This is a genomic window from Paraburkholderia sp. XV, from assembly GCF_020177535.1.
Lineage (GTDB): Bacteria > Pseudomonadota > Gammaproteobacteria > Burkholderiales > Burkholderiaceae > Paraburkholderia > Paraburkholderia caribensis.
The window spans coordinates 1-41,294 of sequence record NZ_JAGUUD010000080.1 but is presented as its reverse complement, the minus strand read 5'-3'; the positions used below and the strand labels follow the sequence as shown (position 1 = coordinate 41,294).

General features: G+C 64.0%; 40 protein-coding genes, 2 tRNA genes and 1 riboswitch. Of the genes, 13 read left to right on the top strand and 29 right to left on the bottom strand.

Going from position 1 to position 41,294, the window contains the following annotated elements; genetic code table 11:
• Positions 1-171: 171 nt before the first annotated feature.
• Complete coding sequence (locus KFO72_RS29375) at positions 172-1,413, bottom strand: NAD(P)/FAD-dependent oxidoreductase (protein ID WP_107203002.1); 1,242 nt, start codon at positions 1,411-1,413, stop codon at positions 172-174.
• Positions 1,414-1,534: 121 nt separating this feature from the next.
• On the opposite strand from KFO72_RS29375, the gene KFO72_RS29370 reads away from it, so the two are divergent.
• A complete protein-coding gene (locus KFO72_RS29370; protein WP_225033597.1) occupies positions 1,535-2,311 on the top strand; it encodes a class I SAM-dependent methyltransferase in 777 nt (258 codons plus the stop codon).
• 58 nt (positions 2,312-2,369) lie between these two features.
• Here the strand turns inward: KFO72_RS29370 and KFO72_RS29365 are convergent, their stop codons facing one another.
• From KFO72_RS29365 to KFO72_RS29280, 18 genes are all read right to left on the bottom strand, one after another.
• Positions 2,370-2,801, bottom strand: coding sequence for a hypothetical protein (locus KFO72_RS29365; RefSeq protein ID WP_054934040.1), 432 nt, complete (start codon positions 2,799-2,801; stop codon positions 2,370-2,372).
• A gap of 26 nt (positions 2,802-2,827) precedes the next feature.
• A complete protein-coding gene (locus KFO72_RS29360) occupies positions 2,828-3,256 on the bottom strand; it encodes a hypothetical protein (RefSeq protein WP_107203000.1) in 429 nt (142 codons plus the stop codon).
• 89 nt (positions 3,257-3,345) lie between these two features.
• Positions 3,346-4,581 carry a beta-ketoacyl-[acyl-carrier-protein] synthase family protein gene (locus KFO72_RS29355; protein WP_060601870.1) on the bottom strand — a complete coding sequence of 412 codons (1,236 nt, stop codon included), beginning with the start codon at positions 4,579-4,581 and terminating at the stop codon, positions 3,346-3,348.
• Positions 4,578-5,804: a beta-ketoacyl-ACP synthase gene (locus KFO72_RS29350; protein ID WP_054934037.1), complete on the bottom strand. Its 1,227-nt coding sequence runs from the start codon at positions 5,802-5,804 to the stop codon at positions 4,578-4,580. The genes KFO72_RS29355 and KFO72_RS29350 overlap by 4 nt, the downstream gene beginning before the upstream one ends.
• A complete protein-coding gene (locus KFO72_RS29345; RefSeq protein WP_054934036.1) occupies positions 5,804-6,529 on the bottom strand; it encodes a 3-ketoacyl-ACP reductase FabG2 in 726 nt (241 codons plus the stop codon). Before KFO72_RS29345 ends, KFO72_RS29350 begins: the two co-directional genes overlap by 1 nt.
• Positions 6,526-7,008, bottom strand: coding sequence for a hotdog family protein (locus KFO72_RS29340; RefSeq protein ID WP_054934035.1), 483 nt, complete (start codon positions 7,006-7,008; stop codon positions 6,526-6,528). The genes KFO72_RS29345 and KFO72_RS29340 overlap by 4 nt, the downstream gene beginning before the upstream one ends.
• A 35-nt stretch (positions 7,009-7,043) precedes the next feature.
• Positions 7,044-8,225, bottom strand: a complete 1,182-nt coding sequence (locus KFO72_RS29335; protein WP_054934034.1) for a beta-ketoacyl-[acyl-carrier-protein] synthase family protein — start codon at positions 8,223-8,225, stop codon at positions 7,044-7,046.
• Positions 8,222-10,627, bottom strand: coding sequence for an MMPL family transporter (locus KFO72_RS29330; RefSeq protein ID WP_225033599.1), 2,406 nt, complete (start codon positions 10,625-10,627; stop codon positions 8,222-8,224). The genes KFO72_RS29335 and KFO72_RS29330 overlap by 4 nt, the downstream gene beginning before the upstream one ends.
• Entirely contained in the window at positions 10,627-11,292 is a 666-nt protein-coding gene (locus KFO72_RS29325) for a LolA family protein (RefSeq protein ID WP_225033596.1), read from the bottom strand. Before KFO72_RS29325 ends, KFO72_RS29330 begins: the two co-directional genes overlap by 1 nt.
• Positions 11,280-11,717 (bottom strand): acyl-CoA thioesterase, encoded by a 438-nt coding sequence (locus KFO72_RS29320; protein WP_054934043.1) that lies wholly within the window; start codon positions 11,715-11,717, stop codon positions 11,280-11,282. Before KFO72_RS29320 ends, KFO72_RS29325 begins: the two co-directional genes overlap by 13 nt.
• The gene (locus tag KFO72_RS29315) at positions 11,710-13,305 is read right to left on the bottom strand and encodes an HAL/PAL/TAL family ammonia-lyase (RefSeq protein WP_224100906.1); all 1,596 of its coding nucleotides are present in this window, start codon (positions 13,303-13,305) and stop codon (positions 11,710-11,712) included. Before KFO72_RS29315 ends, KFO72_RS29320 begins: the two co-directional genes overlap by 8 nt.
• Complete coding sequence (locus tag KFO72_RS29310; protein WP_225033595.1) at positions 13,292-15,061, bottom strand: glycosyltransferase family 2 protein; 1,770 nt, start codon at positions 15,059-15,061, stop codon at positions 13,292-13,294. Before KFO72_RS29310 ends, KFO72_RS29315 begins: the two co-directional genes overlap by 14 nt.
• The gene (locus KFO72_RS29305; RefSeq protein WP_225033594.1) at positions 15,058-16,746 is read right to left on the bottom strand and encodes an AMP-binding protein; all 1,689 of its coding nucleotides are present in this window, start codon (positions 16,744-16,746) and stop codon (positions 15,058-15,060) included. Before KFO72_RS29305 ends, KFO72_RS29310 begins: the two co-directional genes overlap by 4 nt.
• Positions 16,743-17,438 carry a hypothetical protein gene (locus tag KFO72_RS29300; RefSeq protein WP_107202992.1) on the bottom strand — a complete coding sequence of 232 codons (696 nt, stop codon included), beginning with the start codon at positions 17,436-17,438 and terminating at the stop codon, positions 16,743-16,745. Before KFO72_RS29300 ends, KFO72_RS29305 begins: the two co-directional genes overlap by 4 nt.
• On the bottom strand, positions 17,438-17,689 hold the full coding sequence (locus KFO72_RS29295; protein ID WP_007578129.1) for an acyl carrier protein: 252 nt from the start codon (positions 17,687-17,689) through the stop codon (positions 17,438-17,440). Before KFO72_RS29295 ends, KFO72_RS29300 begins: the two co-directional genes overlap by 1 nt.
• A 2-nt stretch (positions 17,690-17,691) precedes the next feature.
• Complete coding sequence (locus tag KFO72_RS29290; RefSeq protein ID WP_035991241.1) at positions 17,692-17,991, bottom strand: phosphopantetheine-binding protein; 300 nt, start codon at positions 17,989-17,991, stop codon at positions 17,692-17,694.
• On the bottom strand, positions 17,972-18,766 hold the full coding sequence (locus KFO72_RS29285; protein WP_054934028.1) for a lysophospholipid acyltransferase family protein: 795 nt from the start codon (positions 18,764-18,766) through the stop codon (positions 17,972-17,974). The genes KFO72_RS29290 and KFO72_RS29285 overlap by 20 nt, the downstream gene beginning before the upstream one ends.
• On the bottom strand, positions 18,750-19,454 hold the full coding sequence (locus KFO72_RS29280) for a beta-ketoacyl synthase chain length factor (protein WP_107202991.1): 705 nt from the start codon (positions 19,452-19,454) through the stop codon (positions 18,750-18,752). The genes KFO72_RS29285 and KFO72_RS29280 overlap by 17 nt, the downstream gene beginning before the upstream one ends.
• A 520-nt stretch (positions 19,455-19,974) precedes the next feature.
• A riboswitch (yybP-ykoY riboswitch) is annotated at positions 19,975-20,156 on the top strand.
• A gap of 55 nt (positions 20,157-20,211) precedes the next feature.
• Between KFO72_RS29280 and KFO72_RS29275 the strand changes: the two genes are divergently transcribed.
• Positions 20,212-20,784: a TMEM165/GDT1 family protein gene (locus KFO72_RS29275; protein ID WP_054934026.1), complete on the top strand. Its 573-nt coding sequence runs from the start codon at positions 20,212-20,214 to the stop codon at positions 20,782-20,784.
• Between the two features lie 98 nt (positions 20,785-20,882).
• Here the strand turns inward: KFO72_RS29275 and KFO72_RS29270 are convergent, their stop codons facing one another.
• Complete coding sequence (locus tag KFO72_RS29270; protein WP_054934025.1) at positions 20,883-21,587, bottom strand: DUF4136 domain-containing protein; 705 nt, start codon at positions 21,585-21,587, stop codon at positions 20,883-20,885.
• A 190-nt stretch (positions 21,588-21,777) separates the two neighbouring features.
• Between KFO72_RS29270 and pepN the strand changes: the two genes are divergently transcribed.
• The 5 genes from pepN to KFO72_RS29245 all read left to right on the top strand — a co-directional run bounded on the left by pepN (position 21,778) and on the right by KFO72_RS29245 (position 26,698).
• Positions 21,778-24,480, top strand: a complete 2,703-nt coding sequence (gene pepN / locus KFO72_RS29265) for an aminopeptidase N (RefSeq protein WP_225033593.1) — start codon at positions 21,778-21,780, stop codon at positions 24,478-24,480.
• A gap of 159 nt (positions 24,481-24,639) precedes the next feature.
• Positions 24,640-24,942 carry a type II toxin-antitoxin system RelE/ParE family toxin gene (locus KFO72_RS29260; RefSeq protein ID WP_225033592.1) on the top strand — a complete coding sequence of 101 codons (303 nt, stop codon included), beginning with the start codon at positions 24,640-24,642 and terminating at the stop codon, positions 24,940-24,942.
• 16 nt (positions 24,943-24,958) lie between these two features.
• Positions 24,959-25,399 carry a HigA family addiction module antitoxin gene (locus KFO72_RS29255; protein ID WP_054934023.1) on the top strand — a complete coding sequence of 147 codons (441 nt, stop codon included), beginning with the start codon at positions 24,959-24,961 and terminating at the stop codon, positions 25,397-25,399.
• Positions 25,400-25,523: 124 nt separating this feature from the next.
• Entirely contained in the window at positions 25,524-26,540 is a 1,017-nt protein-coding gene (locus KFO72_RS29250) for a class 1 fructose-bisphosphatase (RefSeq protein ID WP_035989922.1), read from the top strand.
• Between the two features lie 82 nt (positions 26,541-26,622).
• Positions 26,623-26,698: transfer RNA gene (locus tag KFO72_RS29245), tRNA-Thr, on the top strand.
• An 86-nt stretch (positions 26,699-26,784) separates the two neighbouring features.
• On the opposite strand, the gene KFO72_RS29240 is transcribed toward KFO72_RS29245, so the two are convergent.
• Both KFO72_RS29240 and KFO72_RS29235 read right to left on the bottom strand, forming a co-directional pair.
• Positions 26,785-27,924, bottom strand: coding sequence for an acyl-CoA dehydrogenase family protein (locus KFO72_RS29240; protein WP_225033591.1), 1,140 nt, complete (start codon positions 27,922-27,924; stop codon positions 26,785-26,787).
• On the bottom strand, positions 27,917-29,164 hold the full coding sequence (locus tag KFO72_RS29235) for a CaiB/BaiF CoA transferase family protein (protein ID WP_225033590.1): 1,248 nt from the start codon (positions 29,162-29,164) through the stop codon (positions 27,917-27,919). The genes KFO72_RS29240 and KFO72_RS29235 overlap by 8 nt, the downstream gene beginning before the upstream one ends.
• A gap of 94 nt (positions 29,165-29,258) precedes the next feature.
• Here KFO72_RS29235 and KFO72_RS29230 point away from each other — a divergent pair, with 94 nt between their 5' ends.
• Positions 29,259-30,224: a LysR family transcriptional regulator gene (locus KFO72_RS29230; RefSeq protein ID WP_176055022.1), complete on the top strand. Its 966-nt coding sequence runs from the start codon at positions 29,259-29,261 to the stop codon at positions 30,222-30,224.
• A 4-nt stretch (positions 30,225-30,228) separates the two neighbouring features.
• On the opposite strand, the gene KFO72_RS29225 is transcribed toward KFO72_RS29230, so the two are convergent.
• The 4 genes from KFO72_RS29225 to KFO72_RS29210 all read right to left on the bottom strand — a co-directional run bounded on the left by KFO72_RS29225 (position 30,229) and on the right by KFO72_RS29210 (position 34,929).
• Complete coding sequence (locus tag KFO72_RS29225; RefSeq protein ID WP_176055021.1) at positions 30,229-30,696, bottom strand: TlpA disulfide reductase family protein; 468 nt, start codon at positions 30,694-30,696, stop codon at positions 30,229-30,231.
• Positions 30,697-31,941 (bottom strand): sialidase family protein, encoded by a 1,245-nt coding sequence (locus tag KFO72_RS29220; protein WP_412101807.1) that lies wholly within the window; start codon positions 31,939-31,941, stop codon positions 30,697-30,699.
• A 50-nt stretch (positions 31,942-31,991) separates the two neighbouring features.
• The gene (locus tag KFO72_RS29215) at positions 31,992-34,373 is read right to left on the bottom strand and encodes a TonB-dependent receptor (RefSeq protein ID WP_225033589.1); all 2,382 of its coding nucleotides are present in this window, start codon (positions 34,371-34,373) and stop codon (positions 31,992-31,994) included.
• Positions 34,374-34,548: 175 nt separating this feature from the next.
• On the bottom strand, positions 34,549-34,929 hold the full coding sequence (locus tag KFO72_RS29210; RefSeq protein ID WP_054934016.1) for a DUF2946 domain-containing protein: 381 nt from the start codon (positions 34,927-34,929) through the stop codon (positions 34,549-34,551).
• A 223-nt stretch (positions 34,930-35,152) separates the two neighbouring features.
• Here KFO72_RS29210 and KFO72_RS29205 point away from each other — a divergent pair, with 223 nt between their 5' ends.
• Both KFO72_RS29205 and KFO72_RS29200 read left to right on the top strand, forming a co-directional pair.
• Positions 35,153-35,302 (top strand): hypothetical protein, encoded by a 150-nt coding sequence (locus KFO72_RS29205; RefSeq protein ID WP_035989898.1) that lies wholly within the window; start codon positions 35,153-35,155, stop codon positions 35,300-35,302.
• Positions 35,303-35,616: 314 nt separating this feature from the next.
• Positions 35,617-36,213 carry a chorismate mutase gene (locus tag KFO72_RS29200; RefSeq protein WP_054934015.1) on the top strand — a complete coding sequence of 199 codons (597 nt, stop codon included), beginning with the start codon at positions 35,617-35,619 and terminating at the stop codon, positions 36,211-36,213.
• Here the strand turns inward: KFO72_RS29200 and KFO72_RS29195 are convergent.
• Together KFO72_RS29195 and KFO72_RS29190 are read right to left on the bottom strand one after the other, a co-directional pair.
• Positions 36,210-37,388, bottom strand: coding sequence for an exonuclease domain-containing protein (locus KFO72_RS29195; protein ID WP_176055017.1), 1,179 nt, complete (start codon positions 37,386-37,388; stop codon positions 36,210-36,212). The two genes, KFO72_RS29200 and KFO72_RS29195, sit on opposite strands and share 4 nt — an antisense overlap.
• Before the next feature lie 327 nt (positions 37,389-37,715).
• Positions 37,716-37,919, bottom strand: a complete 204-nt coding sequence (locus tag KFO72_RS29190; protein ID WP_007578158.1) for a cold-shock protein — start codon at positions 37,917-37,919, stop codon at positions 37,716-37,718.
• A gap of 407 nt (positions 37,920-38,326) precedes the next feature.
• Between KFO72_RS29190 and KFO72_RS29185 the strand changes: the two genes are divergently transcribed.
• Positions 38,327-38,569 carry a hypothetical protein gene (locus tag KFO72_RS29185; protein WP_225033588.1) on the top strand — a complete coding sequence of 81 codons (243 nt, stop codon included), beginning with the start codon at positions 38,327-38,329 and terminating at the stop codon, positions 38,567-38,569.
• 534 nt (positions 38,570-39,103) lie between these two features.
• Complete coding sequence (locus tag KFO72_RS29180) at positions 39,104-40,252, top strand: porin (protein ID WP_054934012.1); 1,149 nt, start codon at positions 39,104-39,106, stop codon at positions 40,250-40,252.
• Positions 40,253-40,378: 126 nt separating this feature from the next.
• Here KFO72_RS29180 and greB read toward each other — a convergent pair whose 3' ends face one another.
• Positions 40,379-40,951 (bottom strand): transcription elongation factor GreB, encoded by a 573-nt coding sequence (gene greB, locus KFO72_RS29175; RefSeq protein WP_054934011.1) that lies wholly within the window; start codon positions 40,949-40,951, stop codon positions 40,379-40,381.
• Between the two features lie 120 nt (positions 40,952-41,071).
• Between greB and KFO72_RS29170 the strand changes: the two genes are divergently transcribed.
• A tRNA-Arg gene (locus tag KFO72_RS29170) sits at positions 41,072-41,148 on the top strand.
• Positions 41,149-41,294 lie beyond the last annotated feature (146 nt).

Sequence of the window (41,294 nt, the reverse complement as noted above, 5' to 3'; positions counted from 1 at the left end):
GTGCCGCCCCGCACAGGGGCGACGCGTGAAGCGAGCTAACAATTCGCGGATGCCAGCGCAAAGGCTAAAAACACCAAACCGCGACGCGCGAAGCACACTAACAATTCGCGGATGCGAGCGAAAAGTCAAACGCCCAACGTCGCCAGACAAAAACAAAACCAAACCCAAACCCTAAACCTTGCACACCTCATACAACGCATTCAACCTACGCCCAGGATCAGCAACAAAAGGATTCGTCTCATCCCACGCATACCCGGCCAGCACGGCGCTGATCATGCGCCGAATCCCTGGCGTCTGTTCGGGATAGAAGATGATGTCCTGCAACTCGCCCGTATACCAGCGCTCGACGAAAGCCCGAAACGTATCGATCCCCTTACGCAGCGGAACATCATAAGCAGACTGCCAGTCAACACACTCGCCAGCAAACTGACGCACAAGCGTCCCAACCGCAAGATGCGCGGAGCGCAAAGCAATCGTCACGCCCGATGAAAACACCGGGTCCAAAAACTCACCCGCATTCCCCAGCAATGCAAACCCCGGCCCATGCAGCCGCTCGACATTCGCCGAATACCCGCCAATATGCCGCACAGGCATCAAAAACGGCGCATTGCCGATCAGGCGATTCAAAGTAGGCTCACTCTGGATCAACGCCCGCAGCTTCCCCTCACGCTCGGCCTCGGGCAAATCGAGAAACGCAGCCTCCGACACGCATCCCACCGACGAGCGCCCGTTCGCCAACGGAATCATCCAGTACCACACATCGCGATGCTCGGGATGCACGGCCACCGTGATCTTGTTACGGTCGTGCGCGTCGACAGGAATGCCATCGCGCACATGCGTGAAGATGGCCGCACGCGTCGGCATGCGCGTCGGCGCCTCGAGATTCAACAACCGCGGCAGCACGCGCCCAAAGCCGCTGGCGTCGAGTACGAAGCGCGCCTGCACCCGATACGCGTTGCCCGCTTCGTCAGATACATCCAGCACAGGCGCATCGCCCGTCTTCATCGCGTGCACCGTGTGGCCAAAGCGCACGTCGGCACCCTGCTGCACCGCGCAGCGGATCAGCAGATCGTCGAACGTCGCGCGCTCCACCTGGTAGGTCGTGCCCCAGCCTTCCGAATGCTTGTCGCGAAAGTCGTAAGCGCACGACTGGTCGCGATACACGAAGTGCGCGCCGTTCTTGTACTGAAAGCCCGCTTCGACAACGGCCTGAAGCATGCCCGCCTCTTCGAGGTAAGCCATGCTCTGCGGCAACAGGCTTTCGCCAATCGAGAAACGCGGAAAGTGCTGGCGCTCGAGCACGAGCACGGAACGCCCCGCCTTGCGCAACAGCGCCGCCGCAACGGCACCCGACGGCCCCGCTCCGACGATCGCCACGTCCACCGACGCATTCATCGACGAATCCATATTCATTGATCTTCCTTCACATAACGTATTGCGCACGCAACGCTTTCCATCCTTACCAGCGATTACAATGTCGCACAAATATCCAGATCAAAAACCAGCTAAAGACCATCACCGACCGGGGAATAACGTGCAGTCCACCGAATCATCCAGCGTGACGGGCCGCGTAGCGAACAACGTACCGCACAGCGTACCCTTCGTACCGGAAACAGCGTTCGGCGTCTGGTTCCTGCGCACCCATACGTGGGAGCATCACGTGCTGCGCGTCGCAATCAACGACCTCAAACGCCTGATCGATACGCCACTACCCGCTACACCCGTCATCGTCGACGTCGGCTGCGGACAGGGCATTTCGTTCCGGCTGCTCGCGCAAGCGTTCAAGCCGCAACACATCATCGGTATCGATTTTCATGAGCCGTCGCTCGAACTGGCCAGGCAGTCCGCGCAAGTTTGCCGGCAGCATGCCGACACGCGCGCCACCGCAATCGACGTGCTGCACGGCGACTGCGCGAACCTGCCGCTGCCCGACGCGAGCGCCGACATCGTGTTCTGCCATCAAACCTTCCATCATCTCGTCGAGCAGGAACGCGCCCTCGCCGAGTTTCGCCGGATCCTGAAACCGGGCGGCGTGCTGCTGTTCGCCGAATCGACGGATGCGTACATCAAGTCGTGGGTGATCCGCCTGCTGTTCCGTCATCCGATGCATGTGCAGAAAAGCGCCGACGGCTACCTCGACATGATCCGCCGCAGCGGCTTCACGTTCGGCGCGCACAACGTCTCGCTGCCGTATTTGTGGTGGAGCCGCGCCATGGACTTCGGCCTGCTCGAACGTCTGCACATCTACACGCCGAAGCCCGGCAAGCGGCGCGAAACGCTCGTCAACGTCGCCGCCGTCAAAAACGATTGACGGCATCGGGCGGCTGCATCGCAGATCGGCGCTGCAACCGCCCACAACATCTAAACCGTTACTTCTTCAGCGTCACCACATCACCCTTCAACGCAACGCCAGCAATCACCGCGCCCGCACCGCAGGTGAACTCCGTTGCGCTCTCGCGCACTTCGTTCTTGTAGTTGCTCTTGATGTTGATGACGGCGTTGCCGCCTTCCTTGCGCGCGCGATCCTGCAGTTCGATCACGGCCGACAGGAACACGTGCTGGCATGCCGTCTCGTCGCTCTTGCCGAACGCGTTGGTCTTCTTGTTCGTCGCGAACTCGCCGAAACTCTTCACGACGCCCGGATGCTTCTGCCCCGCGAAATACAGCGGGATATCGTCGCCGACTTTGCCCGGCTCGCTCGCAAGCGCGGCGGCGACGGGATAGCTCTCGACGCTGTCGCGCGCAAAAGCGTGCGAGGCGACGCAGGCAACGACAGATGCACAGATCAGGTGACGCTTCATGGTGATTCCCCTCGTGGTTGGAATTGTTATTGCGTTTCGAGCATCACGACATCGCCGCGCACCGCGAGCGTCGATCCATTCAGGCTCGCGCCGCAGGTGAACTCCGTCGAAGAGGCCGATTCGTTATGCTGAAAGCGCGTCTTGATGTCGACGACGGCGTTCGCGTGTTGCGTGCGCGCATAGTCACGCAGTTCCTGCACGGCCTTTTCCAGCGCAATACTGCAGTTGGCCTCCGGGCTGTTTTCCACTTTGCGCAGCACGCGTACGGCAAATTCCTTATTGCCGAACGACTGCTTGACGGGCGCATGCGCCTGGTCGCCGAAGTAAAGCGCGACGTCTTGTCCGTTCTGCGTCTTGACCGCGGCCGGCATCGGCAGCGATTTGATTTTGGTCGTGCAACCCGCCTGCGTGAGCACGACGGCCGCCACCAACCCCAGTGCGATTTTCGTTTTCATTGTTCGAATTCCCTTTTTAATGTTTATTCTGCGTACTACTGCTTGCTTCGCTTGTCTGCTTGCCTGTAATTGAGCCCGACAGGCGGCGGTCAAATCCTTGCGAACATCAGGCTCGCGCAGCTGCCGCCAAAACCGAACGACATCGACAACGCACTATTCACGTGCGCTTCGCGCGTCGCCTGCACGAGCGGCATGGACTGCGCGAGTGGTTCGAGATGCTCGACGCCCGCCGTCCCTGCGATAAAGCCGTCACGCATCATCAGCAGCGTGTAGATCGCTTCGTGCGCGCCGCATGCGCCGAGCGGATGCCCCGTCAAACCCTTCGTCGACGAAAACGGCGGCACGTCATCACCGAACACCGCTCGTAGCGCGCGCAGTTCTTCGACATCGCCGAGCGGCGTCGATGGCGCATGCGCGTTCAGGTAGTCCGGGCGCGTCTCCGCTTCGTCTAGCGCCGCCTGCATCGCACGCGCGATGCCGTGCGCGTGCGGCGTCACCATGCCCGCGCCATCGGTGCCGTGGCCAAAGCCCGTCACCTCCGCGTAGATGCGCGCGCCGCGCGCCAGCGCATGGTCAAGCGCTTCGAGCACGAGCACGCCGCCGCCCGATGCGATCACGAAGCCGTCGCGCGCGGTATCGTACGGACGCGACGCGCGCGCGGGCGTGTCGTTGAAATGGCGCGACAACGCGTGCATCGCGTCGAACATCAGCGTCATGTTGTCGTGCAGGCATTCGCTGCCGCCCGCGAGCACGATCTGTTGACGCCCCGTCTGAATCAGCTGCATCGCCTGGCCGATCGCGAGTGCCGACGTCGTGCAAGCCGACGACGGCGAATACGTGACGCCCTCGATGCCGAACACCTGCGCGACATTCGCCGACGCCGTGCTGCTCATCGCCTGCGGCACCGTGTACGGCGGCGTTTTCTCGACGCCGCGCACATGCGCGACTGCCATCGCCTCGTCGTACGCCGACATCGTGCCAACGCCCGAGCCGATCACGGCGCCGACGTCCGGCGAGCGCAGCAACGCGAGATCGAGGCCCGCGTCGTCGATCGCCTTGCGTGCCGCGTGACAGGCAAAGCGCGCCGTGTCGCCCATGAAGCGTTCGAGCTTGCGTTCGAACGGCGGCTCCCCCGCCACCGACGCCACGCCCGCGACCTGCGTGCCGAATCCGCGCTCACGCCACGCGTCGATGCGCGTGATGCCGCTGCGCCCCGCGCGCAACGCGTCGCTCACGTCGTCGAGCGTATTGCCGATGCACGACACGATGCCCATGCCCGTGACGACCACCCGCTGCAAGCCTCGCGACCCTGGCAAACGCCTCATCGGATGCGCCTGAAAATCAGCGACGTATTGATGCCGCCAAACGCGAAGTTGTTGCTCATCACATAGTCGGCGTCGATGCTGCGCGCTTCGCCCCGGATGTAATCGAGCGGCGCGCACGCAGGATCGACTTCCGTGAGATTGAGCGTCGGCGCGTACCAGTTGCGCTTCATCATCTCGATCGTCCACCATGCTTCGAGCGCGCCGCACGCGCCGAGCGTATGGCCGACGTAGCTCTTCAGCGACGAAATCGGCATGCGCTCGCCAAAGGTTTGCGCCGTCGCCAGGCTTTCCGCGACGTCGCCGCGATCCGTCGACGTGCCGTGCGCATTCACATAAGCAATCGCGTGCGCGTCGAGCTTCGCGTCTTCCAGCGCGAGCTGCATCGCGCGCGCCATCGTGGCTGCCGTCGGCTGCGTCATATGCGCGCCGTCCGAATTGCAGCCAAAGCCGACGATCTCCGCATGAATCGTCGCGCCACGCGCCTTCGCATGTTCGTACTCTTCGAGCACCAGCGTCGCCGCGCCCTCGCCGACCACCAGACCGTCGCGCTTCGCATCGAACGGACGCGGCGTCAGATGCGGCTCGTCGTTGCGCGTGCTGGTCGCATAGAGCGTATCGAACACAGCCACAGCGGGCCCCGACAGTTCTTCCGCGCCGCCCGCGAGCATCAGTGTCTGCTTGCCCGTCGCGATCGCTTCATACGCGTAGCCGATCGCCTGACTGCCCGACGCGCACGCCGACGAGGTCGGCACGATGCGGCCTTTCAGGTCCCAGAACAGGCTCACGTTGACGGCCGTGGTGTGCGGCATCATCTGCACGTAGCTGTTCGATGTGACGTTGGCCATCGAGCCCGTTTCGAGCATCGTGCCGAAGGCGCGGATCGGTTCGACCGAACCCGACGACGAACCGTACGCGACGCCCATGCGGCCGTCCTTGATCGATTCATCGTTCGCGAGGCCCGCGTCGGCGAGCGCCAGTTCGCTCGCGCGCACCGCGTACATCGACACCGCGCCCATCGCGCGCGTCTTCTTGCGCGGCCAGTCGGCGGGTTGCACGAACGCGGGCAGCGGCGCCGCAAGACGCGTATGCAGCGACTCGAAGTAGTCCCATTCCGGCATGCGCCGCACTGCGTTGCGGCCCGCCTTCAGCGCAGCTTCGATCTCGTCCCAGCGGCTGCCGAGCGCCGTGACGCCACCCATGCCCGTAACGACGACGCGCTTCATCAGATCATCCCGCCATTGACGCCGATCACCTGGCGCGTCACGTACGACGCCGCATCCGACATCAGGAAGCTGACCGCCGCCGCGACTTCAGCCGGTTGCCCGACGCGGTTCATCGGCACGGTCTTCAATGCATGTTCGAGCGGCATGTCGTCGAGCATGCCCGTTTCGATCAGCCCCGGCGCCACGCAGTTGACCGTGATGCTGCGCGACGCGAGTTCGACGGCGAGCGCCTTGGTCGCGCCGATCAGCCCTGCTTTTGCCGCGCTGTAGTTGACCTGTCCGCGATTGCCCATCACGCCCGACACCGACGCGATCGTCACGATGCGGCCGCCCTTTTTCGCGCGGACCATCGGCATGGTCAACGGATGCACGACGTTATAGAACGCGTCGAGACCCGTTTCGATCACGACATCCCAGTCTTCGTCGGTGAGCGCGGGAAAGGCCGCGTCGCGCGTCACGCCCGCACTGCACACGATGCCGTAGTACGGGCCGTGTGCAGCGACATCCGCCTCGAGCACTTCCCGGCAGACGGCGCGCTCGCGCACGTCGAACTGCAGCACGCGCGCCGAGCCGCCCTGCGCCGCGATGCCCGCCGTGACGGCCTCGGCTTCCGTGCGGCCCGTGCGGCAATGAACGGACACCGCGAAACCATCCGCTGCCAGTTGATAGGCAATCGCGCGGCCGATGCCGCGGCTGGCGCCCGTAACCAGAACTCGCCGGCTCATGAACTGATACTCCCTTCGATGAACGTGTGAAAATCGCCCGGTTGATAGACCTTGATGACGGCGTCCGCGTAACGCGTTCCGTCGTGATCGATCGTGCATTCGTAGGCGCTGTGGCCTGCGTCGCTGCGCAGCACTTCCTGCACGTCGATCGTCAGCCGCGCGTCGCGCGCAAACGCACTCACATGCGCCTGGTAGCTGCGCGTGCCGAGCAGCACGCCGGGGCGCGCGCGGCCGCCCGCACGCATCGCCAGCAGCGCCACGTGCGCGGCCACGCCCTGCGCCATCAGCTCGATGCCGATCCATGCAGGCATCGCGCCGTCTTCGTCCGCGTACCATGCGTCGCCGCGCACGGTCGCGTATGCCGTCAATGCTTCGTCGCCGCATGCACTCACCCCGTCGACCAGCAGCATCGTGCCGCGATGCGGCAGGATCGTGTCGATGGGCGGAAAGGCTTCGCTGGTCTCAGGTGTGGCCGTCATATCGTTATGTTCGTTGCTGCGTGCGTTCGCGCGGTTCAGCGCGCCAGGATCAGGCTGACGTTGCTGCCGCCGAACGCGAACGAATTGCTCATCACGTAGTGCGCGCCGTCGCGTGGAATGCGCCGCTCGTCCTGCACGAGATCGAGTTCGGGCAACGCCGGATCGGCTTCGCCGTCCCATTGATGACGCGGCATCGCCACGTCGTCACGGGCGAGCATCAGCCACGCAAAGCCGAGTTCCGTGGCGCCCGCCGCGCCGAGCTGGTGCCCCGTGAGCGGCTTCGTGCCGCTCGCGGGCACGCCATGCGCGAAGACGCGCGACATCAGATGCGCTTCCATGTCGTCGTTCTTGCGCGTGGCTGTCGCATGCAGATTCACATACGCAATCGCCGACGCCTCGACGCCCGCGTCCCGCAACGCCTCGCGCAGCGCCAGTTCGCCGCCGACGCCCTGCGGGTCCGGCGCGGACACATGATGCGCGTCGCTCGATTCGCCCGCGCCCGCCAGCCGCACTTCGCCTTCGTCGCGCGTCATCAGGAACACGGCTGCGCCCTCGCCGACGTTGATGCCGTTGCGGTTGCGGCTCATTGGATTGGTGCGCGTGACGCTGGTCGATTCGAGCGACGCGAAGCCCTGCACCGTCAACTCGCACAGCGTATCGACGCCGCCGACGATCATCGCGTCGCATACGCCCAACTGCAGTAAACGGCGCGCCGACACGAATGCTTTAGCGCTCGACGTGCAGGCCGTCGAAATCGTGAACGCGGGCCCGAGCACATTCAGCGCGGCGGCTGCGAAGGGCGCGGCTGTGCCGATCTCCATCTGCCGGTAGTTGAAGTCGTCGGGCAACTCACCCGCTTGCGCCTGGTGCACGAAGGCGACCTCGGCCGCGTCGATACCCGACGTGCTCGTGCCGAGCACGACGCCGATGCGCTGCGAGCCATAACGCTCGCGCGCCGCCTCGATCTGCGGGCGAATCTGTTCGAGCGCCGCAAGCAGCATGCGGTTGTTGCGGCAATCGAAGCGTTTGAGCGCCGCGGGCGGTGCGATATCGAGCGGCGTCGACACGCGGCCGACGAACTGATCGCCGATGCCCGTGTGCATCAATCCCATGCCGGGCGATTGCGCGGCTTCGAGCGCGGGCACGATCGAAGCGACGTCGCCACCGAGCGCATTGACCATGCCGAGCGCATGCAGATAAACAGGGGGCAGCGTCATGCAACTCTCCTTCTTCCGGGCGGCATGCCGATCGGCGCAAGCAGCACCGATACGAGAATGCCGAGCGCCAGCGTGGCGCCAAAACTCTTCAATGCGGGCATCGCGCTCAAGCCGAGCATGCCGAACGACAGCAGCGTGGTCGCCGCCGACAGCAGCACGCCCGTCCACACCGCGCCGAGATCGGCGTGATCGCGCAGGCAGCCTTCGCGCAGGAATACCGCATAGTTTGCGCCGACGCCGAGCACGAGCATCAGCGCGAGGCAGTTGAACAGATTGAGCGGCACGCGCGCGTAGCCGAACGCGGCGAGCGTCACGCCGATGGCGAGCAGCACGGGCAGCGTCGTCGCGATGCCGCCGCGCGGCGTATAGCGCACCATCAGCAGAATCAGCACGAGCAGCAGCGCGCCTGCGAGCCAGATGCCGCTGTCGATCCGATAGGCGCCGAACAGCTTCGACACGCTCGCGGCCTTGTCGACGAACACGACGCCATCGACGGAATGCGCAGCTTCGATCAACGCGGCGACGTTTTGCGGCGTCACGCGCTGCGGAATCACGATAGCGGCGTAACCATGCTCACCGCGCGCGTCCACCGCGCCCAGCCACAAATGACGGTACGGTTGCGACCAGGGCGCGGCGAGCCAGCGCTCGACCGTCAAAGGCGCTGGATTCGATTTCCCGTAAGCCGCGAGCCAGGCATCGGCGACTTCGTCGCGAAAGCCCGCCTGCAGCAGCATCGAACGCAGCGCGGCGGGATCGTCGAATACGTGCTGCGCGAGCACGTTGCGCGCGCCGGCCTGGCGTTGCGCCGACGGCACGAATTGCGTCACCGATTGCCAGCCATTCACGGCCTGCGCGCCGCTCAACGCATCGAGCTTCGCGCCGAGCGCTTCCGCGCGCTGCAACACGGTTTCCTGCGACGGTCCGCGCACGACGAAGAACTGCGCGGTGTTATCGACGCCGATCGCATTGCGCACCTGATCTTCCTGCGCGACCAGCGCGGGATCGCGCTGGATCAGCAGATGGATGTCGTCGTCACTGGTGAGGCGCAGCCAGCCGGGAATCGCGATCAGCACGAGCACGCCCGCGACGATCCACGCCCGCCGCCCGCCGATGACCGCGTGCCAGCGTTCGAGCAGTGTCGCGGCGCGCAGGAAGAGGCGCCGCTGGGCGTGCTTCGGTCCCTTGACGAGCAGCACGGGCAACAGCCACAGCACGGACGCGAATGCCGTGCAGATGCCGGCGATCGCAAAGCACGCGATCTGCTTGAGCGCCGGGAACGGCACCCACGCGAGGATCGCGTAACCGAGCAGGCTCGTCGCGAGCGCAACGGTCAACGCGGGCCGCACCGAGCGTGCGCCCTGCCGCGCGTTCCAGCCACGCTGTGCGCCGAGGTAGACGACGAAATATTGAATCGAGTAGTCGACAGCCTCGCCGATCAGGCTCGCGCCGAACACGAGCGTCAACAGATGCAGCTTGCCGAACACCAGCATCGTCACGGCGAGCGCGCAAACAATGCCGAGCGCCGTCGACACGAAACCGAACAGCAACAGTCGCGGCGAACGGAACACCCACAACATCAGCAGCGCGATGCCGCACGCGGACGCCACGCCGATCAGATGCACTTCGCGCTCCGACGCGCTGCGCGCCGATTCCGCGTAGAACACCGCGCCCGTGCGCGCGATGCTCGCATCGGGGTAACCCGTCTTCAGCGACGCTTGCGCCTGCGCAACGGCCGACAGCACCGCGCGCTGGGTTTGCGATTCGTACGCGGAACCGGGCAGGGTCGTGACGACGAGCACGCTCGTCAGGTCGCCGCGATGCGCGACGAGCATGTTGTCTTCGAGATCGAGATTCGAGGTGGCGAGCGGCAGGCCGCTCAGGAAGTGTTCGAGCCAGCCGAAGGGATCGTCGGCGAGTTGCGTGGCGAGCGGGCCGCGCACCGGGTTGTAGAGGCGCTGCAGCAGCGCATCGTGCAGCGACGCCGTGTTACTGGCAATCGCGTCGCGATCTTCGCGCGTCAACAGGCCGAAGCGATACGGCATGTACAAGCCGCCGATCTGCGACATGTCGAACGGCGGCAACTCCGCCGTCACCGACGCGAACGCGCCGCTCTTCTGCAACGCCGCGCCGAATTGTTTCGCCGCCGCTTTTGCGCGCGCATCGTCCTTGTCCGTCACCAGAAACACCGTGCGATCGCCGAGCGCGTTGGCGAGCGTATCGACGGCTTTTTCAGCGACGGGATCGGCTTCCGTCGCGGGCAGCAGCGCGAGCAGATTCGTCTCCAGCGGCGACGGCCCCATGAAACGGAAGACGCAGTACAGCGAAGCGACGAGCGCGAGCGCGAGCCATGCGGCCCGGATGCCCCACAACTGCGTCTTGGTCCACTGTCGCGCCATCAGCATCATTGTGCTCCAAGCAGCGTGCGCTCGCCGGGCGAGAGATCGTTGATCGCTTCGCTCTTCGCGAACTCGATCTGCGTGACGTCGCCGTTCGCCAGCGCGATGCGCAGCGTCTGCAGGAACTCGCCGCCCGTCATCTGCAAGCCCTTGATGGACTGCGCAAGCTGCGGCTGGTTCGGCTTCAGTTCGAGCTTCCATTGCGACGGCGTGCCCTGCGCGTCGACATCGAACTGCGAATAGAGCGCGGACAGATCGCCGCCCAGCATCGCGCGCATCATCTTCGAGACTTGCGCGACACCACGCACACCCTGTGCGCTCTTCGTATTGACGCGCTTGCCGTTAGCATCGACTTCGCTCACGCCTGCGTCGGTGATCACATACGTCGCCTTGTACGGCGTATCGACGCGCCAGATCACGCCGCGCTCCCGGAAGAAAACGAGCGTGCCCGTGCTCACCAAAGGCTGCTTCATGGCGGACAGCGTCTGCGTCTGCGTGAACTGCGCGCGTACACCCTTCGTTTGTGCGAGACGGGACGCGACCTGCGAAACGAGCGCGGCGTTGCTGTTCTGCGCCTGAGACTGCGTCTGCTGTGTCGCAGCGTATGAATTCACGCTGGCCACGGCAAGCAACGCAGCGATCAATGCGGCGCGTAGTGTCAGCGTGACCATGCGTGCTCCAGCTTTTCGAACACGACAGGCGGCGACACGAACTGCGTTTCCTGCGTCGCGGCCTCGATCGCGACCTGGATCGTGTAGCCCTTCGTCAGCCGCGTGCCCGTCGCGCAATCGACGATTTCATAGCCTATTTTGAGGCGGTTTTCGAATTCGAGCAGCTCCGTGCGCACGTCGATGCGCTGCCCATACGTCGCGGGCCGTACGTACTTCAGATGTGCCTCGACGATCGGCCACAGATAACCCGACGCCTGCATCTCGCGGTAGTCGTAGTCGAATGCGCGCAACAACGCGGCGCGGCCGATCTCGAAGTACTTCAGATAATGGCCATGCCAGCAGACGTTCATCGCGTCGACATCATGAAACGGCACTTCGACGATTGCACTCGCCTTCAACGTCTTGCCCTGGTGACGCTCATTCATGATGCGCGCCTCCTTCAACCAGCGCGCAATCGGCAATGCGCGCCGTCAACGCGCGCAGATCGCTTTCGAGCGCACGGTCTTCGTCGACGAACGGCGACATCGCGGCCACCTCTTGAGCGAATGCACGCAGCGGCGCGGGCACGTTCGTCTCACCGTTGATGCGCACGCGCAACTTCAGCGCCTGCACGGTGGCGAGCGTATGCGCGGCCGCAACCTGCTCCGTCAGTTCGAGCACGCGCAGGCAATCGCGCGCGGCGATCGTGCCCATGCTGACCTTGTCCTGGTTGTGCGCTTCCGTCGAACGCGAAAAAACGCTGGCGGGCATCGTATGTTTCAGCGCTTCCGCCGTCCACGCCGACGACGAAATCTGCACCGCCTTGAAACCGTGATTGATCGGCGCGCGTGCCGGGGTCGCGCCCGTCAGGTTGCGCGGCAAGCCGTTGTTGAACTTGTCGTCGACGATCAGCGCAAGCTGCCGGTCCATCAGATCCGCGAGATTGGCGACGGCCGTTTTCAACGCGTCCATCGCGAACGCGATATGGCCGCCGTAGAAGTTGCCGCCGTGCAGCACGCGCTCGCCGTCCGGGTCGATCAGCGGATTGTCGTTAGCGCTGTTCAGTTCGTTCTCGACGTCGCGCCGAACCCACGACAACGCATCGACCGCGACGCCGATCACATGCGGTGCGCAGCGGATCGAATAGCGATCCTGCAGGCGATGGCCCGGCGTATCGTCGCGGCCCGCCAGGTCCGCGCGTATCCATGCAGCGGCTTCGGCCTGGCCTGCGTGCGGCTTCGCTTCGAAGATCATTGCGTCGAAGTGCGCGGCGCGCCCATCGAGCGCAACCGTCGACAGCGCCGTCAAACGCGACGCAAGACGCGCGAGATGTCCGGCACGCGCAAACGCGAGACACGCGAGGCCCGTCATCACGGCCGTGCCGTTCATCAGCGCGAGACCTTCCTTCGGCGCGAGCGTCAGCGGCGCGTGGCCGAGCTGCGCCCACACGCCGGCGGCATCGCGCAGCGTGCCGTCGAACATCACGTCGCGTTCGCCGACGAGGGCAGCCGCCACATACGACAGCGGCGTCAGATCGCCGCTCGCGCCGACCGAGCCTTCCGAAGGAATACGCGGCAGCACGCGATGGTTGATCAGATCGGCGAGCCGTTCCAGCAGCACCGGCCGCACGCCCGAAAAGCCGTATGCCAGCGAGTTCAGACGCGCGGCGATCACGGCGAGCGCTTGCGCGTCGTCGAGATACGCGCCCATGCCGCAGCCGTGATAGCGCGTCAGTTGCAGCGGCAAGGCTTCGACGAGTTCCATCGGCACATCGACGACGCATGCATCGCCATAGCCCGTGTTCACGCCGTACACCGTTTCGCCCGCGGCGAGATGACGGCGCAGAAAATCCGCGCCGCGCTGGATGCGCGAGCGCCAGGCCGGGTCGCCGCTCAACGCGACAGTGGCGCGCCCCTTCGCAATCGCGACGACCTCTTCGATCGACAGCTTGCGCCCGCCGACCACCACCGCACGCGGCGTTGCCGTGCGTGCGGCGCGCGCGTGCGTCTCGTCGATCAGATCATGTTCCGACATTCGCGTCTCCGTGCGGGATGCCACCCGTTATCGTCTTTCGGGGACGCGCCCAGAAATCGAAGAAATTGAACCATTGATAAGGCGCCTTGCGGCAATAGTGTTCGAGGCGCGACGCATAGCGCTGCGCCCAGGCCGCGATATGCTGCGCGCGTTCGCGGCGCGGCAGTTCGATGCGCTCGGCGAACGGCTCGAAGTAGAGCCGGTAGCGCTCGTGATTGCGCACGTCGCGCTCTTTCAGGCAGAAGAACAGATACACCGGGCAGCCGAGCGCATGTGCGAGCACATACGGCCCTTGCGCGAACGGCGCCGTCGCGCCGAGAAATTGCGCGTCGGTGGTGCGGCCCGACTCGCGCGCGGGCACGCGGTCGCCGACGATCACCAGCAGTTCGCCCGCGTCGATGCGCTCTTGCATCATCATCGACGTCTCGGGTCCGAAGTCGCTGACCTGCACGAGACGTTTCGCGAACTCGCTGTTCGCCGTCGAGAGCACGCTGTTGAAGCGCTTCGCGTGCTCGGTGTACACGATGGCCGTGACCTTCGCATGGCCGCCGTTCGCGGCGAGCGCACGCGTCATTTCGAGGTTGCCCAGATGCGCGCCGATCACGAGCGCGCCGCGGCCGCTCGCGACCAGCGCATCGAACGCGGACGAATCATCGAAGATCACGTCGTTGGAATCGATGCGGCCCGACCAGGCGGCGAGCTTGTCGAGACCCGATTGCGCGAACGCCAGCATCTGCCGGTAAGCAGAACGCCAGCCCGGACGCGGCGTGCGCTCGCCTTGCGCAGCCTGTTCGAGATGCGTGAAATACGTGCGCGACGCAGAGCGCGCGGCGCGGCCCGTCATCAGAAAGTACGCGACGATGGGATGCAGCCACAATGCGGTGAAGCGCATGCCGAACAGCTTGCAACTGAGCGCAAGCAGCGTCATGCCGAGGCGGCTGCCGCGCTCGGCCATGCGCCACCATTTCGCGTTGTCGCCATTCCCATGCGAAGCGGCGGACTTGCGCGGCATGAACTTGTGCGCGAGCAGCAGCGGCAGACGCAACAGCATGCCGCATACGAGGCGCGTATGACTCGCGCTGATGCGCACGTTGTCCCACAACACGTCGAAGTGCGACACGCCGTCCATCGCGTACGTGACGCGCGTCGGGATCGCGCGGAACGCGAGACGCCGCCAGTACAGCCGCACGAGAATCTCGATGTCGAAGTCCATGCGGGTCGGCAGATCCACGCTGTCGATCAGCGCGCACGCCGCTGCGAGCGGATAGAGACGAAAGCCGCACATCGAATCGCGGATCGTCAGCGACAGCGTTTCGATCCACACCCAAACATGCGTCAGATAGCGGCCATAAAGACGCGACTTCGGCACGCTCTCGTCGTAGACCGGCCGCCCGAGAATCACGGCGCCCGGCTCGGCGCGCGCGGCAGCGAGGAAAAGCGGCACATCGTTGGCGTCGTGCTGACCGTCCGCGTCGATCTGCAACGCGTGTGTGTAGCCGGCGCGCTTCGCCGCGCGCAGTCCCGCCATCACGGCCGCGCCCTTGCCGCCGTTGACGGGCAGCCGCAGCAGCGTCATCTGCTCGCGACGCTGGCAAGCGAGCTCCGCGAGCACGGCTTGCGTCGCTTCATCGCTGCCGTCGTCGACGACGAAGATGGGCAGGCCGTGCACGGCCAGACGCTCGAGCGTGCCGCCGATCGCGTCCTTGTGGTTGTAGATCGGAATGACGATGCACGCGCTGAAACCTGCGTCGCTCATGCGCGCTCCCGATACACGATCACGCCCGACGCACTGTCGCGGCCTTCGACGCGATACGCGAACTGCACGCGCCGCCGCGCGGCATCGTGCGACAGCTTCAGGTCGAGCACGGCGCCCGGCATCACGGGCGCGGTGAACTTCAGGCGGTCGACGGATTCGATCTCGCGCACGCCCGTCACGTGCGCGGCGGCAAGGCGGATCGCCCAGTCGAGCTGCACGACGCCGGGAAGAATCGGCAGGCCGGGAAAGTGGCCTTCGAAATGAACGAGTGTGGGCGGCACGCGCAGTTCGTAGTGGACGTCGTCACCGTTACGCGCTTCGGACAGCAGTTCGAAGCCGTCGTCGCGCGGCTCGAAAGCCGCGGCCACGGCTGCGGCGGGCAGCTTGCCGCGCGCGTCGAACGGCAACCCAATGCGAAAGCGCCAGTGACGCGGCAGCACGACCACGTCGAAGTAGGCGGCGAGATGGCGGCGCAAGGTCTTCGCGAGCGCGACGCGCCCCTCGTGGCGTAACGCCGCGCCGCCTGCATCGTTGAGCGCGACCACCGCGCCCAGACGTTCGCGCGACGCACCCGCGAGCGGCACCACGGCCGCTTGCGCGACATACGGATGCAGCGCGAGACGCGCCTCGACTTCGGGCAGCGACACGCGCTTGCCATCGAGCTTGATCACGCGATCGAGGCGTCCTTGCAGCCGGAAGCGGCCGCCGTCGTCGAACACGATGGCGTCGTCCGTGCGATGCCAGGCGTCATGGCCCAGATGCGGCGAGCGCACCTTCAGCGCGCCGTCTTCACCGCGCTGAACGTCGACGCCATTCATAGGCTGCCATGCCGACGTCTCGTTCTGACGTCGCCACGCAATACCGCCCGTTTCCGTGCTGCCGTAGATTTCCACCGGCGCGCTGCCGAAAGCGGCCGCGTAGTGCGCAGCGGCTTCGGCGGAAAGCGGTCCGCCCGACGAGAAGAACGCGCGCGGCACAGGCGTCAATGCCGCGAAGCCGGGCATCGCGGGCCAGCGCGACAATTGCGCGGGCGACGACACGACCACGGCCGCACCGCATTGCTCGATGCGCGACTGCACCTGCAGCGGCTCGATACAGACGGCGCGATCGAACGCGCGGCCGGCCGCGAGCGGCCACATGACGCGAAACAGCAAACCGTAGATGTGATGATGCGGGACGCTAGCGAGCATCGTCGCCTCGCCGGCCAGTCCGCCCCACTCGCGCTCCAGCGTCTGCACTTCGGCGTCGAACTGCGCGAGCGTCTTGTGGATCGGCTTCGGCGTGCCGCTGCTGCCCGACGTATAGAGCGTGAGCGGCGCGTCGGGATCGATGGTTAACGGCGTTTCGGCGCATGCTTGCGTGGCGGCATGCGCGCCGACGTCGGCGTCGGTGAGCACGGCGTCATAGGCGTCGGCGAGATCGGCGAGATAGCCGGGTGTCGCGTTCGCCGGAATCACGGGCGTCTTGCCGCAGGCGAAGAGCGCGAATAGCGCACAAGCGAAATCGAATGGATCGTCGATGCACAGCGCGTAGCGGTGCGCCCGCGTTTTACGCAGTTGCAAGGCAATGGCGAAAACACGCGCGCGAAACGCGGCGAAATCGATGGTCCCGTTTGCTTCGTCGTCGCGACAGACGGGCACGTGCCCGGCGCGCTCGCACGACAGCAGTTCGTGCAGCGCGATCATGCCGCCTCCGAACGTCGCACGCGCGGCAGGATCACGAGATATCGCCACGCAATTTCACCCGCCAGCAGCAGACCGATCAGACCGTACGCGATCGCGCCGTTATACAGCGACCACGCTTCGCGCGGCCAGTAGAGCGCCGTGTAGAGAGAGAACACGCCATTCGCGAGGAAGAACGCGCACCAGATCTGCGTCACGCGGCGCGTGTGGCGGATCGCCGGCTCGCTCAGATCGGGCGTGCCGATGCGCGCGAATTTTTCGATCATCGTCGGGCCGTGCAGGAGCGTTACGCCGAACGCGATCAGCAAACCGAGATTCACCAGCGACGGGTAGATGCGCAGCAACAGTTCGCTATTGGTCCACACGATGGCCGCGGACGCGATGCTCAGCATGAAGGCCACGGCCCAGTCGACCCGCGTGAGCTTGCGCAGCGACGCGCCGAACGCGCCCGTGCCGGCGCAGCGCTGCAGCCACAACAGCGCGAACAGCAGGCAGCCGACGAAGCGCGGCGCGTCCCAGAACCACGCACACAGAATCACGGCGGGATACGCGAGCTTGGCGAGCACACCCAGCGCGAAGCTTGCCCAGCTACGCGGGCGCTCGCCGTCGTTCGCTGGCTGCACGGCCGCTGGCATTGCAGCCTGCGCCTGACTTTCGTCCGGGGCGCCCGGCGCGTGCGAACGTTGCGCGTGCATCAGCCCTGCGCCGCGAGCAAGGACTCGACAGCCGCGATCACGTCGCCAACCGTGCGCACCGACTTGAACTCCTCCGGCTTGATCCGGCGGCCCGTCATCTCCTGCAGCTTGATCGCGAGATCGACGGCGTCGATGCTGTCCAGATCGAGTTCTTCGAACAGGTGCGCTTCAGGTGTCACGCGTTCGGGCTCGATGGCGAAGTTCTCTTTGAAGATGGCGCGGATGCGCTCAAGGATCTCGGTGTCGGTCACGGTCATTCCCCTTTCTTTGTGGTGTCGCCCGATTCATGCGCAAGCTCGCGCTGGCTCGCCACCAGCGCTGCGAGCGAATTGATCGAGCGGAAGTGCTCTCGCGTGCGTTCGTCATTCGCCGCGATCGTCAATTGGTAGTGTTTGCGCAGCACGATGCCGATTTCGAGCGCGTCGATCGAATCGAGACCGACGCCGTCGGTATCGAAGAGCGGCGCGTCGTCGTCGATGTCGGCGGGCGTCAGGTCTTCCAGATCGAGTGCTTCGATCAGAAGCTGTTTGATTTCAAGCTTTAAAGAATCCATAGTCGAACAGATGCTGGGTGATATGTGCTTCGATGGCGCTCGTCACCGTGCGAGCAGCCAGCGCGGGCGGTTCGTCGTGCGCCGCGAGCGCATCTGCGCCGAGCGGCTCGAGCACGTTGACGCGCATGCGGAACGCACGCTCGGGCACGTTGTACCAGCGCATGCCCTTGGTAAATGCGGGTGGATCGCAATCCATCAGTACCGGCAGGATCGGCGCGCCGGACTTGAGCGCCATGTGCGCGAAACCGCGCGAAAACGCATGCATCCGGTTGCGCGCCGGGCTGCGCGTGCCTTCCGGAAAAATGATCATCGTGTAGCCGCGCTGCAGTTGCCGCGCGCCCGCTTCGACGAGATCGAGCGGATCGGCGTTGCTCACATATTCGGCCGCGCGCACGACGCCCCAGAAAAACGGGTTGCTCCAGTGCGCGCTCTTGACGACGCAGCACGCGCGCGGCGTCAGCGACAGCAGCACCATCACGTCGAGCCACGTCGGATGATTCGCGACCACGATGGCCGGCTCGTTGTGCTTGCGGCGCAGCGCAGCGACGCCGTGCGCGTCGAGCTCCATCACGCCGGCCCACTTCAGCACGGCGACGAGCGCGCGAAAGAACGCGTGAATGATCGCGGTGATCGCGCGCTGCTTCGACGTGCGATCCGGCCAGATCCACGCGATCGGAAACAGGATCAGCGAAAAGCCGAGTCCGCAGATGCCGAACGCCGTGAATGCAAGCGCCGTCGCGACGAGGCGCCAGTGATAGTCAAGCCACGGCTTCATCCCAGCTCCATTCCCAGACCGCGTATTCGCCACGCCATTGCGCAGCGGCATGCGTGTCGAGGCAGTGATGCACAGCCTGACTTTGAGTTGCAAAGAGAGTACCCGCGCCTTCGGGCGGCGCTTTGCCGTCGGCCACGGCCGTGCGCGAGCAGGACAGGCGGCCCGCCGCTGCTTCGTCCAGCAGGATCGCGACCGCGCCGCCCTGCACTTCCTCTTCGATCGTGCCGTAGCCGGGATCGGCCGGTTCATCGGCGTAGACGAGCAGCACGGGCGTCGAGGGATTGGTGGCGTATTGCGCGTGCGCTTCGAGCAGCGCGTAGCCGAGCGTCTCGGCACCGGCGGACAGCGCGCTCGCGGCCGTGCGGTCGCCGCGCGAAATGCCGAACACGCCCGTCATCGCGTTCAGCACGGAAAGACTGAATGCCGTCGGCGAGACGGGCTCGCCCGCGCTGATGTTGCGCAGAATGTCGGTGGTGCGGCGCAGCTCGCCGTGGCGCGACGCGAACACGATGCGCACGTTGGGCCGCTCGGCGGCGCAGTCATGCGCGACTTTCAGCGCGATGCGCGACAGCGTGCTCAGGCGACGCCGCACCATCGGCTCGATAAAGCCAATATCGGGTGCGGCGGCTGCGACGGCAGGCCAGGAAGACCAGCGAGCAACCGGAATAGTCCAGTGCAGATCGGGCATATCGGTGTTCGCGCGTGAAGGCTGCTGACGCCAGAGGCGCGCTCGCCATCGACAGCACGTGAAGCGCGCTACTTCGAGGCGAGGCGCTACGCCAGTTCGGTGAGTCCACTTTTATTTTAAGGAGTCACCCAAATAACGGCACGCAGCGGTGATTATTTAGGGGCGGGACGCCAAAACGGGGTTTCGTCTGGTCATTACGTAGACCGCCCGAAATGATACCGAGCATTCTGGCCGAAATCAGCCGGAAAAGACGTATCTATCTGTATCCGTCTCTTGCACGCGACGGAAGCGTTCCCACACCTTCAGCGGCCCGTCCGGCCGGCCTCCGCCCAGCCCGAGCACCCGCTGGCATGCCAGAGATTCGCGCGGTTTGTAACGCTCCTGCGTGTCGGCAGCGCGCGACGAATCCGTTAAAAAGCGACAATCGCGCTTGATTTTGCAATGACTTGCTGCAAGCAATCCAAAGGGGTGCGTAAGTCACGCGAAATCTTCGCTTTCGCGCAAGCCTCCGTGCTATACTCCGCCCCTCATTGGGGAGTAGCCGCCCCGCGTCATGCCCGCGCTACGGTCCAGCTTCTGGCCGGCGAGCGCAGCGTGCGTGACCTGCGGGGGCGCCTGTCAACAGACTTGGCCGTATGGCCATGGCAGACGCAGCCTCTGGCCTGGCGAGACCGATGATCCACCACCGCCGCTTTAGGGCCCGGCGCGTTGTGGGTCGTCGCTCGCACACATCTCGGCCCGGGGAATCTATCAAAACGTGGAACAAGCCTTTCTGATCTCGACGGGCGCAGTCGCGCTGGCTGAAATCGGCGACAAGACCCAACTGCTGTCACTCGTCCTCGCCGCCCGCTACCGCAAGCCGCTGCCCATCATTCTCGGTGTCCTCGTCGCGACGCTGATCAATCATGCCGGCGCCGGCGCGCTCGGCGCATGGCTCGGCTCGCTCGTCACGCCGACCGTGATGCGCTGGGCGCTGGCGGCGTCGTTCATCGGCATGGGCTTGTGGATTCTCGTGCCCGACAAGCTCGACGACGCCGAAGCGAATACCAATCGCACGCACTTCGGCGTGTTCGGCGCAACCGTGGTCACGTTCTTCCTCGCTGAAATGGGCGACAAGACGCAGATCGCCACGGTCGCGCTGGCCGCACGCTTCCATGACTTCTTCGGCGTGGTCGCGGGCACGACGCTCGGCATGATGCTCGCGAATGTGCCGGCGATCCTGCTCGGCGACCGCTTCGCGCACAAACTGCCGACCAGGCTCGTGCACGGCATCGCTGCCGTCATGTTCGTCGTGCTCGGCGCGATGGCGTTGATGGGTATCGGCGTCTGACCGTCGGCCGGGTCATCCGGCAATCGCCCCTGTCAAGGTAACGGCCACATCGCTTGCGCGATGTGGCCGTTTTCATGGAGAGCGCTTCCTGGAAGCGCTTATTGAACGGTCTTGACACCCGAGGCCGGCACGGGCGGCGCGGCATTGCCTGCCGCCATTTCGTTCGAGATTCCGCCCTTTCCGTCGACGGGCAGCTTGACGGTGCGCACCACGCCGTTGCCCAACGGGAAATCGGACATCGCGCTGCGGGCAAGATACGGCATCGCGGCAATCAACGAAGACTGCTCGTCCGTGTTGCGCGCGGTCACGTTGTAGAGTTCCTTGCCCGTCGCGCGATCCGTGATGCGGATGCCGAGCAGATGCGTGTACACGGGATAGCTCTGGTTCACATAGCCTCCCGAATACGGGCCCCACGGACCCCATGGGCCCCACGGGTCGAACGGACGGCCCCAGTAGTAAGGACCGGGCCACGCGCTGTAGTAATAGGCGGGCTGCGAGACCGTCACGGTATCCGAGCGCATGCCATAGGCGAGCGCGACCAGATAGTGCGCTTCGCGCTCATCGGTCTGCCGGAACGCATGCGTGGCGAGTTCGTTTGCGACGATCTGTTCGTAGGTGGCCTGTTCGAGACTGTTCTTCTGCTCAGCCGTGCGCGAGAACGCGTAGGTGCGCGTCGCGTCGCTGCCGCTCCAGTCGGAAAAGGCCGTCACCTGCGACGTCACATAGGTCGTGCAGCCCGCCAGCAGCGTGGCGAACGCCGCGAGCACGAGTGCGGCGTGGCGGGTCAATCGGTCGAGCTTCATGGTCGTCCTCGTTGGTATCGTCGCTCGCGCCTGCCGCGCGAGCGGCCCGATAATACGCTGACCGGACAAGACGGTAAAAAGTTCTATCCGCACGATCGGCCGAGGCTTTGTACAATGGTCCGATCACCCGGCGCACCTCTGCCAGTATGTACATAACGCGCCGGCTTCGAGCTTATTCCCACACGACACCATGGCCGATACCGAAACGCCTCAAGTGATCCGCCGCGCCGACTACGCGCCGCCCGCTTTTCTCATCGATACCGTCGCGCTCGAGTTCGATCTCGTGCCCGAGCGTACCGTCGTCAGGAATACGATGCGCATCCGCCGCAATCCCGACGCGGTGCGCGCCACCCATCTCGAACTGATGGGCGAGGCACTGCAGTTCGTCGAAGCGTCGATCGACGGCAAGCCGTATGCCGATGTCCACGCGCACGAACACGGCCTCACCGTCGACAACGTGCCCGATTCGTTCGAGCTGACGCTGACGGGCATCTGCAATGCCGCGGCGAACACGACGCTGTCCGGCCTGTATGTATCGAGCGGCAACTTCTTCACGCAATGCGAGGCCGAAGGCTTCCGGCGCATCACGTGGTTCCTCGACCGCCCGGACGTGATGGCGACCTACACGGTCACGCTGCGTGCCGACAAGGCCGCGTACCCGGTGCTGCTGTCCAACGGCAACCTGCTCGAACAGGGCGACCTGCCCGACGGCCGCCACTTCGCGCGCTGGGAAGATCCGTTCAGGAAACCGAGCTATCTGTTCGCGCTCGTCGCGGGCAAGCTGGTCGCGCTGGAGGAACGCGTGAAGTCGAGCTCGGGCAAGGAAAAGCTGCTGCAGGTCTGGGTCGAGCCGCACGATCTCGACAAGACCCGTCACGCCATGGATTCCCTCATCCACTCGATCCGCTGGGACGAGGAGCGCTTTGGCCTGGAACTCGACCTGGACCGCTTCATGATCGTCGCCGTGAGCGACTTCAACATGGGCGCGATGGAGAACAAAGGCCTCAATATCTTCAACACGAAATACGTGCTGGCCAATCCCGAAACCGCGACGGACACCGACTTCTCCAACATCGAAGCCGTGGTCGGCCACGAGTACTTCCATAACTGGACGGGCAACCGCGTCACCTGCCGCGACTGGTTCCAGCTGAGCCTGAAGGAAGGGCTAACCGTGTTCCGCGACCAGGAGTTTTCCGCTGACATGGCAAGCGGCGGCAGCACGGTCGAGAATCAGGCGGCACGCGCGACCAAGCGTATCGAAGACGTGCGCGTGCTGCGTCAGATGCAGTTCGCCGAAGATGCCGGTCCGATGGCGCACCCGGTGCGTCCGGAGAGCTACGTCGAGATCAACAACTTCTACACGATGACCGTCTATGAAAAGGGCTCGGAAGTCGTGCGGATGTATCAGACGCTGTTCGGGCGCGAAGGCTTCCGGCGCGGCATGGACCTGTATTTCAAGCGCCACGACGGCCAGGCCGTCACCTGCGACGACTTCCGTCACGCAATGGCCGACGCGAACGGCCGCGACCTCGCGCAGTACGAGCGCTGGTACAGCCAGGCCGGCACGCCGCGCATCACGGTCGACACGCACTATGACGCATCGCAAAAGCGCTACACGGTGACGCTCACGCAGGGCTACGGCGATGCCGCCGCGGCCGCGCGCGAAACGCAAAAGGGCCCGCTGCTGATTCCGTTCGCGATCGGCCTGATCGGCGAGGACGGCAACGACATGCCGCTGCGCCTCGAAGGCGAGGCGTCGGCGTCGCCGCACACCACGCGCGTGCTCGAATTCACGGAGAAGGAACAGAGCTTCACGTTCGTCGACGTGGCCGAAAAACCGCTGCCGTCGCTGCTGCGCAATTTCTCGGCGCCCGTCGTCGTGGAATACGACTACACGGCCGACGAACTCGCGTTCCTGCTCGCGCACGACAGCGATCCGTTCAACCGCTGGGAAGCCGGCCAGCGCCTCGCGACGCGCGAGCTGCTGACGCTTGCCGAGCACGCGGCAACGGGCAAGGCGCTGGAACTGGACGATACCGTCGTCGCTGCGTTCGGCCGCGTGCTGAACGACGAGACGCTGTCGCCCGCATTCCGCGAGCTCGCGCTGATGCTGCCGTCGGAAGCGTATCTCGCCGAACAGATGGACGAATCGAATCCCGCCGCCGTGCACAGCGCGCGGCAGTTCGTGCGCAAGCGTCTGGCGTCGGCGCTCAAAGGCGACTGGCTCGCGGTTTACGAACGGCATCAGACGCCGGGCGCCTACGAACCGACGCCTGAAGCAGGCGGCCACCGCGCGCTGAAGAATCTGGCGCTCGCCTATCTCGCCGAACTCGACGATCCCGCCGACGCCGTGCGTCTCGCGAAGGCGCAGTACGACGCGGCGAACAACATGACGGACCGGGCAGCGGCGCTATCCGCGTTGCTGACGGCGGCTGCGTCGAACGGCGGCGCGGCAGCCGCCGATGCGCTCGACGACTTCTATCGCCGCTTCGAGAACGAGCCGCTCGTGATCGACAAGTGGTTCGCGCTGCAGGCGATGCAACGCGGCACGAAAGCACGGCCTGTGATCGAGATCGTGCGCAAGCTGATGGCGCATCCCGCGTTCACGCTGAAGAACCCGAACCGCGCCCGCTCGCTGATCTTCAGCTTCTGCTCGGCGAACCCGGCGCAGTTCCACGCGGCGGACGGCTCGGGCTATGCGTTCTGGGCCGAACAGGTGATCGCGCTCGACGCGCTCAATCCGCAAGTCGCGGCGCGCCTTGCCCGCGCGCTGGAACTGTGGCGCCGCTTCACGCCTGCGCTGCGCGACCAGATGCGCGCGGCGCTGGAAAAAGTCGCCGCGCAGGCGAAATCCCGCGACGTGCGCGAAATTGTAGAGAAGGCTCTGGCCTGATCGTCTGGATGGTTCCGCTGCATGCAAAAGCCGGCACATGTGCCGGCTTTTTTTCGCCCGTTTGGCGCGATGCAATTTTTCCTACGCCATTCTGCCGACTAGTTGCACGTCGCTGTTGCGATCACACTGAACGTGTTCATCTGATGGTTTACGTTTAACATGACACGTTATACACTTCCCGTGATCTCTACCTTTAACGACAAAGAAACGGCAGCCGTCTTCAACGGCGTGTTCGTGCGGTCGCTGCCATCTGAAGTACAGATCTCCGCGCGCCGCAAGCTCCTGTTGATCGATGCCGCAGCGGACATCAACGACATGTTCGTGCCGCCCGGCAACCGGCTCGAACTACTGCAAGGCGCGCGCAGCGGGCAATGTAGCATCCGCATCAACGCGCAGTGGCGCATCTGCTTCCAGTACATCAACGGTGACGCGCTCAATGTCGAGATCGTCGACTATCACTGAATCATGGGAAACCATCATGGCCATCAAACGCTCTGAACTCGACAAGCTCGACTTCTCCGACGTTTCCACCGGCGAACGCATGCCACAAGCAACGCCTGGCGACATCCTGCGCGAGGAGTTTCTCGAACCGCTCGGCATGTCGGCCCACGCGCTGTCCATTGCGCTGCGCGTGCCTGCGCCGCGCGTCAACGACATCGTGCGCGGCAAACGAGCCATTTCGTCGGAAACCGCCCTGCGACTGTCGTGCTTTTTCAACAATAGCCCGCTCTTCTGGCTCAATCTTCAGATCGCGTACGACCTGCGGGTTGCAATTGCAGAATCGGGCGAACAAATCAAGCGCGAAATCGAGCCGCTGCCGCCGTCGCGCCGGCCCAGGCATCCGCAGTTGTCGCGCGAGCAGCTCAAAGCCGCCGAAGACGCAGCGGCCGCGACGCGCAGGGTTGCGGCCTCGCGTTGACGCATTCGTCCCGTCAGGAAGCACGACGGGAGCGCGGCTTCGGGCGGCGATTTTTTAAAGTCACGGAACCCGCACATCGAAAGGTTAAAATCAGGGAATTCCCAAGCCTCTCCGGAGTACTGCAATGTCTTTGCAACGTCGTACCACCCTTACGAAGTACCTGATCGAGCAGCAGCGCGAGAACAACAATCTGCCTGCCGATCTGCGCCTGCTGATCGAAGTCGTTGCGCGCGCGTGCAAGGCCATCAGTTATCACGTCAGCAAGGGCGCCCTCGGCGATGCGCTGGGCACGGCCGGCAGCGAAAACGTGCAGGGCGAAGTGCAGAAGAAGCTCGACATCCTGTCGAACGAAATCCTGCTCGAAGCCAACGAATGGGGCGGCAACCTGGCCGGCATGGCATCGGAAGAGATGGAACAGTTCTTCCCGATTCCCGCGAACTATCCGAAGGGCGAATACCTGCTCGTGTTCGACCCGCTCGACGGCTCGTCGAACATCGACGTCAACGTGTCGATCGGCACGATCTTCTCGGTGCTGCGCTGCCCTGACGGCCAGCAGCCCACGGAACAGTCGTTCCTGCAAAAGGGCACGCAGCAGGTCGCGGCGGGCTACGCGGTCTACGGCCCGCAAACCGTACTGGTGCTGACCACGGGCAACGGCGTGAACTGCTTCACGCTCGACCGCGAACTGGGCTCCTGGGTACTCACGCAAAGCGACATGCGTATTCCTGTCGAGACGCGCGAATACGCAATCAATGCGTCGAACCAGCGCCACTGGCTCGAGCCGGTGCAGCAGTACATCGGCGAACTGAACGCAGGCAAGGACGGTCCGCGCCAGTCGGACTTCAACATGCGCTGGATCGCATCGATGGTCGCCGACGTGCACCGTATCCTGAACCGTGGCGGCATCTTCATGTATCCGGCCGACAAGCGTGACCCGTCGAAGCCCGGCAAGCTGCGCCTGATGTACGAAGCGAACCCGATGGCGTTCATCGTCGAGCAGGCTGGCGGCGCGGCAACCAATGGCGAGAAGCGCATTCTCGACATCCAGCCGAAGAGCCTGCATGAGCGCGTCGCGGTGTTCCTCGGCTCGAAGAACGAGGTCGATCGCGTGACCCGCTACCATCTCGAAAAGAAAAGTTGAGAAAAGCACTTGCGTGCCGATACAGAGCACTCTATAATCTTGCTTCTTCGTTGCTGACGAACTAAACGAAAGCAACAAAGGCGCCGGAATAGCTCAGACGGTAGAGCAGCGCATTCGTAATGCGAAGGTCGGGGGTTCGATTCCTCTTTCCGGCACCAGCAGATTCAACAAAAAGCCCAGTCCTCGTGACTGGGCTTTTTGCTTTTCTCCACCGCTCACATACGTCCGGCGTGCATCACGCCGTTCATCCCAATACCGACCGGGCAATCACCGTCCGCTGAATCTCGGACGACCCCTCGTAGATACGCAAGATCCGCGCATCGCGCACGTAACGCTCCAGTGGCATCTCGCGCGTGAAGCCGTATCCGCCATGCATCTGCAACGCGGCATCGGTGACGAACGCAACCATCTCCGACGCATAGAGCTTCGCCATCGACGCATCCTGTGTGAACGCCTCTCCCGCCGCGCGCTTCGCGGCGGCCTGCAAGGTCAGCAGCCACGCGGCTTCGAGCCGCGTCTTCATGTCCGCGATCGTCCATTGCAGACCTTGCCGGCCCGACAGCGGCTCGCCGCCGACCTGCCGCTCTTTCAGCCAGCCCGTCGCCGCCGACAACGCCGCTTCCGCAATCCCGATAGACGTTGCGGCCACATCGAGCCGGCTGTTGTCCAGCACTTTCATCGCCGTACGAAAGCCGCTGCCCTCCACGCCGAGCCGGTTCACAGCAGGGACGAAGCAATCGAGCGCCACTTCGTGCGCCGGCGCGCCGCGAATGCCCATGAGCTTTTCGGCGGGCGCAACATCGACGCCGGGCATATGCCGGTCGACCACGAAAGCGCTGATACCGCGCGCGCCTGCGTCGGGATCGGTCTTCGCATACACGACGATGAAACCAGCCGCATCGGCGTTCGAGATGAAGTGCTTGACGCCCGTCAGCCGATAGCCGTCGCCTTCGCGCGTCGCGCGCGTCGCCATGTCGGCGGGGTTGGAACCTGCGCGCGGCTCGGTCAGCGCGAACGCGCCGAGCTTGTTGCCGCTGGCCGCGTCGGGCAGATAGCGATCGCGTAGCGCATCGTCGCCGCCGATCAGGATCGAGTCGGTTGCGAGGTAGTGCGCGCCGATCATCGACGAAGTCGACGCGCAGGCCTTCGCGATCTCCACCAGAGACAGCACGATTGCCACCGGCGACGCCTCGACGCCGCCCCATCGCTCAGGCAGATTCATGCCCATCACACCAAGTTCCGCGAGTTGCGCGACATAACGCGTGGTCGGCAGCTCGTCACGATCGACTTGCGCGGCGCGCGGCGCAAGTTCGCTTTGTGCGAAACGCGAGATCGCATCGGCAATCTCCAGGTCGCCGTCTTCGATGCCCAGCCGCTTACGCATGATCTTGCTCCTCGTTGCGATTCACATCACCCGCGCGGACCACAGGAACGCCGAACGCGCCGCGCTCGCGCAAGGACACGATGTCGTCGGCGTCATAGCCGAGTTGCCGCAGCAGCGCGTCCGCGTGTTCGCCGAGCCCCGGCGCAGGCGACACGCAATTGGCCCCGTACGCGGAGAACTTGACCGGCTGCGTCGGCACGCGCTTTGTGTGTCCGTCTCGCCGTATCTCGGTCAGCAAACCACGATGCGCAGCGTGATCGCTCTCGAGCGCCTCATGAAGATTGCGAATCGGCGCGACGGGAATGCCTGCTGCGCCGAGCACGTGATTGACCTCATCGACGGTGAGCGCCGACGACCACGTCTCGATCGTCGCGCGCAAATCGGCTTCGTGACGGCAGCGCGACGCGTCGCTGGCGAAACGCGGATCGGCGGCGAGGTGCGGCGCGCCGATTGCGTGCGCGAAAGCCGAGAAGAGCTTGTTGTTCAACACCGCGACGACATAGAAGCCGTCGGCTGCGCGATACGCGCCGAACGGCGCCGACGACGGATGCCGGTTGCCCACGCGGCGCGGCGCGGTTCCCGTCGCCGCGTAGCGCGCGACGAGCGTCGCGCTCAAGCCGAGCGTCGCGTCGAACATCGACACGTCGACATGCGTGCCCTTGCCGCTCTTCTCGCGCGCGAGCAATGCGGCGAGCACGCCCCACGACGCGAACAACCCGCTGACGACATCCGACACCGACTCGCCGATCATCGTCGGCGGTCCGTCCGGCGAACCCGTGGCATCCATCAACCCGCACATTGCCTGCAGGATGATGTCGTAGGCAGGACGATGCGATTCGGGACCCGTCTGCCCGAAGCCCGACACGCTCGCATACACGAGCGACGGATTGGCAGCGCTCAAGTCCGCGTAGCCGATGCCCAACCTCTCCGCGACGCCCGGCCGGAAATTTTCAACGACGACATCGGCGTCCGCGCATAACGCGCGCGCGAGTTCACGGCCCGCGTCCGTTTTCAGATCGAGCACGATGCTGCGCTTGTTGCGGTTCATCGCGGCGAACAGGCCGCTCTCGCCGTCTGCCGCAAACGGGCCGACCGCACGATAGTCGTCGCCCGAAGGCGGCTCGATCTTGATCACATCGGCGCCGAGATCGCCGAGCAGCGCGGCGCAATAGGGGCCGGCCAGCACGCGCGAGAAGTCGATTACGCGCAGGCCTTCCAGCGGCAGATTCGAACGTTGCATCGAACGCTCCTTTCAGCAGAGATTGCAACGATTCTCGGCGGCCTAGCCTATCAAGTAAAATATGAAATCAAACTAGCACCTATAGGATTTCCTGATGCGTGTCTCGTTGCGGCTTCTGCGTTATTTCACGGCGGCGGCCGAGACGGGCAGCACCACGGCCGCGGCAAAACTGCTGAACGTATCGCAGCCGTCTATTTCCGTGGCGATTCGCGAACTCGAAGCGCTGTTCGACGACACGCTGTTCACCCGCGAATCGGGCGCGAAGATGACGTTGACACGCTTCGGCGTACGCAAGCTGGCGGAGGCGCATCAGTTGCTGAACGCCGCCGCGTCGTTCGAGGCCGACGACAGCGGCGACGCGGCAGCGGGCGAAGTGCAGATTGGCGTATTCAGCACGATCGCGCCTGTTTATCTACCCGAATTGCTGCGCATCGCGCGCGCACGCTTCCCGGATCTGTCGATACGCTTCATCGAAGGCGATCTCATGCAGCTCGAAGACGCGTTGCGCAGCAGCCGTATCGAACTTGCGTTGATGTACGACGTCGGCTTGCCCGCCGATATCGAGCGCGAATGTCTCGCGGAACTCCGCCCCTACGCGCTCGTGCCGGCGCAATCGAAGCTCGCGAAGAAAGCCGGCAGGCTATCGCTGCACGACCTCGCGAAAGAACCGCTCATCCTGATCGATCTGCCGCACAGCCGCGAGTTTCTGATGGCGCCGTTCTGGCAATGCGGGCTTGCGCCCGAAGTGCGTTATCGGGCGACATCGCTGGCACTCGTACGAGGGATGGTGGCGAACGGGCTCGGCGTTTCGCTGCTGATTACGCAGGGCGATCAGACCATGGCGGCGGGCGCGATCGAGCGGCCCATTCGCGAAGAAACCATTCGCCAGCCGCTCGTGATTGCGCGGCCCGCGCGCGCGTCGCGGACGAAAGCGTCGGAACTCGTCGCGCAATGCATGCGCGACGCGGTCGATGCCGCGCTCGCCAGGCGCGCGGGACAAGGGAGCAAAGCGGCGAGCAAGGCGGCAAGCTCGCGCCGCCGCGCGCCGTCGCTCAGATAGCGCACTAGCGATGCCACGCGTCGAGCGTCGCGGACTGCAACAACCCGCTCGACGCCTGACGCGCGCCATGCGCGTCGATCAGCAACGTGCGCGGCATCTCTCCACGCCAGTTGGGATCGAGCGCACGGCGCAGCTTCTCGGGAATCGCCTCGGCGTTCGCGTAAAGCACCGTCTGCGGCGGCAGCGGCAGCGTCGCGAGCACCTGAGACAGCGCGGCCGCGTTGTCGTCGATGGAATCCATCGCGATCATCGTCAGGCGCACGTCGCGATGCTTCTTCTGCCATTCGACGATGCGCGCCGTATTCTCGCGGCAATAGCTGCAATCGAGCGACCAGATTTCGACGATCTGCGGCCTGCCTCGAGATGCGGCAAGCACCGCATCGACGTCGGGTGCGCGCAGCGGCTTGAGATCGACGGCCTGCGCGTTGAAAGCCATCACGCACGCCGCCAGCGCCATGAAGATTCGCTTCATTTACTTGGCCTCCTCGACGGGCACGAGCATGTAGCCGTCGTTCTGCGTGCGCCACGACAGATAGACGCGGCCGGCGTCGTCGAGCAACTGCGGGTTGTCGCTGCCGCCCGCCGTCTGCGCGAGCGTGCGCGCCGCGCTCCAGTGCGCGCCTTCGTCGTCGGAGCGGCGCAGCATCAGGCGCATCGTGTCGCCGTCGAAATCCTTCCACGCGAGCCACAGCGTCTTGCCTCGAGCGGTCAACGCCGCGTGCGACGCCTGCCCGCCGGGCTTGCCCGTGTCGCCGAACGCCCACGGCTCTCCGAGCGGCTTGCCGTCGGCGGAAAGGCGCGAATAGTAGACATCGGCGCGTCCATTGACGACGCTGAACCACGCCATATGGCGCACGCCGTCCGGCGTGATCGCGAGCGCGGGGCCGTGATCGGGGCAGGCTTCCATATGCCATCCGGAGAACGTCGCGCGGATCGGCACGACGGGCTGCTGCGCGTCGGCGGGCAGCACGGCGAGCGCGTGATCGCGGATCTGGCCTTCGAACACGTTGCGCCACATGGCCTGCACGCGGCCTTCGCTGTCGAGCGCGAGCGCGATGCGGCAGCACTCGCACGTGTGGTCGGCGACCTTGCGTTCGGGCTGGAACGTCTGCCCGCCGTCCGTCGATACCGCGAAGTAGACAGCCGCGCCGTCGTACGGCTTGCCGGCCTGTTTCGCCAGCGTCAGATCACGCTTGTCGATCCACGAGACGAAGATGCGCCCTTGCCCGTCGACGATCAGCGAATCGAAGCGATGCGTGATCGGCTGCCGGTCGCCGTGCACGGTGGCAGGCACGCTCCACGTCGCGCCGCCGTCCGTCGAGCGCGAGAAGCGGACCATGCCCGTGTACGGCGCGTCGAGCGGCATCGACCAGGTCACGTAGATCGTCTTCGCGTCGGGGCTCGCGGCGATCTTCGGACGATTCTCGGCGCTCGTGTAGATCGGCTCCGGCATCGCGTTGACCGTGACGGGCGGCGACAGCGTGCGGCCCCGATCGTCCGAATGCGCGACGACGACGTGTTCTCCCTCCACCCACGCAACCCACAGGCGATGCTTCGCGTCGAACGCGGCGCCCGTCGCGAGCGGCGTTTTCGCGGGCCTGGCCGCGGCGGCATTCATGTTCATGCCGCCCATGCCGTCCTTACTGCCCTTACTGCCCGCCGTCTCCATCTGCATGCCGTGCGCGGCGTGTGCTTCGCCCGATGCGTCGTGCGCCATCAGCGGCTGCGTCAACGAGAAGCCAACGGCCCACACGGCCGCCCATTTTCTTAAAGCATCCATTTGAGTTCTCCGTAGAAGGTGCGGCCCGGATACGGGTGAAAGACGTAGTAGCGGCGGTCCGTGACGTTGTCGATGCCAACCGACGCGAGCCAGTGCTTGCCGACCTGATAGCGCGCCTTCAGATCGATCACGAAGAACGAACTGGTGCCGCCGTAGACGTCGGGATTGATGTCGCTGTTGTCGAGCGTGTTGTACTGGCGGCCGGAGTAGCGCAGTCCCACGCTGCCCTGCCACTGCTGCGTGAAGTGGTAGTTCGCGAGCAGGTTGGCCCGCACGACGGGAATGCGCGGGAAACGCTTGCCGACATACGACGGGTTCGCGGCGTCGGCGAGAATCTTCGAGTGGGTCGCCGTCACGTTCGCGTCGAGATCGAGCCCGTGCAGCAGCACGTTTTGTCCGGAAAAAGCGAGTTCGACGCCGCGCACGCGCACGCGGTCGACGTTCGAGATGTTCGTGACCGTGGTCGAACCGCTGACGGTCGTCTGGCTATAGATCGAGTCGCGCAGGTCGCTCTGGAACACGCTCGCCCGCACCACACCCACGCCGACATCGCGTTCCGCCGTGAAGTCCCAGTCGATCGCCTTCTCCGGCTTCAGCCCAGGATTGTTATTGACGATCGCGTTGTTCGAGATCGTCCCTTGGAACAACTCGGCGACGCTCGGAAAGCGCGTGCCCGTCGCAAACGACAGACGGAACAGCCAGTCTTGCGTCGCCTGCCATTGCACCGACGCTTTCGGCGACAGCGCGTTCGCGCTGCGGTCCGCGTAGCCGAAGGTCGATGAGCCGTTGCCGAGCGCGCCGTCGTACGCGTCCCAGCGCTCGTAGCGCAGGCCGAGCGTCGCGAGCCAGCCGGGCGCGAAACGCCATGCGTCCTGGCCGTACAGCGCCTGGGTGCGCGTGTCGCCGCGATAGGTGCTGGCGAGCGTCGACGGCGAGCCGTTCAGCCAGTCGGGCGTGTTGTACGTCTCGTTGCGCAAGAAGTAGTTGTCGAAGTGATAGCCGACCGTCAGCGCATGGCCCGCATACAAGGGCGACTCCGCTTTCAGGTCGAAGGTGCGCCAGCCGGTGCCGTCGCCGTAGAAGATCGTGCCGGGGCCGCCGCCGTATGCGGCGGGCGGCGCGGTCGTCGACGAACGCAGCGTATCGCGCGACACGTCGTACGCGGACACGATGCCCGAGAGCTTCCAGCCAGAATCGAGCCGTCCGTTCAGGCCGAGCGCGTAGAGCCAGTTCTCCTGATCGCCGTTGGCGGGCGAGAACGCGGTCGGCGAGATCGTGTAGTTCTTCCCGCCGATGGTCACGTTGCCCCCATAGACGGGGTTGCCCGCGGCGTCCGTCAGGAACGTATCCGACCGATCCTTATAGTGGTTTTCCCAGTGCCCGAGCGTGAGCGTCGCGTCGACGTGGTCGGTGATCGCGTAGCCCATGCGCACGCTTTCGTTGATCTGCTCGGTGCGCTCCATCGTCTGGGCACCGACGATCACGCGCGGCTGACCGTTCGGGCCGATGTCGGTGGCCGCGCCCGTCACCGCGACGGGCGCGCCGAGCTTCGCGTTGTACGTGCTGCTCGGGCTCGCGTACTGCATCGGCTGGCTGTTGTTCTCGAGACGGTCGAGCGTCAGGGAATACCAGAAGCGGCCGACGCGGTCGGCGATATGCGCCGTCTGATGATTGCCGCCGAAGTTCTTCGAGAAGCCGTACGCGTCGTCGTAATGCTGCGTGAAAAGCTGCGTATCCAGCGACGCCTCGAGCTTCTCCGGCTTGCGCGTGGTGATCTGCACCGTCGAGCCGATCGAGTTGCCCGGATACAGCGCCGAGAACGGGCCGTACAGCACTTCGACCTGCGCGATGTCGTCAGGCGCGATCAGCGACCAGCGCGGCGGATACGCGTAGCTCGAACCCAGCAGGTTCGATAGCAGCAGTCCGTCGGCATAGACGAGGCCGCGCGCGCTCTGCAACTCGTTGAAATCGCGGCCGGCGAAGACCGCGTTGCGGTCACCCGTGAAGCGCTTGCGCACCATCACGTTCGGCGCGTACTTGAGCGCGTCTTCCGTGTTGACGATGTTGCGCGCGTCGATCTGCTCACGCGTGACGGTCTCCACGACGCCGGGCGTACCGGGCGCGAATGCGGGCGCGGCACGCGCGGCTGTCACGCTGACGGCCTGCAATGTGCTCACGGGTTCCGTCAACGAATTCGCGGAGTTGTTCGTTACAGAAGGATGGGAGACCGAAGTATCGGACGCCGGGCGGCCGATGATGGCACGATCGGTCGTACTTTCGTCGGCCCAGGCGGGTTGAACGGCGAACACTGCCGCGCACGCAAGCGATAGTCGCGTGCGTGCGGACAGCGCAGCGTAAACGATGCGCATATGAGTCCTGTGGACGTGATCGAAGGCGCCATGCCGGCCTGAATGTCGACGCGCTGCGCCGCGTGAGGAACACGGGCAGACAACAGTGCTCGGGACAAGAGGCGCGCATGGCGGCCCGCCGCCCGCTACGTCATGACGACGTCAGAGGCGGGCAAACGGGCTGGCTGAGACAGCTTCAGATCGACGGGACAGGTGGGGCGCGAGGTTGTGCGACGCGCACGCTGCGGCGCACAAAGACGGCTTCGGGCTCGATGGCTTGCGAGTAAGCAAGCGTGCGTGCGGAAGGGACGACGAACGGGACGCTGCCGCCCAGCGCGAAGTTGGCGGCAAAGCCCGGACAGTAGACACAGTGGGGAACGACGAGGTGCGTCTTCGACGTGTCGTCGTGCGAACCATCGAGATCGATGACGACGTTCTGCGCACCGGCTGCGTGACAGAGCTCGACAGACAGCGGGCCTTGCGCACCCGGAGCACGCGCATAGCCGATGACAGGCGACAGTACATTGAGTACCAGCGCCAGCCATACGAGACTGATCCAGCGTGTCGAACGTGTCATCGCTACTTGAAAAAGTGAGCGCGCAGTATAGCAAGCAGGCGGGAGACAGTCTTTAGACGTACTGCAATACAGACAATCGTCAAATTCTAAACAAGGCGCTTCAATCCTTGGGAGCGTGTGCCGTTAAAGCAACAAAGAGCGCGCCAAAACATCAGCTGTATGCGGCAGCGCTAGTGCACGACGCGCGCCGAGGGACATAATGAATTCGTAAAGGAGAACCATCATGGATAGCAGACCGCCAAAGATTCCGACCCCCGACAAGGTGTTCAGCCCGGATCCGGAACCTGCAGGCGTTGAGTTTCTGGGCGCGGAACTGCCCGAGCACGTTCGCGCGTTCTTTGACGAACAACGCAAGTTGTGTGAGCCGAAGTAACGATCGACCTGTGCATTGCAGCATCGGGACACGCAGGAATGCATGCGCAGTGCTGCTGAACGTCTACGCGCTTCCTTCATCGAGGCGCGGCGTCGGCGCGCGCCCGTGTTCTGTCCTGGCCTGCCGCTGATTTCGTTCTGCTGAGCGCCGTTGCCGATGCGTCATCGTGTCGCGCGTGCTCACGTTCCGTTCCACCTCGCCTCTCCTTCGCTCGGCCAGCGCGTGTTGCGCATGCATGGCGCATCTTTCCGCGCTTCGTCTATTCTTCTGTCTTTTCCCTTTCTCGAATGCGGCCGCGTGCTGCATCAAGCTCAATGACCCGTCCGAATTTCACCGGTGCGCTTGGCGCGATCCTGTTTGCTTCCGCCCTCGCCTTCACGCCGGGAGCCGCCCGCGCCGACGGCGACGACACCGCGCTGACGAATCTGATTGCACTGGTGTCGCAGCGCCTGGCGCTGGCCGAGCCTGTCGCGCGTTACAAGTGGGCGCATCATCAGCCGATCACCGATACGCCGCGCGAGCAGGCCTTGCTCGCCGACGTCGAAAAGCGTGCAGCACGCGCGGGCGTAGACCCGGCGTTTGCGCATGAATTCTTCCAGGATCAGATCGATGCGAGCAAGGAAGTGCAGAACGCACTCTTCGACACGTGGCGCGCCAGCCGCCCGCCCGAAGGCGCGGCGCCGGATCTCGCGACGAGCCTCAGGCCGCAGCTGGACAAGTTGACGCAGTCGTTGATCACCGCGCTGGCGCGCGTTCAGACGCTGCGCGCGCAGGACGATTGCCCGACGCGCGTCGCGCGCGGCATCGACAACTGGAAGTCGCTCACCCGCTACGACAACACTCGCAACGCCGCGCTGACGCGCGCGCTCGGGCACGTGTGCGAATCGGGCGGCGTGGGAGCGACGGGCTAGGCTGCGTCGGCGGGCGCCGCTGCGGGGATCACGCTTGCAACGGTCTCCGCGGCCTGACGGCTGAGCGGCAACACACTCAGGCCGCGCGCGAGATGCGACTGCAAAACGCGCCACGTCGACAGCTCGAACGCGCCAACGACGCTCGCGGCGAGCAGCGTCGATGCCTCGGCCAGCGAGGGCGCGTGTCCGAGGTAGCGCCATTTATCCACCACATGGAACACGCGCGCGCCATCGGCCGCATCGCGCTCCTCGAACGCGATCGCACCGTCGTAAGGCCAGGGGGCGTCGGCGGGATCGGCGCGGCTCACGCGCGGCACGCGGTTATGCGGCGGGCGGAGCGCCGCGATCATTTGCGCTTCGGCAAGCAGCGCGCCGATTTCCCCGCCCGTGCCACGCCACTCGACGCGGCGCACCTGCTGCGCGAGCTTCAATTCTTTCGACGAACGGCGCTCGCCCGTCAGATGGGCACGCAGACGCTGGCGCACGCGCACACTTCGTCCGACGTAGAGCGGCGCGTCGTTCTCGTCAAAGAACGCGTAGACGCCGCAACCGGCGGGCGCGGTATCGAGCAGATCTTCCGTGATGTCGCCCGCGAGCCGGAACCGGCGCATGGTCTTGTCGATTTGCGCCCGCAGCACGTCGACGGGAACGAGGCCGTGCAGCCGCTGCCAGAACTGCCAGAGCAGATCGGCGTCGGCAAGCGCGCGGTGCCGGTCCGACGGCACGAGCGCATGCCGTTCCACGAGCGCATCGAGGCCGTGACGCTTTTCGGCGGGAAAAAGCGCGCGCGACAGACGTACGGTGCACAACATGTCGGGATTGAACGCGTAGCCCGCGCGCTGGAACTCGCTGCGCAAAAAGCCTCGGTCGAAATTCGCGTTGTGCGCGATGAAAAGCTTGCCGTCGAGCCGCGCGAAAAGATCGGCGGCGATGGATTCGAAGGTGGGCGCGCCGCGCACCATCGCGTCGGTGATGCCCGTCAACTGCTGGATGAAAGGCGGGATTGGCTGGCCGGGATCGACGAGCGTGGTCCAGGTGGATGCGCCATCCGGCCCCAGTTCGACAACGCCGATTTCGGTGATCCGATGAGCGCCGACGGAACCACCCGTCGTTTCCAGGTCGACAAAAACGATCGGCACATCGAGGGCCGGATCAGACAGAAGCAATTCAGACATGTGGGGAGACTGTGCAATGCATAACTCTGCACAAGTATGCACTATCGGCGGCGGGCGTTGCTCGGGCAATCTCGAGCAGTGGGAAACGACTGACCATCGGTAAAGCGGCCGGCGGGAATATGTTTATTCGATTGGACGATCATAAATAAATCATCAATCAGGGATTACACGAATATGACATATTGATGTCCAACCCAGGAAAACTCGCGGAAATTTTCGAACCGCATTTTTCCTCGCCCTACCGGAAGCGGATTAACTCCGAATTGCGGCAATAAAAAACCCTCGCGAACGAGGGTTTATCCTAAGAGCCAGCGGCTCAACCGCGCATTACAGCGGCTGGATGTTCGCAGCCTGCTTGCCCTTGGGCCCAGCCTTCACCTCGAACGACACGCGCTGGTTCTCCTTCAGCGACTTGAAGCCGTCTGCACGGATTTCCGAGAAATGCGCGAAGAGGTCCTCGCCGCCCGCATCGGACGTGATGAAGCCGAAGCCCTTAGCATCGTTGAACCATTTGACGATACCAGTTTCCATGTTCCACTTTCCCTCAATTTGATAAGACAGGCGATGCTCTTAATGCCGATTACGATTCACGATTCCGCAAACCGCAATATATGCACGATGCACAATCAGGGTTCCGCTATCGAAAATCCAGCAAGGCCATTTATAAAGGGAAGCCGATAGGGGCGTCAAGCGGTTTCAAATCAAAAACTGGATATACATCAAACGCGCTGTTAAAGCGGATATAGCGGCATCAATTATTCAGCCAATTCATAATTTTAACCGGTCTGAATTGCCGATCCGATTTGTCTAACAATAGCCTGTCAGAAATCTTTTCCTGAATGTAACAAAACGTGTCATTCGTAAGTGTTTCCACGACTTGTTAAGGTGATCTGTCAAACGCAACATTTCAACCAGCAGTTTGAAATCGGAGAAATGTCATGCTGTTTGATTCCCTTCGCCGTATCGCCGCACAACTGTTTCAATCCACGAAGGGTGCGCCGCCTTCCGAAACGCCTTCACAACGCCCGTCCCTGCTCGAGTTCGACCCGATGTGGCACGGCGATCACTGGCAGAACCTGCTGTCATCCCCAATGGACGCACGTCATTATGTGATCGAAGATTGGAGCCTGACGCCGGGACTCGAATTCGCTCCCGTCGGTGCGGATGGAAAGCTTCAATAAGCGAACCCGGAAGCAGGGCAAAAAAGGCAAAAAAAAAGCGCGACTCTTGTGAAGTCGCGCCGACAAAGGTTTGGAGATCTTTTTCGTCAACGAAAAAGTCTGCTTCGAAAAGCAGAGATTTCAGTATAGCGTTCGTTGTCGATTTGATTAGCTCCGACTCTCGCAATCTACTATTGCAGAGCTGACAACAATCGCTATTCAACGATTTTTGCGTTGTTTTCGCACGTCATTTCATGTCGTAATTGAACAACGCGCAAAGGTTGACACTTGGGGGTGGCACGAGCCAATCGGCCGCAAAGCCTTTATCAATAAGGCTTTCAGTCTCCATCCCGATAATTTCCTATCACGTAATACTTTATTGCTGATTTCGGAACGGCCAACGGGCGGGTCACGTCTCTACACTTTGCCTACCCGGAAACGAACGCACGTCGGTCACCGTGCGTTGTTCACGCGACTTTGCCTCTCGCAGCATTCGCGTGAAGTTTCCTTCAAGCCTGGGTTTCCAAAACCCATCCTGTTCTCGGAGTTACAAAGATGAAAAAGACTCTCATGGTCGCCGCCCTGTCGGGCGTATTTGCAACGGCAGCGCACGCACAGAGCAGCGTCACGCTGTACGGCCTGATCGACGCCGGCATCACCTACACGAACAACCAGCACGGCCACAGCAACTGGCAAATGACGAGCGGCTCGGTGAACGGCAGCCGTTTCGGCCTGCGCGGCGCTGAAGACCTCGGTGGCGGCCTGAAGGCGATCTTCACGTTGGAAAACGGCTTCGGCATCAATGACGGCACGATGAAGCAAGGCAGCCGTCTGTTCGGCCGTCAGGCATTCGTTGGCCTGGCAAGCGACCAGTTCGGCGCTGTGACCCTCGGCCGTCAATACGACAGCATGGTCGACTACGTTGGTCCGCTGTCGCTGACGGGCACGCAATACGGTGGCACGCAATTCGCACACCCGTTCGACAACGACAACCTGAACAACTCGTTCCGCGTCAACAACTCGGTCAAGTACCAGAGCGCGAACTACGCGGGCTTCAAGTTCGGCGCGTTGTACGGCTTCTCGAACCAGGCTGACGGCTTCGCGAACAACCGCGCATACAGCGCTGGCGCGTCGTACAGCTTCGCAGGCTTCAACCTCGCTGCTGCTTACCTGCAACTGAACAGCAACGGCGCAGCAAGCGGCGCGGCGTTCAACTCGGGTGGCGCAGTGTCGAGCGACAACACGTTCTTCGCTGGCCGCCAGCAAACGTGGGGTGCAGGCGCAAACTACACGTTCGGCCCGGCAACGGCTGGCCTCGTGTACACGCAAACGAACCTGTCGAGCCTGAACGGCATCGGCCAGGGCGCATCCGGCGTGTCGGGTGGTGTCGGCCTGAACGGCTCGAGCGCTCACTTCCAGAACTTCGAAGCGAACGCACGTTACGCGCTGACGCCGGCTCTGAGCATCGCTGGCTCGTACACGTACACGCGTGCAAGCCTGGAAGGCCAGCGTCCGCACTGGAACCAGTTCAACCTGCAAACGGCATACGCGCTGTCGAAGCGCACCGACGTGTACCTGCAAGGCGAATATCAGCAAGTCAGCGAAAACGGCTTGGGCATCAATGCCAACATCAACGGTCTGGGCGCGAGCTCGGGCAACGAGAAGCAAGTTGCTGTGACGGCTGGTCTGCGTCACCGCTTCTAAGCATCAGAAGTACTTGCAGCATGAAAAAGGCGCCGCTTGCGGCGCCTTTTTTTCGTCCGGACTCCGGCGTTCTGCCGGACTCGCTTCGCGCAGCATTCGCCTGCGCGTTCTTAGACGGTACAGGCCTCAGGCCTCCTCTTCCTCACGCGTCGGATACGCCACGTCGAGCACGTCGATTGGCTGCGGCCCGGCAGGCGTATGCAATATCACCTGATCGCCGACTTTCGCCTTCAGCAGCGCACGGGCGATGGGCGAAATCCAGCTCACGTGACCTTCATCCAGATTCACCTCGTCGATGCCTACGATCCTCACCTTATGCGTCTCGCCGTCTTCCGTCGCGTATTCGACAGTCGCGCCGAAAAACACCTGATCGGTGTTTTCCTGCCGGCTGCTGTTCACCACTTCAGCGAGATCGATGCGCTTGGTGAGAAAGCGGATACGCCGGTCGATCTCGCGCAGCCTCCGCTTGCCGTAGATGTAATCGCCGTTCTCCGAGCGGTCGCCGTTCGACGCCGCCCACGACACCAGCTTCACGACTTCCGGCCGCGCCTCGTCGATCAGGTGCAGCAACTCGTCGCGCAGACGCCGATAGCCGGCGGGCGTGATGTAGTTCTTCGCGCCCGCCGGCATGTCGGGTTGCGCGGCTTCGAGATCGTCGTCGTTCTCGTCAGTTGATTCTTTGACAAAGGCTTTATTCATGGTGGTTCAGCGTTGAAGCGGACATCCGGATCTCCAGCCTACATGATACGGCTACTGTCACAAATTTCCCGGGCGCCCCTTCCCTTTTTCCGAGACCTTGCTATAATCTCACTTCTGCGTGCGGCTGTAGCTCAGTTGGATAGAGTACTTGGCTACGAACCAAGGGGTCGTGGGTTCGAATCCTGCCAGCCGCGCCACTTTTTTACGAGGGCCTTCCTCCGGGAAGGCCCTTTCGTTTCACCGAGGTGTACGCAAAGTAGTCAGCGTCACCCAAGCAGTTCAAGTTTAGCGTGCGGCTGTAGCTCAGTTGGATAGAGTACTTGGCTACGAACCAAGGGGTCGT

Coding starts and splice junctions, on each gene's coding strand:
- KFO72_RS29330 (WP_225033599.1), bottom strand. CDS start 10,627: ATGCTGATGGCGCGACAGTGGACCAAGACGCAGTTGTGGGGCATCCGG.
- KFO72_RS29360 (WP_107203000.1), bottom strand. CDS start 3,256: ATGAAAACGAAAATCGCACTGGGGTTGGTGGCGGCCGTCGTGCTCACG.
- KFO72_RS29290 (WP_035991241.1), bottom strand. CDS start 17,991: ATGGATTCTTTAAAGCTTGAAATCAAACAGCTTCTGATCGAAGCACTC.
- KFO72_RS29235 (WP_225033590.1), bottom strand. CDS start 29,164: ATGCAACGTTCGAATCTGCCGCTGGAAGGCCTGCGCGTAATCGACTTC.
- KFO72_RS29325 (WP_225033596.1), bottom strand. CDS start 11,292: ATGGTCACGCTGACACTACGCGCCGCATTGATCGCTGCGTTGCTTGCC.
- KFO72_RS29340 (WP_054934035.1), bottom strand. CDS start 7,008: ATGACGGCCACACCTGAGACCAGCGAAGCCTTTCCGCCCATCGACACG.
- KFO72_RS29280 (WP_107202991.1), bottom strand. CDS start 19,454: ATGCCCGATCTGCACTGGACTATTCCGGTTGCTCGCTGGTCTTCCTGG.
- KFO72_RS29255 (WP_054934023.1), top strand. CDS start 24,959: ATGGCCATCAAACGCTCTGAACTCGACAAGCTCGACTTCTCCGACGTT.
- KFO72_RS29195 (WP_176055017.1), bottom strand. CDS start 37,388: ATGTCTGAATTGCTTCTGTCTGATCCGGCCCTCGATGTGCCGATCGTT.
- KFO72_RS29260 (WP_225033592.1), top strand. CDS start 24,640: ATGACACGTTATACACTTCCCGTGATCTCTACCTTTAACGACAAAGAA.
- KFO72_RS29190 (WP_007578158.1), bottom strand. CDS start 37,919: ATGGAAACTGGTATCGTCAAATGGTTCAACGATGCTAAGGGCTTCGGC.
- KFO72_RS29300 (WP_107202992.1), bottom strand. CDS start 17,438: ATGCACGCGCAACGTTCGCACGCGCCGGGCGCCCCGGACGAAAGTCAG.
- KFO72_RS29345 (WP_054934036.1), bottom strand. CDS start 6,529: ATGAGCCGGCGAGTTCTGGTTACGGGCGCCAGCCGCGGCATCGGCCGC.
- KFO72_RS29270 (WP_054934025.1), bottom strand. CDS start 21,587: ATGAAGCTCGACCGATTGACCCGCCACGCCGCACTCGTGCTCGCGGCG.
- KFO72_RS29335 (WP_054934034.1), bottom strand. CDS start 8,225: ATGACGCTGCCCCCTGTTTATCTGCATGCGCTCGGCATGGTCAATGCG.
- KFO72_RS29375 (WP_107203002.1), bottom strand. CDS start 1,413: ATGAATATGGATTCGTCGATGAATGCGTCGGTGGACGTGGCGATCGTC.
- KFO72_RS29240 (WP_225033591.1), bottom strand. CDS start 27,924: ATGCGTAAGCGGCTGGGCATCGAAGACGGCGACCTGGAGATTGCCGAT.
- KFO72_RS29355 (WP_060601870.1), bottom strand. CDS start 4,581: ATGAGGCGTTTGCCAGGGTCGCGAGGCTTGCAGCGGGTGGTCGTCACG.
- KFO72_RS29220 (WP_412101807.1), bottom strand. CDS start 31,941: ATGGCGCACGACGCATCGGGCGAAGCACACGCCGCGCACGGCATGCAG.
- KFO72_RS29305 (WP_225033594.1), bottom strand. CDS start 16,746: ATGATCGCGCTGCACGAACTGCTGTCGTGCGAGCGCGCCGGGCACGTG.
- KFO72_RS29250 (WP_035989922.1), top strand. CDS start 25,524: ATGTCTTTGCAACGTCGTACCACCCTTACGAAGTACCTGATCGAGCAG.
- KFO72_RS29285 (WP_054934028.1), bottom strand. CDS start 18,766: ATGAAGCCGTGGCTTGACTATCACTGGCGCCTCGTCGCGACGGCGCTT.
- KFO72_RS29215 (WP_225033589.1), bottom strand. CDS start 34,373: ATGCGCATCGTTTACGCTGCGCTGTCCGCACGCACGCGACTATCGCTT.
- greB (WP_054934011.1), bottom strand. CDS start 40,951: ATGAATAAAGCCTTTGTCAAAGAATCAACTGACGAGAACGACGACGAT.
- KFO72_RS29210 (WP_054934016.1), bottom strand. CDS start 34,929: ATGACACGTTCGACACGCTGGATCAGTCTCGTATGGCTGGCGCTGGTA.
- KFO72_RS29185 (WP_225033588.1), top strand. CDS start 38,327: ATGCTGTTTGATTCCCTTCGCCGTATCGCCGCACAACTGTTTCAATCC.
- KFO72_RS29320 (WP_054934043.1), bottom strand. CDS start 11,717: ATGAATGAGCGTCACCAGGGCAAGACGTTGAAGGCGAGTGCAATCGTC.
- KFO72_RS29205 (WP_035989898.1), top strand. CDS start 35,153: ATGGATAGCAGACCGCCAAAGATTCCGACCCCCGACAAGGTGTTCAGC.
- KFO72_RS29180 (WP_054934012.1), top strand. CDS start 39,104: ATGAAAAAGACTCTCATGGTCGCCGCCCTGTCGGGCGTATTTGCAACG.
- KFO72_RS29310 (WP_225033595.1), bottom strand. CDS start 15,061: ATGAGCGACGCAGGTTTCAGCGCGTGCATCGTCATTCCGATCTACAAC.
- KFO72_RS29350 (WP_054934037.1), bottom strand. CDS start 5,804: ATGAAGCGCGTCGTCGTTACGGGCATGGGTGGCGTCACGGCGCTCGGC.
- KFO72_RS29230 (WP_176055022.1), top strand. CDS start 29,259: ATGCGTGTCTCGTTGCGGCTTCTGCGTTATTTCACGGCGGCGGCCGAG.
- KFO72_RS29315 (WP_224100906.1), bottom strand. CDS start 13,305: ATGTCGGAACATGATCTGATCGACGAGACGCACGCGCGCGCCGCACGC.
- KFO72_RS29225 (WP_176055021.1), bottom strand. CDS start 30,696: ATGAAGCGAATCTTCATGGCGCTGGCGGCGTGCGTGATGGCTTTCAAC.
- KFO72_RS29365 (WP_054934040.1), bottom strand. CDS start 2,801: ATGAAGCGTCACCTGATCTGTGCATCTGTCGTTGCCTGCGTCGCCTCG.
- pepN (WP_225033593.1), top strand. CDS start 21,778: ATGGCCGATACCGAAACGCCTCAAGTGATCCGCCGCGCCGACTACGCG.
- KFO72_RS29200 (WP_054934015.1), top strand. CDS start 35,617: ATGACCCGTCCGAATTTCACCGGTGCGCTTGGCGCGATCCTGTTTGCT.